Here is a 55,370-nt window from a genome sequence, read left to right on the forward strand (position 1 = left end):
AACGGGGCCGCCCGGAGGGCGTCGTTGAGGGGTGGTGGTCGGGCGACGGGTTGGGCATTTAGATCGCCACCTTCACGATGCCGGTGAGCGCGATCTGCGCGAGGGCGAGCGGGACGAGCGTCGTCCAGGCGAGCTTCTGCAGCTGGTCCTCGCGCAGCCGCGGGTACGAGACGCGGAGCCAGATGACGACGAAGGCGAGGACGGCGGTCTTGAGCAGCGTCCACAGCCAGCCGAGGCCCTCGCCGCCGAACGGGCTGTGCCAGCCGCCGAGGAAGAGGACGGTGGTGAGCGCGCAGAGGACGACGATTCCGGCGTACTCGGCGAGCAGGAACAGCGCGAAGCGCAGACCCGTGTACTCGGTGTACGCACCGAAGATGATCTCGGAGTCGGCGATGGGCATGTCGAACGGAGGCCGCTGGAGTTCGGCGAGACCGGCGACGAAGAACACCAGCGCGCCGACGATCTGCCACGGCAGCCACCACCACTCGAACGCGTCGAGGATGCCGGTCAGCGAGACGGTGCCGGCGGCCATCGCGACGGACGCGGCGGCGAGCAGCATCGGCAGCTCGTACGCGAGCAGCTGGGCGGCCGTCCGCAGGCCGCCGAGCAGCGAGAACTTGTTGGCGGAGGCCCAGCCGGCCATCAGGCTGCCGAGCACGCCGACGCCCATGACGGCGAGGACGAAGAACACGCCCGCGTCGACGAGCTGGCCGACCTGCCCGTCACCGGGGCCGATGGGAATCGCGACGAGTACGAGGAGGTACGGCAGGAGGGCGACGGCCGGCGCGAGCTGGAAGACCCTGCGGTCGGCGGCGGCCGGGACCACGTCCTCCTTCTGCGCGAACTTCACGCCGTCGGCGACGAGCTGCGCCCAGCCGTGGAACCCGCCGGCGTACATGGGGCCGAGCCGGCCCTGCATGTGCGCCATCACCTTGTGCTCGGTCTGCCCGACGACGAGCGGCAGCAGGAGGAAGGCGACGAAGACGGCGAGCAGCCGGAGGACGACGTCGAGTGCGTCATTCACGCGGAATCGCCTCCGGCGGGTGGGGTGGCGGACGGGGGGTCGTCGGGGGCGGGCTTCTCGGCCTCGGGCCTCGGCGCGGGCTCGGGCTCGGCAGCGGGCTTGGGCTCGGCGGCAGGCTCGGGCTCGGCAGCGGGCTTGGGCTCGGCGGCAGGCTCGGGCTCGGCGGCAGGCTCGGGCTCGGCAGCGGGCTTCGGCTTCTCGGCCTCGTCGGGCTTCGGCGCGGGCTTGGGCCTCTCGGCCTCAGGCTTTTGCGCGGGCTCGGGCTTCTTGTCCGCGGCGGGCTCCGCCTCCGGCTCCCGCTCCGCTTCCGCCTTAGGCTCCGGCTTCGGCTTCGGCTTCGGTTCGTCGAAGGCCGGGCGGGCGTGGTGCCAGGGGGCGTCGGAGGTGCGGGGGCGCTCGTCCGCGGCGGGGGCCGGGGCGTCGGCGGCCGGCGTCTCCGCCGCCTCGCCGCGCTGGCTCGCCGAGCCGGCGCTCGCGGTGCGGCTCCGGCGCGGGGGCGCACCGGCCTGGCCGGCCGAACCTTCCGCGGCCGTACGGGTACGGCGCGGGCCGGCGGCCGGGGCGCCCGCCTCCGCCTCGGGGGCCGGCCGGCTGGCCGAGCCCTCGCTCGCGGTGCGGGTACGGCGGACCGGGCGGTCGCCGGCCGCGGCCGTGCGGGCGGCACGGGCCGGGCGTTCCGGGGCGGGCGGGAGCTGGCCCTTCAGCGGGCCCCACTCGTTGGGGTCGGGGACGCCGGGCGGCAGCATCTGGCGGCGCTTGGGGCCGCCGTGCTCCGACTCCCCCGGCTCCTTGGCGCCCGGCCACGCCTTCGCGACGCGCGCCGCGAGGACGAAGTCCTTGCGCAGCGGGTGGCCCTCGAAGTTCTCGGGGAGCAGCAGGTGCACCAGGTTGGGGTGGCCCGTGAAGGTCACGCCGAACATCTCGTAGGTCTCGCGCTCGTGCCAGGCCGCGCCCGCGTACACGTCGACCGCGGTGGGCAGCGTCGCCGCGTCGTGCGGCACGGTCGTCCGCAGCATGAGGCGCCGCACCCGGCCGCCCTCCAGGGCGGCGACGTGCGCGCAGACGCGGAAGCCGGCGCCGGGCTCGTCGACGGCGCTCAGCCAGTCGAAGAACGTGCAGCCGAGTTCGTCCCGCGCGGTCGTCAGCGCGGCGATCCAGGCGTCGGCGGGGACGTCGACGGTGAGCAGGTCGTACGCCCGCTCGGCCGTCGCCCCGGGGCCGAAGACCTCGGTGACGGTCTCCGGGAGTCCGTCGTACCGCTCCGGGTTCGCGCTCACGCGTCGTCACCGCCCGGCTTCGGCGGGGCGACGAGGTCGCTGGTCAGCTGTGTCACGGACGGCGTGGTGTACCGCTCGCCCAGGCTCTCGCGGGCGATCTTCTCCTGGAGCTTGAGGATGCCCTGGAGGAGCGCCTCGGGCCGCGGCGGGCAGCCGGGCACGTACACGTCGACGGGGATGATCTGGTCGACGCCCTTGGTGACCGAGTACGAGTCCCAGTAGGGACCGCCGCAGTTCGAGCAGGCGCCGAAGGAGATGACGTACTTCGGCTCGGGCATCTGCTCGTAGAGCCGCTTGACCGCCGGCGCCATCTTGTCCGTCACCGTGCCGGAGACGATCATGAGGTCGGCCTGTCGCGGCCCAGGCGCGAACGGGATCACACCGAGCCGGATGAAGTCGTGCCGGGCCATGGACGCGGCGATGAACTCGATCGCGCAGCAGGCCAGGCCGAAGTTGAACACCCAGAGGCTGTAGCGGCGGCCCCAGTTCAGGACCACCTTCATCGGCTCCGGGGCCAGGCGGGAGAGGACGCCGAGCCGCTTCGGCTCCGGCAGGTCCACGGGGGCGGGGCTCACGTCCATGTCAGGACGCCCTTCTTGTACGCGTAGAGCAGTCCCACGGCCAGGAAGCCGAGGAAGATGAACATCTCGACGAGCGTCGTCGCGCCGTATCCGTCCGCGGCGAACACCGTCGCCCAGGGGAACAGGAAGATCGAGTCCACGGCGAAGATCACGTAGAGGAAGGCGTACACGTAGTAGCGGACCTGGGTGTGCGCCCAGCCCTCGCCGACGGGGTCGACGCCGCATTCGTACGTGAGCAGCTTCTCCGGTGTCGGTACCACCGGCCGCAGCAGCCGGCCCGCGCCGAAGGCGATCGCGACGAACAGCACGCCGATGACGGCGAGCAGCCCTACGACCGAGTAGCCCTCGAAGTAGTCCGCCGCGGCGAGTCCGGTCGACGCGGTCGACACCGTCGTCACTGTCGTCGTCTCCGGCACGTCCGCCCCTCGCTCCCTGCCCGTTCTGCCCGTTCGACGATCTGTCTGTACGCACGGGAGTCTAGGCCCTGATAAGGCCACGGTAAGCAGTCGTGCCGCATGCCGGACGCCTGCGCTCGGTCGGGCCGGGGTCGGGCCGGGGCGGGGGCGCGGTGGGACGGGTGGGGTTTTCCCCAGGGAAGGTGTGCGAGGAACCCCATGGCATCGGGATCACCGGACCGGCAGGCTGTTCGACATGGACACCCGTACTTCTGTCGAGGCCGCTGTTGACGCCGGCGCCACTGTTGACGCCGCCGCCGTCCGGCCGCGCCGCGCGCGGATCGCCGCCGTCGACGGCGGCACCTGGCGCGAGGTCGCACATCTGCTGGCGAACCTGCCGATGGCCTTGGCGGGATTCGTGTACGTGGTGGTGACGGTGATCCTCGGCATAGGCCTGTCGGTGACCGTGATCGGGCTGCCCTGGCTGGCCGTCGGCCTGGCCGGTTCCCGCGGCCTTGGCCGCTTCGAGCGGCGGCGGGCGCGGGCGCTGCTCGGGGTGCGGGTCGACGAGCCGAGCCCGCTGCCGGCGAGCCGGGGCGGCCTCTTTGGCTGGGCGTGGTCGCGGCTGAAGGACCCGGTGGCGTGGCGGACGGTGCTGTACGACTTCATCCGGCTGCCGTGGGGGGTGCTGACGTTCGCGCTGACGCTGGTGTCGCTGGTGGTGCTGTGGCCGCTGCTGCCGCTGGTCACGCGCGGGCTGTCGAACGCGGACCGGGCGATGGTGCGCGGCCTGCTGTCCCCGTCGGACGAGCTGGAGCGGCGGATCGCGGAGCTGGAGTCGGACCGGGGGGTCGTCGTCGACACGGCGGCGGCGGACCTGCGCCGAATAGAACGCGATCTGCACGACGGCGCGCAGGCCCGGCTGGTCGCGCTGGCGATGGGGCTGGGGCTCGCGAAGGAGAAGCTCCTGGAGGACCCGGAGGCCGCCGCGGCGATGGTCGAGGAGGCGCACGGCGAGGTGAAGCTGGCGCTGCAGGAGCTGCGGGACCTGGCGCGGGGCATCCACCCCGCGGTGCTGACGGACCGGGGGCTGGACGCGGCGCTGTCGTCGGTCGCCGCGCGGTGCACGGCGCCGGTGACGGTGAGCGTGGACCTGGACGAGCGGCCGGCCGAGGCGATCGAGGGCATCGCGTACTTCACGGTCTCGGAGCTGCTGCAGAACGTCTCCAAGCACGCGGCGGCGCGCAGCGCCACGGTCGAGGTCTGGCGCACGGCGGACCGTCTGCTGCTCCAGGTCCGCGACGACGGCCGGGGCGGCGCCCGGCTGGACGCCGGTACGGGCCTGAAGGGCCTGGCCGACCGCCTGCACGCCGTGGACGGTCTCTTCGTCGTCGCCTCCCCGGAGGGCGAGGGCACCACGGTCACGGCGGAGCTGCCGTGGCGCGCCAGAACGGCGGCCCCCGCGAAGAAGTAGCGGGAGGCGGGCGCCCTGGTGGGGTTAACCCCCGGTTCAAGAGACCCACCGGCCTCATGGTCCGGAGGGCGGCCGGTCGGGAGGCTTGGAGTACAGGGTCGGAACCGGGAGAAACGGAAGCGAGAGATGGCTCTTCATCGCCTGCCCGCCGCGCTGCGGGCCCCGATCGAGGCGCGGACCTGGCGCGAGTTCGGATATCTGCTGCTGAGTCTGCCGCTGAGCGTCCTCGCGTTCGCGCTCTCGGTCACCACGCTGGCGCTGGGCGCCGGGCTGCTGATCACCTTCCTCGGCATCCCGGTCCTCGCCGGCGGGCTCGCGGTGTGCCGGGGGTTCGGGACGCTGGAGCGGGCCCGTGCGCGGGCGCTGCTGCGGTCCGACGTGGCCGATCCCGCGCCGGTGCGCGCCGCGGGCGGCGGGGCGATGGCGTGGACGGGGGCCGTGCTCAAGAGCGGCGTGTCCTGGCGGCACCTGCTGTACGGGTTCGTGCACCTGCCGTGGGCGGTCTTCGCCTTCGTGGTCGCGGTGACCTTCTGGACGTACGGCTGGGCCGCGCTCACCTACCCGCTGTGGCGGTGGGCCCTGCCCGTGCACGTCGGCGGGGACGGCATCCAGCTCTACGGGGACGGCACCCACAGCATCGTCCTGGACTCCTCCACGGAGCTGGCGCTCACCAGCCTGGTGGGCCTGGCCCTGGTGCTGGTCACGCCCTGGATCCTGCGCGGCCTGACGTTCGTCGACCGGCTGCTGGTCGCCGGGCTGCTCGGCCCGTCGCGGCTGGCCTCGCGGGTCTCTGAGCTGGAGACGGACCGCGGCGTGGTGGTGGACACCGCGGCGGCCGACCTGCGCCGAATAGAACGCGACCTGCACGACGGCGCGCAGGCCCGGCTCGTCGCGCTCGCGATGGACCTGGGCGCGGCCCGGGAGAAGCTCGCCGACGACCCGCAGAGCGCGGCCCGGCTGGTCGAGGAGGCGCACGGCGAGGTGAAGACCGCGCTGCGGGAGCTGCGCGACCTCGCCCGGGGCATCCACCCGGCGGTCCTCACCGACCGCGGTCTCGACGCCGCGCTGTCCGCAGTGGCGGCCCGCTGCACGGTTCCCGTCTCGGTCGAGGTGGACCTGTCGTCACGGCCGGCCCCGGCGATCGAGGGCATCGCGTACTTCACGGTGTCCGAGCTGCTGCAGAACGTGTCCAAGCACGCGCGGGCCCGCCGGGCCTGGGTGGACGTGTGGCGGACGGGCGACAAGCTGATGCTGCAGGTGCGGGACGACGGGAGCGGCGGGGCGGGCGTGGGGTCCGGCGGCGGGCTCGCGGGGCTGGCGGAGCGGCTGGACGCGGTCGACGGCATCCTCGCTGTCGACTCCCCGGCCGGCGGCCCGACGACCGTCACCGCCGAGCTGCCCTGGCGCGCCTGAGCCCGGGCCGTCGGGGGCGGTCCGGGTCCCGCCGGCAGCGCGGCCCCAGGTCCCGCCGGCGAGGGCGGGCCTCCAGCCCGGCTGAGGCGGGGCTGGAGCCGCTCGCCAGTTGACCGACAACGATCGGTCCCGCCCCGTGACTACGGCGTGAAGCTGCGATGCTGGATGTGCAAGGCGTGACAGCGCGCCGAGCCGTCGAGACATGGGGGCAGCAGGTCGTGGAAGACAGGGTGCGGGTGGTCATCGCCGAGGACTCGGTGCTACTGCGGGAGGGCCTGACCCGGTTGCTGACCGATCGGGGGCACGAGGTCGTCGCGGGCGTCGGCGACGGGGAGGCCCTGGTGGAGACGGTGGCGAAGCTCGCCGCCGAGGGCGCGGCCCCGGACGTCGTCGTCGCCGACGTGCGGATGCCTCCCACCCATACGGACGAGGGGGTCCGCGCGGCCGTCACCCTGCGGAAGGATCATCCGGGGATAGGCGTGCTCGTGCTGTCGCAGTACGTGGAGGAGCGCTACGCCACCGAGCTGCTGGCCGGTTCCAGCACGGGCGTCGGCTATCTGCTGAAGGACCGCGTCGCCGAGGTGCGCGAGTTCGTGGACGCCGTCGTCCGGGTGGCCCGGGGCGGCACCGCGCTGGACCCCGAGGTCGTCGCGCAGCTGCTGGGCCGCAGCCGCAAGCAGGACGTGCTCGCGGGCCTGACCCCGCGGGAGCGGGAAGTCCTGGGGCTCATGGCGGAGGGCCGGACGAATTCGGCGATCGCACGCCAGCTGGTGGTGAGCGACGGCGCGGTGGAGAAGCATGTCAGCAACATCTTCCTGAAGCTGGGGCTCTCCCCGAGTGACGGAGACCACCGTCGGGTTCTGGCCGTGCTGACCTACCTCGAATCATAGATTCCTGGAATCCTCAACATCTGACACACCGTCAGCCCGCTCCGGACGACTCAGCGGCCGGAGACGGGCGGACAACCAAGAACCGCGCCCCTCATCGACGTAGGGTTGGCCTTGGGAGGACCGGTGATCCGGTCGCGACCAGCCGCCTCGAAGGAGGTCCAGTTCAGTGACCAGCCAGGTCAGTAGCCCGGCCGATCAGGCCGACGAGGCCGATGAGGCCAATGAGGCAGTCGTCGGGGAGCAGCGCAGCGCCCCGGCGACGAACGGCGCCGCGAAGGAAGTACGCCGTCTGGACCGCGTGATCATCCGCTTCGCGGGTGACTCCGGCGACGGTATGCAGCTCACGGGTGACCGGTTCACCTCCGAGACCGCGTCCTTCGGGAACGATCTCTCGACGCTGCCGAACTTCCCCGCCGAGATCCGGGCCCCCGCCGGGACCCTGCCCGGCGTCTCCTCGTTCCAGCTGCATTTCGCGGACCACGACATCCTCACCCCGGGCGACGCGCCGAACGTGCTGGTCGCGATGAACCCGGCCGCCCTGAAGGCCAACATCGGGGACGTGCCCCGGGGCGGCGAGATCATCGTCAACACGGACGAGTTCGCCAAGCGGGCCATGGCCAAGGTCGGCTACGAGACCTCCCCGCTGGAGGACGGCTCACTGTCCGGCTACCGCGTGCACCCGGTGCCGCTGACCACGCTGACGGTCGAGGCGCTCAAGGACTTCGGGCTCTCCCGCAAGGAGGCCGAGCGCAGCAAGAACATGTTCGCCCTCGGCCTGCTGTCCTGGATGTACCACCGGCCCACCGAGGGCACGGAGAACTTCCTGCGGGCCAAGTTCGCGAAGAAGCCGCAGATCGCCGAGGCGAACGTGGCCGCGTTCCGGGCCGGCTGGAACTTCGGCGAGACGACCGAGGACTTCGCGGTCAGCTACGAGGTGGCCCCGGCCACGAAGGCGTTCCCTACCGGCACGTACCGCAACATCTCCGGGAACCTGGCCCTGTCGTACGGCCTGATCGCCGCCTCCCGCCAGGCCGACCTGCCGCTCTACCTGGGCTCGTACCCGATCACCCCGGCCTCGGACATCCTGCACGAGCTGAGCAAGCACAAGAACTTCGGCGTGCGCACCTTCCAGGCCGAGGACGAGATCGCGGGCATCGGCGCCGCGCTCGGCGCGGCCTTCGGCGGGGCGCTCGGCGTCACCACCACCTCCGGCCCCGGTGTGGCGCTGAAGTCCGAGACGATCGGCCTGGCGGTCTCCCTGGAGCTGCCGCTGCTGATCGTGGACATCCAGCGCGGCGGCCCGTCCACGGGCCTGCCGACCAAGACCGAGCAGGCCGACCTGCTGCAGGCCATGTACGGCCGCAACGGCGAGGCCCCGGTCCCGGTCGTCGCCCCGAGGACCCCGGCCGACTGCTTCGACGCGGCCCTGGAGGCGGCCCGGATCGCGCTCACGTACCGGACGCCGGTCTTCCTGCTCTCCGACGGCTATTTGGCCAACGGCTCCGAGCCCTGGCGGATCCCGGACGCGGAGACCCTGCCCGACCTGCGGGTCCGCTTCGCCACCGGCCCGAACCACACCCTCGACGACGGCACCGAGGTCTTCTGGCCGTACAAGCGCGACCCGGAGACCCTGGCCCGCCCGTGGGCCCCGCCGGGCACGCCCGGCCTGGAGCACCGCATCGGCGGCATCGAGAAGCAGGACGGCACGGGCAACATCTCGTACGACCCGGCCAACCACGAGCTCATGGTCCGCACCCGGCAGGCGAAGATCGACGGCATCGACGTCCCGGACCTGGAGGTCGACGACCCGGACGGCGCGCAGACGCTGGTCCTCGGCTGGGGCTCGACGTACGGGCCGATCACGGCCGCCGTGCGCCGGCTGCGCCTCGCCGGCCGCCCGATCGCCCAGGCCCACCTGCGCCACCTCAACCCCTTCCCGAAGAACCTCGGGGAGATCCTCAAGCGGTACGAGAAGGTCGTCGTCCCGGAGATGAACCTGGGACAGCTGGCCACCCTCGTCCGCGCGCGCTACCTCGTCGACGCGCGCAGTCACACCCAGGTGAACGGCATGCCGTTCAAGGCCGAGCAGCTCGCCGCGGCGCTCAAGGAGGTCATCGATGACTGAGTCGCTCCTGAACCTGGTGCCGAAGGCCGAGGCCAAGCAGTCCATGAAGGACTTCAAGTCGGACCAGGAGGTCCGCTGGTGCCCGGGCTGCGGCGACTACGCGGTCCTCGCGGCCGTGCAGGGCTTCATGCCGGAGCTGGGCCTGGCGAAGGAGAACATCGTCTTCGTCTCCGGGATCGGGTGCTCGTCCCGTTTCCCGTACTACATGAACACCTACGGGATGCACTCCATCCACGGCCGCGCCCCGGCCATCGCGACCGGTCTGGCCACCTCGCGCCGCGATCTGTCGGTGTGGGTGGTGACCGGCGACGGCGACGCGCTGTCGATCGGCGGCAACCATCTGATCCACGCGCTGCGGCGCAATGTGAACCTGAAGATCCTGCTGTTCAACAACCGGATCTACGGGCTCACCAAGGGCCAGTACAGCCCCACCAGCGAGCTCGGCAAGATCACCAAGTCGACGCCGATGGGCTCGCTGGACGCGCCCTTCAACCCCGTGTCGCTGGCCCTGGGCGCCGAGGCGAGCTTCGTGGCCCGGACGGTCGACTCCGACCGCAAGCACCTCACCGAGGTACTGCGCCAGGCCGCCGACCACCCGGGCACGGCGCTGGTGGAGATCTACCAGAACTGCAACATCTTCAACGACGGCGCGTTCGAGGTCCTGAAGGACAAGGACCAGGCCGAGGAGGCGGTGATCCGTCTGGAGCACGGGCAGCCGGTCCGCTTCGGCGTGGACGGGCACAAGGGCGTCGTCCGCGACCGGCGCACCGGCGACCTGAAGGTCGTCGAGGTGACCCCGGACAACGAGGCGGACCTCCTGGTCCACGACGCGCACGCCGCGACGCCGACCACGGCCTTCGCGCTCAGCCGGCTCGCCGACCCGGACACGCTGCACCAGACGCCGATCGGGGTGTTCCGGTCGGTGGAGCGGCCGGTGTACGACACGCTGATGGCGGAGCAGCTGGACGCGGCGATCGAGCAGCACGGCAAGGGCGACCTGGCCGCACTGCTGACCGGCAACGACACCTGGACGGTCGTCGGCTGACCCGGCCGCGACCCTCGTGAAAGGGCGCTCCTCGCTCAGTCGAGGGGCGCCCTTCGCGCGTCGTACTCCGCGCGCGCCGCCTCCACCGCCGGCAGCCGCCGCTCGGTCCAGCGGGCCAGCTCCCAGACCTGCCGGGCGGCCTCCTCGCCGAGCGCGGTGAGGCTGTAGTCGACCCGCGGCGGGATGACCGGCTTGGCGTCGCGGTGCACGAAGCCGTCCCGCTCCAGGGTCTGGAGGGTCTGGGCCAGCATCTTCTCGGTGACGACGCCGATGGCGCGGCGCAGTTCGCTGAACCGGTACGAGCGCTCCAGGAGCGCGATCAGGACGAGCACGCCCCAGCGGCTGGTGACGTGCTCCAGCACGAGCCGCTGGGGGCACATCGCGTCGTCCACGTAAGGACGCGGCAGCGTTCGGTCCTGATCCGCACTCACTCCCATGCCAGTACCTTACTTCAAAGTGGGTACTTTCGAAAAGTTCGTGCCCTTCGTACGGTGAGTGAGTACCCCACGAACGAACGACCTACGGAGAGAACGCCATGAGCATCGTCGTCACCGGAGCCACCGGACAGCTGGGCCGCCTCGTCATCGACGAGCTGCTCGCCACCGTCCCCGCCGCCTCCGTCGTCGCGGTCGTCCGCGACAAGGACAAGGCCGCCGACCTCGCCGAGCGCGGCGTCGAACTGCGGATCGCCGACTACGACCGGCCCGAGACGCTGGCCGGGGCGTTCCGGGCCGGCGACCGGGTGCTGCTGATCTCCGGCAGCGAGGTCGGCCGGCGCGTCCCGCAGCACACCGCCGTCATCGACGCCGCCAAGGCCGCGGGCGTCGCCCAGCTCGCGTACACCGGCATCCTCGGCGGCCCCGAGGCCGACTTCCGGCTCGCCGACGAGCACCGGGAGACCGAGCGGCTGATCCTCGGCTCCGGACTGCCGTACACCCTCCTGCGCAACGGCTGGTACTCCGAGAACTACACCGGCAACCTCACCCCCGTCCTCGCGCACGGCGCGGTCGTGAGCAACGCCGCCGACGGCCGGATCGCCTCCGCCGCCCGCGCCGACTACGCCGCCGCCGCGGCCTCCGTGCTCACCGGCCCGGCCGGGGAGCACCTGAACCGTGCCTACGAGCTGAGCGGCGACACCGCCTGGTCGCTGGCCGAGTACGCGGCCGAGGTCGCCCGCCGCACCGGCCGGGAGATCGCGTACCGGAACGTCCCCGCCGCCGCGCACCTGGAGATCCTCACCGGCGCAGGCGTCCCGGCCCCGTTCGCCGAGATCCTCGTCGACGTCGACGAGGCCATCGGGCGCGGCGCCCTGGCCGCGACCAGCGGCGACCTCTCCCGTCTGATCGGCCGCCCGACCACCCCGATCGCCGAGACGATCGCCGCGGCCCTGCCCTCCGCATGAAGTCATGACCGTATTGCGGTACGGACATGACAGCCTGCCCCTCGCGGCGCTACCGTTCACCGGAACGGTGTAACCCGCGGCGGGTGGGCAGGAGGTTCGGTGAAGACGGAGAACGAGGGTCGGGCAGGGCTCTTGTACGGGATCGGCGCCTACGGGATGTGGGGCCTGGTCCCGCTCTTCTGGCCGCTGCTCAAGCCGGCCGGGGCGATCGAGATCCTCGCCCACCGCATGGTCTGGTCGCTGGCCGTCGTCGGCCTCGCGCTGCTGGTGCTGCGCCGCTGGGGCTGGGTGCGCGAACTGCTCGCCGCACCGAAGAAGCTGGGCCTGCTGGCCCTGGCCGCCACCGTCATCACCGTCAACTGGGGCCTGTACATCTGGGCGGTCAACTCCGGCCAGGTCGTCGAGGCCTCCCTCGGCTACTTCATCAACCCCCTGGTCACCATCGCCATGGGCGTGCTGCTCCTCAACGAGCGGCTGCGGCCCGCGCAGTGGACGGCGGTCGGCATCGGCTTCGCCGCGGTGCTCGTGCTGTCCGTCGGGTACGGGCGGCTGCCGTGGATCTCGCTGACTCTGGCGTTCTCGTTCGCGATCTACGGGCTGATCAAGAAGAAGGTCAACCTCGGCGGACTGGAGTCGCTGGCCGCCGAGACCGCGATCCAGTTCCTGCCCGCCCTCGCCTACCTGCTCTGGCTGGGCTCGACCGGCGGGGCCGCCTTCGGCGCGCACGGCGCCGGCCACGCCGCGCTGCTCGCCGCCACCGGCATCGTCACCGCCGCCCCTCTGGTCTGCTTCGGCGCGGCCGCGATCCGGGTGCCGCTGTCGACGCTGGGCCTGCTGCAGTACCTCGCCCCGGTCTTCCAGTTCTCCCTCGGCGTCCTGTACTTCCACGAGGCCATGCCGCCCGAGCGGTGGGCGGGCTTCTCGCTGGTCTGGCTGGCGCTGACGCTGCTCACGTGGGACGCGCTGCGCACCGCGCGCAGGACCCGCGCGCAAGCCGCCCGGCTGGCCGCCGCGGCCGCGGAGAACGCCGCGGAGACCGCCGCGGCGGAAGCGGGCGCGGCGGCCCCGGCCGCCGCCTCCGACCGGGTGTGACGTCAGGCCCCCAGGAGGTCGTACTCCCGGATCAGCCAGCAGACCGCCGTCAGGCGCAGGGTGGCGAAGTCGTGCCCGACCGGCTCGACCCAGTCGCCCTGGGAGAGCCGGTCGGTGAAGCCGAGCACGTAGTCCGAGAGGTCCTCGCGCCGCGGGGACCGGCTCTCCGGAACGTCCACCGGGCGCCGCTGCGCGGGCACCAGAGCGTCGCACACGGCCGCCGCGTGCTGGTCGACGGCGGCCACCAGCCCCGGCTCGAAGGTGAACTCCGAGAGCCGGGGCATATAGGCAGCGGCGACGCCGACCAGGGGGCAGTCGGGCGAATCGTTCATCCCTCTACATTAGGTCCGTACCGGACGGTTCAGACCGTGACCTCGGTCGCAGCCCCGGCGAGGTCCGCGCGCTCGGCCGGCGCCGTCCGGGCCCGCGCCCCCACCGCGCCGACCACGGCCCCGAGCGCGACCATCGCGACCGGGACGACCAGGGCCGCGCGGAAGCCGGAAAGGCCGCCGCCGACGATCCCGTACACCGCGGTCACCGCCGAGATGCCGACCGCCGAGCCGAACTGCGTGGCCGTGGTGAGCAGTCCGCCGGCCAGCCCCTGCTCCTCCTCGGCGACGCCGTCGGTGCCGGCGATGGTGAGCGGCCCGAAGAAGGCGCCGACGAAGAGCAGCGCCCCGAGATCGGCGCGGACCACGGAGCCCTGCCGCAGCAGCCCGAGCCGGACGAGCGGGGCGGCGGCCCGCCGCTCCACCGCGACGAACACCCCGGCGAGGACGAGTCCGGCCGCGAGCACCGCGAGCGTCAGCGGCAGGCCGTCGAGCCCGTGCTCGAAGCGGAGGCGTACGACGCCCGCGAGGCGGCGGAGGCGGAGGCCGTTCCCGCCTGACGCGAACTCCCGTCACGAACCTTCCGCCTGGGCGCGGGCGCGATGCGCCCGCGCCTTCTGACGGTTGCCGCACCGGTCCATCGAGCACCACCGGCGGCGGCCGGGCCGCGAGGTGTCGGCGAACAGCAGCGCGCAGTTCTCCGCGCCGCAGACGCGGATCCGGTCCGCGTACGGCCCGGTGAGCAGGTCCACGGCGTCCCGGGCGAGCGTGGCGAGCAGCGCCGTGCCGGTGGCCCCGGGCGCCCACGCCCGGCTCCCGTCCGGGGCGATCCGCGGGACGAGCGGGGCGGAGGCGGCAGCCGCGTTCAGGACGTCGAGGTCGGCCACGGGCAGCGGCTCCCCCTGGGCCCGGGCGAGTGCGAGCCGCCACAGTGCGTCGCGGGTCGCCCGTACGGCCGCGAGCTCCTCCGGGGAGACGGCGACGTCGAGCCCCGGGTCGAGCCGGCAGTCGCGCACCCACGCGTGGAGCCCTTCGACCCCGTCCAGCACCTCGTACTGCGCGGCCACCGGCCCCGGGCCGCCGGTGAGCAGCAGCTCCAGACAGAGCGCCCCGGCGTCGAACCGGAAGACCTGGCCGTCCCGGTGACGAAGCGTCATGGCGGTGGTCGTTGCGGTCTCGGTCACGTAACCAGTATAAGTGGTTAGCATGACGACTCTCCACTGGAAGCTCGTGATCGACGCGAACGACCCGCACACCCAGGCCGCGTTCTGGGCCGAGACCCTGGGGTATCTGGTCGAGGACCACAGCGCGCTCGTCGAGCGCCTGCTCTCCGCCGGGGCCGTCCCCGCCGAGGCGACGCTCACCCACGACGGGCGGTCCGCATGGCGTGATCTCGCCGCCGTCCGGCATCCGGACGATCCGTACGAGCCCGGCTCCGGCACCGGTCTGGGCCGCCGGCTGCTGTTCCAGCGCGTCCCGGAGAAGAAGTCCGGCAAGAACCGGCTCCACATCGACGTGCACACCGCCCCGGACACCCGGGACGCGGAGGTCGGCCGCCTGGAGGGCCTGGGCGCGAGCGTGCTGCGCCGCGTCGCGGAGCAGGGCGGCTCATGGGTGGTCATGGCCGACCCCGAGGGCAACGAGTTCTGCGTGCACTGACGGTTCGGGCCGGGGGCGCAGGAGGGATGAAGCGGCGTGCCCCGAGCGGGCACCGGTCGTTCACCCGGTCATGAACAAGATCGCCACGGCCGCCGCGCTCGCCCTCGCGGGCGCCGCCGCCCTCGCCTCCCCCGCCCACGCCGACAACGACAGCAACTTCGGCGGCGCCGTCAACGCCGCGAACAACTGGAACTTCACGGCCGCCGCCGTGTGCCTGCAGGAGGTCGCGGTGGTGCCCGTCCTGGGCGACTGGGTCGGGGACCACGCCAACAACTGCTCCAACGGGAACGTCATCGACCACTCCAAGTAGCCGAGACGGTCCTACGCGGCCGGGCGCCGCACCTCGAACTGGAAGCAGCCGTACTCGACGGCCCGGACGTGCACGAGAACGACGTCCGGGTCGGCGAACGCCTCCGCGAACGCCTTGTCGAAGCCCTCGGCCGGCTCCCGTGGAATCTCCAGGAGCCGCCCGCCGACGATCCGGCCGCCGGCGTCGTAGCGACGCAGGGTGCGCAGTGCGCCGGGCTGGTCGAACGGGTACGCGTCGGGCCGGGCGGCCGGCCTGCCGCAGTCCTCGGCGTGGACGAAGACCGGCCCCTGCTCGTCGTACGCCCCGGGCCGCGCCCCCGACTCGGCGGCCCAGCGCCGCAGCGGGGCGTACGAGACGAGCGCGATCCGCTCCCCCGCCCGCGCACCGCGCAGACAGCACCGCAACGGGCTTCCGGCGGCTTCCTCGTCCGCGGTGAACGGCACGCAGGGCCGCCCCGAGTCATCGGTACGGCGCAGCTCGGCGAGGGCGGCGGGCGGGATGGGCAGTGCGGTGTAGGTGGTCATGCGGCCAGCCTCGCGGGCGGGCGAGGCCGACACCGGCGGTAATCGGACGCCGTGTTCGCGCTCCTCGCCGGACACCGGGCCGGGCGGCCGGACACCGGGCCGGTCCGTAGCATCGGGCCCCATGGTCACCTTCGTGCATCTCACGCCCGCCGCCAACAGCGCCCGAGTGCGGCGCGGCGGGCTCCGGGCCCAGGGGCGGGGGGAGTGGCGGGGCGTGTTCCTGTTTCCCGTACTGCCCTCGTACACGCTCACCCATCAGTGGCTGCGCGAACTGTCCCGCCGCCCCGGACCACGGCAACTCGTCGCCGTACATGTGCGGTTGGCGGACGCGGAGACGGTGAGGGTGGGGCGGTACAACGACCGTGAGCCGGTCATGACGACCGCGGCCGAGGCGGTGCGGCGGATCACCGCGCTGGAGGACCCCCGGGGCTGGGAGGTGTTCCTGCCGCGGCCGGTCGCCGCGCGGGAGGTCCGGGCGATCCGGCCCGTCCGACAGGTCAACGGCTGGCGGTACTTCCCCGACGCGCACGGCCGCACCCCCTGCACCTGCTACGGCTGCCGGGTCCGCGGCGAGTACGGCTCCCAGCGGCTGCGCCGCCGCCGGCCGCACCCGTTCGACGGTCCGCCGCCCCCGCCCCGCGTACTGCTCGCCCGGCTCGACGCCGCCGAGGCGCGCGGCGACGCGGCGGCGCTGAGCGAGGCACTGCGCTGGTACGGGATGCGCCGCCGCGGGCCGCTCCCCCGTCTCGCCGCCCTCGCCGGGCACCCCGACCCGACCGTCCGCACCGCGCTCGTCGAGGCCGTGGCGTACTGGCGTACGCCCGGAGTGCAGGACCTGCTGCGGGAGTTGGCGGACGATCCGCACCCGGACGTACGCGAGGCGGTCGCCGACGCACTGGAGACGCTCGCCGACCTCGCCGCCGACGAGGACGACAACGCCGACGACGAGGACTCGCAACCGGCCTGAGCCGTTGCTCGAGGTCAGCGCGGCGTGAGGAGGCAGAACTCGTTGCCTTCCGGGTCGGCCAGAACCGTCCAGGGGATCGCGGACTGGTCGATACCGGGGTCGGTGGCGCCCAGGGCGCGCAGTCGGGCTTCCTCTGCTTCCAGGTCGTCACCGGGGTAGGGGCAGACGTCGAGGTGGACGCGGTTCCACACGCTCTTGGTGTCGGGGGTGCGGACGAACTCCAGGTAGGGGCCGACGCCTTGGGCGGAGCGCATGGTCGCGTGGTCGTCGGCGACCTCGTGCACCGTCCAGTCCATCGCCTCGCCCCAGAACCGGGCCATCGCCCGCGGGTCGGTGCAGTCGACCACCACCGCGGCGATCGGCCCGGCGTCCTGGTAGACCGGACGGGGCTCCAGAACGCAGAACTCGTTGCCCTCCGGGTCGGCCATGACCGTCCAGGGGACATCGCCCTGACCCACGTCGGCGAGCGTCGCGCCGAGGCCCTTCAGGCGTGCGACCAGCTCCGCCTGATGGGCGGTCGAGGTGGTCGCCAGATCGAGGTGCACCCGGTTCTTCACCGTTTTCGGTTCCGGGCGGGCGATGATGTCGATGCAGACGGCCACGGGGTCGGGGTAGGCGAAGCCCACGGGTTCGAGGTTGGTCACGCCGGGTCCCTCGCTGTCGACACCGCAGCCGAGCGCCTCCGCCCAGAACCGGCCGAGCGCGGAGTCGTCCTGGGCCTTCATGTTGATCTGCACGAGTCGTGTCGCCATGCCGCAGATCCTAGAAGCCGCCGCCGGCCGGGCCGGGCCCCCGGCCCTCCCCGTACGGCCGTCCGCTCACCGAACACCCCTGACCGGTTTCCGCTCTTGACGGTGGTTCAGGCTCTCGTCGAACATTCACCCGCACCACGCACAGCTCTTTCCGTTCCATCCCCGTTCGGAATCCGGAGCCCCCACATGAAACTCTCCGTTCCCAGACGTGCCGGTGCGGTCGCGGCAGTCGCCGCTCTCGCCGTCACCGGCCTGACCGGCGCCACCGCGAGCGCGGAGCCTTCCGGCGCTCTCGCCGCGCCCGACATCCCCGTCGCCAACGTCAAGCAGCACCTCGCCGACCTGCAGTCGATCGCCGCCGCCAACGGCGGCAACCGGGCGCACGGGCGCACCGGTTACAAGGCGTCCATCGACTTCGTGAAGGCCAAGCTGGACGCCGCCGGGTACACCACGACCGTCCAGCAGTTCACGTACAACGGGACCACCGGGTACAACCTGATAGCCGACTGGCCCGGCGGCAACCCCGATCAGGTTGTCATGGCCGGGTCACACCTCGACTCGGTGAGCTCCGGGGCCGGCATCAACGACAACGGTTCCGGTTCCGCCGCGGTCCTGGAGACCGCGCTCGCCGTCTCCCGCGCCAACCTGCAGCCCACCAAGCACCTGCGGTTCGGCTGGTGGGGCGCCGAGGAGCTCGGGCTCGTCGGCTCCAAGCACTACGTGAACCAGCTGCCGACCGCCGAGCGTTCGAAGATCAGCGCCTATCTGAACTTCGACATGATCGGCTCGCCGAACCCGGGCTACTTCGTCTACGACGACGACCCGGCGATCGAGCAGACCTTCAAGAGCTACTTCGCCGGGCTCGGCGTCCCGACCGAGATCGAGACCGAGGGCGACGGCCGCTCCGACCACGCCTCGTTCAAGAACGTGGGCATACCCGTCGGCGGTCTGTTCACCGGCGCGAGCCGGGTCAAGACCAGCGCCCAGGTGCAGAAGTGGGGCGGTACCGCCACCGCCTTCGACCGCTGCTACCACTCGTCCTGCGACAACACGTCGAACATCAACGACACGGCCCTGGACCGCAACAGCGACGCCGTCGCCCACGCGATCTGGACCCTCGGCACCGGTTCGACCCCGCCGCCCGGCACGGTCTTCGAGAACACCGCCGACGTGTCCGTCCCGGACAACAGCACCGCGGTGACCTCCTCCGTGACCGTCTCCGGCATCACCGGCAACGCCCCGAGCAGCCTCCCCGTCGGTGTGAACATCGTCCACACCTACATCGGTGACCTCGTCGTCGACCTCATCGCCCCCGACGGCTCGGTCTACAACCTGCACAACCGCTCGGGCGGCAGCGCCGACAACATCAACCAGACCTACACCGTGAACGCCTCCAGCGAGGTCGCCAACGGTGTCTGGAAGCTGCGCGTGCAGGACAAGGCCTCGATCGACACCGGCTACATCAACAGCTTCAAGCTGACGTTCCCGTAGGCCGGGAGCGGCCCGACGAAGAACTCCCGGGTGGGACGGAGACGCGCGGTCCTGCCCCACCCGGGGTCCCACAGCTCTACTTGGCCGCGTTCGCGGCCTTCACCAGCGCGTCCGGCGTGACCGCGCCCACGTACACCTTGCCGTCGTCCGTCATCAGGGCGTTGACCAGCTTGGTCTTGAAGACCGTGCCGGAGCCGAACTTCCCGCTCACCTTGTCGCCGAGCGAGTCGAGGAAGCCCTGGAACTCCTTGGGCGCGTCCTTGGTCTCCGGCGCCGGCTGACCGGTGTCGAAGGTCGCGATGGCCGTCCAGCCCTCGCCGATGACCTCCGGGCCGCCGTCCTTGCCGCCCTTCAGTTCCTTGCCGTGCCGCTCGCCGCGGTTCAGGCCCTCCAGCTCCTTGGGCAGCTTCTCCTTGCGGGCCTCGTGCTCCGCCGCCTCGCCCTCCGTCACCTTCACGCCCTTGGGCGCCTTGAAGGTCGCGGCGTCCGGCTTCGCGAAGTCCACCTTGGTGAAGCCCGCGTCCACGACCGCCTTGCCGCCGGAGGTCGCGGCGAGGGTGAACTTCAGCGGCACGCCGTTCTGCGCGTCCACCGCGATCTTCACCGACTCGACCGTCGAGCCGCTCTGCTTCGGCTTGATCACCAGCTGGTACGCGTCGCGGCCGGCCACCCGGGCGGTGCCGTCGACGGTGATCGAGGTCGTGTCGCCGGCGGCCTTCAGGACCTCGTCGGCGAGCTCCTTCGGGGTGCTCGGCAGGTCCTTCTCGCGCTCCTTGTGCGGGCGGCCGGCGTCCTCGTTCTTCTCGTGGACGGCCTCGCCGCTCTTGCTGTCGTACGCCCACACGTCGTCGCCGTTGTGGATCAGGCTGTACTCGTCCTTGCCGTCGAGGACGGTCAGGCGCTGCTTGTCGGGGCCGTCGGCGGCCACCTTCAGGGTGTGCGTGCCGGACGCCAGTTCGGTCAGCTTCTCGGTCGGATCGGTCGACGGGGCCGGGGACTTGGAGTCCGCACCGGAGCCGAGGAAGCCCGAGCCGGCGAGGCCCGCGAAGGACGGCAGGCCCAGGTCGGTCTCGACCTTGACCGTGCCGGAGAGGGTCTGGGTCTCCGAGGCGGCGATCTTCTCGATGAGCTGCTGGGCGGTGATCGCGGGCAGCTCGGGGTCTCCGGACGCCGCGAGGGCCGGGACGAGCCCGATGGTCGCCGCGGCCACACCGGCCACCGCCACCGGCACGAGGTAACGGCTCGCCTTACGAGTTGTTGCCATGGTCTGTCCTACCTCCGTGGTCGATGACTCCATCTGACCAAAACGGCGGCGCGGAATCGTCAGCCCCTGGACGCAACCCGGCGTACTGCTGCGGGATGACCCGACCCCGAGAGCCCCTAGCCCGCGCGGTGGACCACGGCGTCGCACAGCTCCGCGAGCGCCGCCTTCGCATACCCCTCGGGCAGCGGCGACAGCATGGCGCGGGCCTCCTCGGCGTACCGGACGGTGTCCCGGCGGGCCTGCTCCAGGGCCGGGTGCACGCGCAGCCGGCGCAGCAGCTCCGCGTGCCGGGCGTCGTCCGTGAGGTCGCCGTCGACCATGGCGACGAGCTCCAGGTCCTCCGGGCGGCCGTGCGCCGCCGCGGCGGCGCGCAGGTGCAGCACCGGCAGGGTCGGGATGCCCTCGCGCAGGTCGGTGCCCGGGGTCTTGCCGGACTCGTGCGAGTCGGAGGCGATGTCGAGCACGTCGTCGGCGAGCTGGAAGGCGACGCCGAGCCGCTCGCCGTACTGGCTGAGGATGTCGATGACGCTCTCGTCCGCGCCGGACTCTATGGCGCCGAGACGGCAGGAGACGGCGACCAGCGAGCCGGTCTTGCCGCCGAGGACGTCGAGGTAGTGCTCGATCGGGTCGCGGCCGTCGCTCGGGCCGGCGGTCTCCAGGATCTGACCGGTCACCAGGCGCTCGAACGCCTCCGCCTGGACGCGGACGGCGTCGGGGCCGAGGTCCGCGAGAATGTGCGACGCGCGGGCGAAGAGGAAGTCACCCGTGAGGACGGCGACCGAGTTGTCCCAGCGGCTGTTGGCGCTGGGCACACCGCGCCGCACGTCCGCCTCGTCCATGACGTCGTCGTGGTACAGCGTGGCGAGGTGGGTGAGCTCGACGACCACGGCGGACGGCACGACGCCCGGCGCGTACGGGTCGCCGAACTGCGCCGCCAGCATCACCAGGAGCGGCCGGAAGCGCTTCCCGCCGGCCCTGACCAGGTGCTGCGCGGCCTCCGTGATGAACGGCACCTCGCTCTTGGTGGCTTCGAGGAGGCCGGCCTCCACGGCTGCCAATCCGGTCTGGACATCGGCCTCAAGAGCCTGGTCCCGCACGCTCAGCCCGAACGGCCCGACGACGGTCACGAGGGGGTCTCCTGTCTGCTGACGCCTGGTGTGGATCACACGGATTGTCGATGTGTCGCTGGATTCACTCAAGTCAGCGTATCCGGTCGCCTTTCGATCACCGTGAGCGCCTGCCCAGCACCGCCGGTATGTTCGTGATCGGCTTATTCGACCAGGAGCGTCCGCTATGCCCAGAAGCATCAGCATCCGCCGCGACTTCCCGTACGAGACGGTCCACGACGACGTCCGCGTCCCCCTTCCGGACGGCACCCTTCTGTACGCGCGCGTCTGGCGGCCGGTCACGGACGAGCCCGTCCCCGCCCTCCTGGAGTATCTCCCGTACCGGCTGACCGACTGGACCGCCCCCCGCGACGCACAGCGGCACCCCTGGTACGCGGGCCACGGCTACGCCTCCGTCCGGGTCGACCTGCGCGGACACGGCAACAGCGAGGGCCTGCCCGGCGCGCCGCACGACGCGACCGAGCTCTCCGACGCCGTCGCGGTGGTGGACTGGCTCGCCGGGCAGCCCTGGTGCACCGGCCGGGTCGGCATGTTCGGCGGCGCCTGGGGCGGCCTGGCCGCGCTCCGGGTCGCCGCGCTCGCCCCCGACGCGCTGCGGGCCGTGGTCGCCGTCTGCTCCACCGACGACCCCTACGAGGACGGCGTCCACTACAAGGGCGGCTCCGTCCTCGCGGCCGGACTGCCCGCACGCTCCGCGGCCCTGCTGGCCTGCGTCTGCCGGCCGCCGGACCCCGTGTACGCCGGCGAGCGGTGGCGCGAGCTGTGGCTGCGCCGCCTGGAGGCGGTACGGCCCTGCGCGCACACCTGGCTGGCCCACCAGACCCACGACGACCACTGGCGGGCCGGTTCGGTGCGGGAGGACCTCGGCGGCGTACGGGCGGCCGTCCTGGCCGTGGGCGGCCGGCACGACCCGTACCGCAACGCCGTGCTGCGGCTGGTCGAGGCGCTGCCGCAGGACCGGGTGCGCGGGATCCTCGGCCCCTGGTCGCACCAGTACCCCGACCGGGGGCTGCCGCCCGGTCCGTCGATCGGCTTCCTGCAGGAGACCCTGCGCTGGTGGGACCGGCACCTCAAGGACCTCGACAACGACGTGATGGCGGAGCCCCTGCTGCGCTCCTGGATCACCTCCTCGCACCCGCCGGCCACGGTGTACGAGGAACTGCCCGGCCGCTGGGCGGCGGACCCGTCCTGGCCCTCGCCGTACGTCACGCCGGTCGTGTACGCGCTCGGCGGCGCGCCGGTGCCGGTCCGCTCGCCGCAGCACACCGGTCTGGACGCGGGTCCTCTGCTGCCGCGCGGCCAGGACGCCGGCCTGCCGCCGGACCAGCGCGACGAGGACGCCGGCTCGGCCTGCTTCGACGTGCCGGTCCCGGCCGAGGGCCCGGCCCTGGAGATCCTGGGCCGGCCGCGGGCCGTCCTCGCGCTGCGCTGCGAGGCGCCGACCGGCCAGGTGGCCGTCCGGCTCTGCGACGTGGCGCCGGACGGGGCGTCGACCCTGGTCACCCGGGGCGTGCTCAACCTGTCCGCGCGGTACGGGACCGACCGGACGGTGGAGGCGCAGCCCGGCGAGACCGTGGAGGCGGTGGTCGACCTGGACGCCGCCGGGCACGCCTTCGCCCCCGGCCATCGCGTCCGGCTCGCGGTCTCCTCCGCCTACTGGCCCTGGATCTGGCCGCAGCCGGACGCCGCGGGCTTCACCCTCGACCCGGCCGCCTCCTCGCTCACCCTGCCGGTCCGCTCGCACACCGGCGACGCGGTGGAGTTCGAGCCCCCGGAACACGCCGAGCCCCTCGCGGTGGTGATCCCGGCGACGCTGGAGGAGCCCCGCCCGGAGCGCCTGGTGGTCCGCGACGTGGCGAAGGACGAATGGCGTCTGGAGTCCGTCCCGCCCGAGACGGGCACCCGCGTCCATCCGGACGGCCTGGAGGTCGCCGAGGAGGCCCTGGAGACCGCCACGATCACCGCCGACGACCCCCTCTCCGCGCGTACCCGATGCACCTGGTCCCTCCGCCTCCACCGCCCGGACGCCGCCTGGGACGTCCGCATCACCACCCGCTCCACCCTCACCTGCGACGCGCACACGTTCACCGCAACGGACGAGGTCATCTGCACGGAGGGCCGGGAGGTCGTCTTCCACCGCACCTGGGAGGAACGCATTCCGCGGACGGCGGGGTGAACCGGAACGCACGAGGGGCCCGCGTTCCCGAGGGAACGCGGGCCCTGTCGCTCGATCGGATCAGGCGTCAGCGCCGGCCTTGCGGCGGCGGGCGACGAACATCGCGCCGGCGCCGAGGGCCACGGCCGCCGCGCCCGCCATGGCGAGCTGCGGGACCGCGTCGTTCGAACCGGTCTTCGCGAGGGTGCCGGTGGTCACCGGGGTGTTGGACGTGCCGCCCTGGGCGGTGTTGCCGTTCGGCTTGCCCGGCTTGCCCTTGGCGTCGTCGACCTTGCCGGCGTCGCTGCCCTTGGCGAGGATCTCGAACTCGTAGTAGTCCAGGTCGGGCGTGCCGCCGCAGGACTCGTCCTCGTTCCAGTAGTCGCCGGCGACGAAGGCCGCGCCCTGGCCGGCCGGGATCTTCGCGTCGACCTTCAGGCGGAGCTTGACGGTCAGCGAGGACTTGGCCTTCAGCGGGCCGACGTTGCCGATGCCGAACTCGGTCTCGGTCTCCTCGTCGGCGTCCTTCCAGGAGCCGCCGGAGTAGTACTCCAGGTCGAGGTACTTGTCGAGCTCCTTGAGGCCCTTGGTGTCGAAGGCGTGGACGAAGGCGTACGGGTACACCTCGTCCATCTTCTTGGCGGTGCCGTTGGTGACCTTCATGGTGAAGTTCACGGTGGTGCCGCCGACGACCTTGGAGGGCAGACCGTTCACGACGGTGGTGAACTTCGGCTCGGCGACGCAGTCCTCGCCCTCACCGCCGTCCTCTTCCTCCTCCTTGGCCTTCTCCAGGGCCGCCTTCGCGGCCTCCAGGGCCTTGAAGGCCTCGTCCTTGGCCTTCTTGGCGAGCTCCTCGGCGTTGTACGCGGCGGTCCGGGCGTCGTTGAGGTTCTTCGTGGCCGTGACGTACGCGTCGTCCGCGAGGAACGTCTCGGCGGACAGGCGCGTGGTGACCTTCTTGGCGTCCGCGACGGCCTTCTCGGCCGCGGCGCGCTCCTCGGGGGTGGCCGTGTCCGGCAGGGCCTTCAGGGCGGCCTCGGCCTCGGCCTGCTTGGCCTCGGCGGCCTTCCAGGCGGCGTAGGCGGTGTCGGCGGCCTTCTTGGCCTCCTCGACGGCCTTGGCGAGCGGCGCGTCGTCCTTCACGGCGGCCTCGCGGGCGGCGGTGGCCTTGGCGAGGGCGGCGACGGCGGCGTCGTAGGCCTTCTGCGCCACGGCGACGCGGCGCTCCAGCTCTTCGACGGTCGGCTTCTGCTGCTCCTGCTGGGTGGCGGCCGGCTTGGTGTCGGCGAACGCGGGGGCGGCGGAGAGCAGCACGACGGGGGTGGTGACGGCGGCGGCGACCGCCGTCGCGAGCATGCGGCGAATCTTCAACTTCGGAACCTTTTCCTGCTCGGGAAAGGAAATGCGGCGTAAGGAAACGGCGTGGGGGTCGCGGTTCGCCGCTGCGGAAATGGACACGCAGCGGCGACGCGTGAACGTGATGCTATGGCCAGAGGCGGGCTTCACGGGGGCGATTTCCGGACGCCCCGGACCGTCCGGCCGCCGGACCGGGCAACGAAGCGGAAGAACCGGGACAGTTGCCCACGATCACACAGGTTTTTCTGTGACGCATGTCATGTTCCCGTCGGAACCCCGGACGCGGTGTCCGGCTCATCGGACACTGCCGCCCCGCCCGGCGCTCGACGTAACGTGTCCCCCACACCCGTGGAAAGCGAGGCAGGGACCGATGACCGAGCAGAGCCCGCTCGATCTGGCCGAGGGCGACCCCTTCGGCCCGCACAACCTTCCGTACGGCGTCTTCAGCACCGCCGACGAGCCCGGCCGCCGCCGGCTCGGCGTCCGCATCGGCGGCCACGTGCTCGACGCCGGAGCCGCGGCACACGTCCTCGGCTCCCCGTACGCGACCCTGCTCGCACAGCCGAGCCTCGGCCCGCTGCTCGCCGCCGGCCGCACCGCCTGGCGCGACGTACGCCGGGCGCTGACCGCCTGGGTCACCGTGCCCGCGCACCGCGCCGACATCGAGCCGCTGCTGCACCCGCTGGACGCGGTCACCCTGCACCTGCCGTACGAGGTCGCCGACTACGTCGACTTCTACGCCAGCGAGCACCACGCGACCAACGTCGGCCACATCTTCCGGCCCGACGGCGAGCCGCTCACCCCCAACTGGAAGCACCTGCCCATCGGTTACCACGGCCGCTCCGGCACCGTCGTGGTCTCCGGCACCGACATCGTGCGCCCGTCCGGCCAGCGCAAGGCCCCGACCGACCCGGCGCCGGTCTTCGGCCCCTCGGTCAAGCTGGACATCGAGGCCGAGGTCGGCTTCCTCGTCGGCACCCCGTCCGAGCTGGGCACCCCGGTCGCGCTGGACGACTTCCGCGACCACGTCTTCGGCCTGACGTTGCTCAACGACTGGTCGGCCCGCGACGTTCAGGCCTGGGAGTACGTGCCGCTCGGCCCGTTCCTCGGCAAGTCCTTCGCCACCTCCGTCTCCGCCTGGGTGACCCCGCTGGAGGCCCTGGACGCCGCCCGGACCGCCCCGCCGGCCCGCGACTTCCCCCTGCTGCCGTACCTGGACGACTCCGCGGAGGAGGAGCCCGGCGGCTACGACCTGCGGATCACCGTCACCATCAACGGCGAGGTGGTCTCCGAGCCGCCGTTCTCGACGATGTACTGGACCGCCGCCCAGCAGCTGGCCCACATGACCGTCAACGGCGCCTCGCTGCGCACCGGCGACCTGTACGGCTCGGGCACCGTCTCCGGCCCCGAGGTGCACCAGCGCGGCTCGCTCCTGGAGCTGACCTGGAACGGGCGGGACGCGATCGAGCTGCCCACCGGCAAGCGGACGTTCCTGGAGGACGGCGACGAGGTCACCCTGACCGCCTGGGCCCCCGGCCCGGACGGCACCCGGGTCGGCCTCGGCGAGGTCACCGGACGCATCGCGCCCGCGCGCGAGGTCTGACGGTACGACGACAGGGCCCGGCCCCCGCGTGTGCGGGGACCGGGCCCTGTCGCCCGTACGCGGCCGGCTAGCGGACGAACACGCCCGCCTGGCCCGCCAGGTCCAGGAAGTACTGCGGCGCGACGCCCAGCACCAGCGTGACCGCCACGCCGACCCCGATCGTGGTCATCGTCAGCGCCGAGGGCACCGCGACCGTGGGGCCGTCCGCCTTCGGCTCGCTGAAGAACATCAGCACGATCACCCGGATGTAGAAGAACGCGGCGATCGCCGAGGACACCACGCCGACCACGACCAGCGTGCCCGCGCCGCCCTCCGCGGCCGCCTTGAACACCGCGAACTTGCCGGAGAAGCCGGAGGTCAGCGGAATGCCGGCGAAGGCCAGGAGGAACACCGCGAAGACCGCCGCGACCAGCGGTGAACGCCGGCCCAGACCGGCCCACTTGGACAGGTGCGTGGCCTCGCCGCCCGCGTCCCGGACCAGCGTGACGACAGCGAACGCGCCGATCGTCACGAAGGAGTAGGCCAGCAGGTAGAACAGCACCGACGAGACGCCGGCCGGGGTGGCCGCGATGACACCGGCCAGGATGAACCCGGCGTGCGCGATCGACGAGTACGCGAGCAGCCGCTTGATGTCGGTCTGGGTGATCGCGACGATCGCGCCGCCCAGCATCGTGACGATCGCGACGGCCCACATGACGGGCCGCCAGTCCCAGGTGAGGCCGGGCAGCACCACGTACAGGATCCGCAGCATCGCGCCGAACGCGGCGACCTTGGTGGCCGCGGCCATGAAGCCGGTGACCGGGGTCGGCGCGCCCTGGTAGACGTCCGGGGTCCACATGTGGAACGGCACCGCGCCCACCTTGAACAGCAGCCCCGTCAGCACCATCGCGAAGCCGATGAGCAGCAGTGCGTCGTTGCCCATGGTGGCGGCGAGGGCCGGGTCGACGGAGCCGACCGAGCCGTCGACGACGCTCGCGATCGTCGCGTACGAGACGGAGCCCGCGTAGCCGTACAGCAGCGCGATGCCGAACAGCAGGAAGGCCGAGGAGAACGCGCCGAGCAGGAAGTACTTCACCGCGGCCTCCTGCGACATCAGCCGCTTGCGGCGGGCGACGGCGCAGAGCAGGTACAGCGGCAGGGAGAAGACCTCCAGGGCGATGAACAGCGTCAGCAGGTCGTTGGCCGCCGGGAAGACCAGCATGCCGGAGACCGCGAACAGCGCCAGCGGGAAGACCTCGGTCGTGGTGTGCCCGGCCTTCACGGCCGCCTTCTCCTGGTCGCTGCCGGGCACGGCGGCGGCCTCGGCGGTGAACGAGTCGACCCGGTGGCCGTGGTCGGCCGGGTCGAGCCGGCGCTCGGCGAAGGTGAACACCGCGACGATCGACGCCAGCAGGATCGTGCCCTGCAGGAACAGCGCCGGTCCGTCGACGGCGATCGCGCCCATGGCGGCGATGCCGGCCTTGGTCGTGGCGTGGCCGGAGGCCGCGAGGCCGACGACCGCGGCGAAGGCGGACGCCAGGGCGACCACGCTCAGGAACACCTGGGTGTAGTGGCGGCCCCGGCGCGGCACGAACGCCTCGACGAGGATGCCGACGATCGCCGCGCCGACGACGATGAGGACGGGCGCGAGCTGCCCGTACTCGATCTCGGGGGACGGAATCCGGCCGATGGGCTCGGCCGCCGTCGTCCACAGGCTGTGGACAGCCGTTGCGTTCACTTGGCCGCCTCCACGTTCTGGACCGCCACCTCAGGGGCCGGGTCCTTCTGCTGCACGTCGGACATGGTGTGCTGGACCGCCGGGTTGACGATGTCGGTCAGCGGCTTCGGGAACACCCCGAGGAAGATCAGCAGGGCGATCAGCGGAGCGACCACCGCCAGCTCCCGCACCCGCAGATCGGGCATGGTCCGCACCTCCTCCTTCACCGGGCCCGTCATCGTCCGCTGGTACAGGACGAGGGTGTAGAGCGCGGCGAGGACGATGCCCGTGGTGGCGACGATGCCGGCCGCCGGGTACCGGGAGTAGGTGCCGACCAGGACGAGGAACTCGCTGACGAACGGGGCGAGTCCGGGCAGTGACAGGGTGGCCAGACCGCCGATCAGGAAGGTGCCGGCCAGCACCGGCGCGACCTTCTGCACACCGCCGTAGTCGGCGATGAGCCGGGAGCCGCGGCGCGAGATCAGGAAGCCGGCCACCAGCATCAGCGCGGCCGTCGAGATCCCGTGGTTGACCATGTACAGGGTCGCGCCGGACTGGCCCTGGCTGGTCATCGCGAAGATGCCCATGATGATGAAGCCGAAGTGGGAGATCGAGGCGTACGCGACCAGACGCTTGATGTCCCGCTGGCCGACCGCCACCAGGGCCCCGTACACGATGCTGATCAGCGCGAGCACGATGATCGCCGGGGTGGCCCACTTGCTGGCCTCGGGGAACAGACCGAGACAGAAGCGGAGCATCGCGAAGGTGCCGACCTTGTCGACCACCGCCGTGATGAGCACGGCGACCGGGGCGGTCGACTCGCCCATCGCGTTGGGCAGCCAGGTGTGCAGCGGCCACAGCGGCGCCTTCACCGCGAAGGCGAAGAAGAAGCCGAGGAACAGCAGCCGCTCGGTGTTGGTCGCCATCTCCAGCGAGCCGTCCGCGCGGGCCGCGGCGATCTCGGTGAGCGAGAAGTTCCCCGCCACCACGTAGAGCCCGATGACCGCGGCCAGCATGATCAGGCCGCCGACCAGGTTGTAGAGCAGGAACTTGACCGCCGCGTACGAGCGCTGGGCCGCCGCGTTCTCGTCCGTGCCGCTGTGGGCCCGGTCCCCGAAGCCGCCGATGAGGAAGTACATCGGGATGAGCATGGCCTCGAAGAGGATGTAGAAGAGGAAGACGTCGGTGGCCTCGAAGGAGAGGATCACCATCGCCTCGACGGCCAGGATCAGGGCGAAGAAGCCCTGCGTCGGCCGCCAGCGCGTGGACTTCGTCTCCAGGGGGTCGGCGTCGTGCCAGCCGGCCAGGATGACGAAGGGGATCAGCACGGCGGTGAGCAGGATCAGCGCGACCGCGATGCCGTCCACGCCGAGTTCGTAGCGGACCCCGAAGTCCTTGATCCAGGAGTACGACTCGACGAACTGGTACCGGTCGCCGCCGGGTTCGAAGTCGAAGGCCACGATCCCGGCGAGCACGAGGGTGACGAGCGAGACGATCAGCGCCAGCCACTTGGCGGCGGTGCGTCGGGCGGCGGGGACGGCGGCGGTGAGTACCGCGCCGGCCGCCGGCACCGCCGCCGTCGCCGTCAGGATCGGGAACCCCACATTGACCATTTCGGACATGGCCGTCACACCGCCCTCATCAGCAGGGTCGCGGCGATCAGCACCGCCGTACCTCCGAACATGGAGACCGCGTACGTCCGGGCGTAGCCGTTCTGGAGCTTGCGCAGCCGGCCGGAGAGCCCGCCGACCGAGGCCGCCGTGCCGTTGACCACGCCGTCGACGAGGCTGTGGTCGACGTACACCAGGGACCGGGTCAGGTGGGTGCCGCCGCGGACGAACACCACGTGGTTGAAGTCGTCCTGGAGCAGGTCGCGGCGGGCGGCCCGGGTGAGCAGCGAGCCGCGCGGGGCGGTGACCGGGACGGGCCTGCGACCGTACTGGAGCCAGGCGAGGCCGACCCCGAGGAGCATCACCGCGACGGTGGCGGAGGTGACGGTCGCCGCGCTCAGCGGCGAGTGCCCGTGCTCGAAGCCGGTGACCGGCTCCAGCCACTGCACGAACCCGGCGTACTCGAAGAGCGCGCCGGCCCCGACCGATCCGACGGCCAGCAGGACCATCGGGATCGTCATGGACTTCGGCGACTCGTGCGGGTGCGGCGGCTCGCCCTTCTCGTCGGGCTGCCAGCGCTTCTCGCCGAAGAAGGTCATCAGCATCACGCGGGTCATGTAGAACGCGGTGATCGCGGCGCCGAGCAGGGCGCACGCGCCGAGGATCCAGCCCTCGGTGCCGCCCTTGGCGAAGGCCGCCTCGATGATCTTGTCCTTGGAGAAGAAGCCGGACAGGCCCGGGAAGCCGATGATCGCGAGGTAGCCGAGGCCGAAGGTGACGAAGGTGACCGGCATGTACTTCCGCAGGCCGCCGTAACGGCGCATGTCCACCTCGTCGTTCATGCCGTGCATGACCGAACCGGCCCCGAGGAACAGCCCGGCCTTGAAGAAGCCGTGCGTCACCAGGTGCATGATCGCGAAGGCGTAGCCGATCGGGCCGAGGCCGGCCGCGAGGATCATGTAGCCGATCTGCGACATCGTCGAACCGGCCAGCGCCTTCTTGATGTCGTCCTTCGCGCAACCGACGATCGCACCGAAGAGGAGCGTGACGGCGCCGACCACGGCGACGACGAGCTGCGCGTCCGGGGCCAGGTTGAAGATGTCGGCGGAGCGGACGATCAGGTAGACGCCGGCGGTGACCATGGTGGCCGCGTGGATCAGGGCCGAGACCGGGGTCGGGCCCTCCATCGCGTCCCCGAGCCAGGACTGCAGCGGCACCTGGGCCGACTTGCCGCAGGCGGCCAGGAGCAGCATCAGCGCGATCGCCGTCAGCCTGCCCTCGGACGCCTCGTCCGCCGACCCCAGCACCGGCGCGAAGGCGAAGGTGCCGAAGGTGGTGAACATCAGCATGATCGCGATCGACAGGCCCATGTCGCCGACCCGGTTGACCAGGAAGGCCTTCTTCGCGGCGGTGGCCGCGCTGGGCTTGTGCTGCCAGAAGCCGATCAGGAGGTACGAGGCGAGGCCCACGCCCTCCCAGCCCAGGTACAGCAGCAGGTAGTTGTCGGCCAGCACCAGGATCAGCATGGCCGCGAGGAACAGGTTCAGATAGCCGAAGAAGCGGCGGCGGCGCTCGTCGTGCTCCATGTACCCGACCGAGTACAGGTGGATGAGCGAGCCGACGCCGGTGATCAGCAGGACGAAGGTCATCGACAGCTGGTCGAGCTGGAAGGCGACGTCCGCCTGGAAGCCCTCGACCGGGATCCAGGTGTAGAGCGTGCTGTCCAGCGTCCGGTCGTCGGCGTCCTTGCCGAGCATGTCGGCGAAGAGCACCAGGCCGAGGACGAAGGACGAGGCCGCGAGCAGCGTGCCGAGCCAGTGCCCGACCCGGTCGAGCCGCCGTCCTCCGCAGAGCAGCACCACCGCTCCGAGCAGGGGCGCCGCGATGAGCAGCGCAATCAGGTTCTCCACGATTCAGCCCCTCACAGCTTCATCAGGCTGGCGTCGTCGACCGAGGCCGAGTGGCGGGAACGGAACAGCGACACGATGATCGCGAGGCCGACGACGACCTCTGCGGCGGCGACGACCATCGTGAAGAACGCGATGACCTGGCCGTCGAGGTTGCCGTGCATCCGGGAGAAGGTCACGAACGCGAGGTTGCAGGCGTTGAGCATCAGCTCGACGCACATGAAGACCACGATCGCGTTCCGCCGGATCAGCACCCCGGCCGCGCCGATGGTGAACAACAGGGCGGCGAGATAGAGATAGTTGACGGGATTCACCGGTTGGCCTCCTCTTCGTCCCGGTCGCGGCCGAGCCGCTCCTCGGAGCGCTGTTCCAGCGCCTTGAGATCGGCCAGCGCGTCCGGGGAGACGTCCCGGATCTGGCCCCGCTTGCGCAGGGTCTGCATCACGGTCAGCTCGGACGGGGTGCCGTCGGGCAGCAGACCGGCGACGTCCACGGCGTTGTGCCGGGCGTAGACGCCGGGGGCGGGCAGCGGCGGCACCTGGGTGCCGCGGCGCACGCGCTGCTCGGCCAGCTCGCGCTGGGTGCGGGCCTTCTCGGTGCGCTCCCGGTGGGTGAGCACCATCGCGCCGACGGCCGCGGTGATGAGCAGCGCGCCGGTGATCTCGAAGGCGAACACGTACTTGGTGAAGACGAGGGCGGCGAGGCCCTCGACGTTGCCGCCCTGGGCGGCGTTGGCCGCGCCCAGTCCGGCGAACTCCTGCAGCGAGGCGTGCCCGATGCCTCCGGCGAGCAGGATGCCGAAGCCGAGGCCGCAGAGGGCGGCCCACCAGCGCTGGCCCCTGAGAGTCTCCTTCAGCGAGTCGGCGGCCGTGACGCCGACCAGCATGACCACGAAGAGGAACAGCATCATGATCGCGCCGGTGTAGACGACGATCTGGACGATGCCGAGGAAGTACGCGCCGTTGGCCAGATAGAACACGGCCAGGATGATCATCGTCCCGGCGAGGCTGAGCGCGCTGTGTACGGCCTTGCGCATCAGGATCGTGCCCAGGGCGCCGAACACGGCGACGGTGCCGAGGACCCAGAACTGGAAGGCCTCGCCCGTGGAGGTCGTGGCGGCGGCGAGTACGGCGCTCATGCGTCCACCTCTTCCGCTTCGCCCTGCTCCCCCTTGGACACCGCGACCTGACGGACCGTCCCCGGGGCGGCCTCGCTGACCAGGCCCCGGTAGTAGTCCTGCTCGTCCATGCCCGGGTAGATGGCGTGGGGGCTGTCGACCATGCCCTCCTCCAGGCCGGCGAGCAGCTGCTCCTTGGTGAAGATCAGGTTCTCGCGGGAGGAGTCGGCCAGTTCGAACTCGTTGGTCATCGTCAGCGCCCGGGTCGGGCAGGCCTCGATGCACAGCCCGCAGAAGATGCAGCGGGCGTAGTTGATCTGGTAGACGCGGCCGTACCGCTCGCCGGGCGAGTAGCGCTCCTCGTCCGTGTTGTCCGCGCCCTCCACATAGATGGCGTCGGCCGGACAGGCCCAGGCGCACAGCTCGCAGCCGATGCACTTCTCGAGCCCGTCCGGATGCCGGTTGAGCTGGTGCCGGCCGTGGAAGCGCGGGGCGGTGGTCTTCCGCTGCTCCGGGTACTGCTCCGTCAGCCGCTTCTTGAACATGGCCTTGAAGGTCACGCCGAAGCCGGCCACCGGATTCTGGAAATCAGACACCGTCCGTCCCCTTTCCATCACTCTCGGTAGCAGTATCGGGGCCACCACTGACAATCAGTTCCCGCTCGCCGCGGGGCCGCCTGCGCGGCACCGGCGGCAGGTCCTGCCCGGGCAGCGGCGGTACGGGGTACCCGCCGGCCATCGGGTCGAACGGGCGGGCGTCCTGCGGCTCGGCGCGGTCCGCCTTCCCCTTGCGTTCGCGGACGACGTCCGCGACGAAGGACAGCAGCAGCACCGCGAGCACGGCGCCCGCCACGTACAGCACGATCGTCTGGAAGTCGTAGTTCTCGTTGCGCAGCGCCCGGACGGTGGCGACCAGCATCAGCCAGACCACCGAGACCGGGATGAGGACCTTCCAGCCGAGCTTCATCAGCTGGTCGTAGCGGACGCGGGGCAGCGTGCCGCGCAGCCAGATGAAGAAGAACAGCAGCAGCTGCACCTTGAGGACGAACCAGAGCATCGGCCACCAGCCGTGGTTGGCGCCCTCCCAGAACGTGGAGATCGGCCAGGGGGCGCGCCAGCCGCCCAGGAACAGCGTCACCGACACCGCGGAGACCGTCACCATGTTCACGTACTCGGCGAGCATGAACATCGCGAACTTGATGGACGAGTACTCGGTGTTGAAGCCGCCGACCAGGTCGCCCTCGGACTCCGGCATGTCGAACGGGGCGCGGTTTGTCTCGCCGACCATGGTGACGATGTAGATGATGAACGACACCGGCAGCAGGACGATGAACCAGCGGTCGGCCTGCGCCTCGACGATCGCCGAGGTAGACATCGACCCGGAGTAGAGGAAGACCGAGGCGAACGCGGCGCCCATGGCGATCTCGTACGAGATCATCTGCGCGCACGACCGCAGGCCGCCGAGCAGCGGGTACGTGGAGCCGGAGGACCAGCCGGCGAGCACGATGCCGTAGATGCCGACGGACGCGATGGCGAGCACGTACAGCATCGCGATCGGCAGGTCGGTCAGCTGCATCGTGGTCCGCTGGCCGAAGATCGACACCTCGTTGCCGGCCGGCCCGAAGGGGATCACGGCGATCGCCATGAAGGCGGGGATCGCGGCGATGATCGGCGCGAGGACATAGACGACCTTGTCGGCGCGGCGGACGATCACGTCCTCCTTGAGCATCAGCTTCACGCCGTCCGCGAGGGACTGCAGGAAGCCCCAGGGACCGTGGCGGTTGGGGCCGATGCGCAGCTGCATCCAGGCGACGACCTTGCGCTCCCACACGATGGAGAACAGCACGGTCACCATCAGGAACGCGAAGCAGAACACCGCCTTGATCAGGACGAGCCACCAGGGGTCCCGCCCGAACATGGACAGGTCCTCGGCGGCGAGCAGCGTGTTCACGCCTGCACCTCCTTCGACGTCGCCGGGGTCGCCGGTCCGATGCGGACCGGGGCACCGGGGCGGGCGCCCAGGGTGTCCAGGACCGCGGAGCCGGGCGAGTTGAGCGGGAGCCAGACCACACGGTCGGGCATCTCGGTGACCTGGAGCGGGAGTTCGACGGCGCCGGACGGGCCGGTCACCGCGAGGACGTCGCCGTCCTTCACGCCCGCGTCCCCGGCCGTCGCGGCCGACAGCCGGGCGACCGCCGCGTGACGGGTGCCCGCGAGGGCCGCGTCGCCCTCCTGGAGCCGGCCCAGGTCGAGCAGCAGCCGGTGGCCGGCCAGGACGGCCTCGCCGTCGCCGGGCCGGGCCGCGGGCCGGGCGGGCTCCGCGGGCGCGGAGGCCCGCTCGCCGTCCCAGCCGCCGAGCCGGTCCAGCTCGCGCCGCGCCGCCCGCAGGTCGGGCAGGCCCAGATGCGCGTCGAGCGCGTCCGCGAGCATGTGCAGCACCCGCAGATCCGTCGGCGCGAGCGGCCGCGTCATCTGCTCGGGCTTCAGCGCCGCCTCGAACAGCCGGGCCCTGCCCTCCCAGTTGAGGTAGGTGCCGGCCTTCTCCGCGGCCGCGGCGACCGGCAGCACCACGTCGGCCCGCTCGGTCACCTCGCCCGGCCGCAGTTCCAGGGAGACCACGAACGCGGCGTCGAGCGCCTCGCGGGCCCGCGCCGGGTCCGGCAGGTCGCCGGTCTCGACGCCGCCGACGAGCAGCGCGCCGAGCTCCCCGGTGGCCGCGGCCTCCACGATCTGGCCGGTGCTCCGGCCGTAGCCGTGCGGGAGTTCGCGTACGCCCCAGGCCGCCGCGACCTCCTCGCGGGCCCGCGGATCGGTCGCCGGGCGGCCGCCGGGCAGCAGCGACGGGATCGCGCCCGCCTCCAGCGCGCCCCGCTCGCCGGCCCGGCGCGGGATCCACACCAGCCGGGCCCCGGTGGCCGTCGCCAGCCGGACCGTCGCCGTCAGCGCGCCCGGCACACCGGCGAGCCGCTCGCCGACGGCGATCACGGCGCCTTCCTTGCGCAGCTCCTGCGCCGCCTCGGCGCCCGGGCCCTCCAGGCCGACGCCGGCCGCGAGCGCGTCCAGCCACTCGGTCTCGGTGCCGGGCGCGGCCGGCAGCAGCGCGCCGCCGGCCTTCGTCAGGCCGCGCGTGGCGAACGCGGCGAGCCCGTACGTCTTCTGGCCGTGCTTCCGCCAGGCCTTCCGCAGCCGCAGGAAGACCCCGGGGGCCTCCTCCTCGGCCTCCAGACCGGCGAGCAGCACGGCCGGAGCGGCTTCGAGCGAGGTGTACGTGACGCCGGTGCCGTCCAGGTCCCGGCCCCGCCCGGCGACGACCGAGGCCAGGAAGTCGGCCTCCTCGCTGGAGTGGATCCGGGCCCGGAAGTCGACGTCGTTGGTGTCCAGCGCGACCCGGGCGAACTTGGCGTACGCGTACGCGTCCTCGACCGTCAGCCGCCCGCCGGCCAGCACGCCGGTGCGCCCCCGGACGAGCCCGCGGGCCGCCGCCTCCAGGGCCTCCGGCCAGGACGCGGACTCCAGGTGACCGGACTCGGGGTTGCGCACCAGGGGCGTGGTCAGCCGGTCGCGCTGCTGCGCGTACCGGAACGCGAACCGCCCCTTGTCGCAGATCCACTCCTCGTTGACCTCGGGGTCGTCGGCGGCGAGCTTGCGCATCACCTTGCCGCGGCGATGGTCGGTCCGGGTCGCGCAGCCACCCGCGCAGTGCTCGCAGACGCTCGGCGAGGACACCAGGTCGAACGGGCGGGAGCGGAACCGGTACGCCGCCGAGGTCAGCGCACCCACCGGGCAGATCTGGATGGTGTTCCCGGAGAAGTACGACTCGAACGGGTCGCCCTCGCCGGTGCCGACCTGCTGCAGCGCGCCGCGCTCGATCAGCTCGATCATCGGGTCGCCGGCGACCTGGTTGGAGAAGCGGGTGCAGCGGGCGCACAGCACGCACCGCTCGCGGTCGAGCAGCACCTGCGTGGAGATCGGCACCGGCTTCTCGTACGTCCGCTTCTTCCCCTCGAAGCGGGACTCGGCCTGCCCGTGGGACATCGCCTGGTTCTGCAGCGGGCACTCGCCGCCCTTGTCACAGACCGGGCAGTCCAGCGGGTGGTTGATGAGCAGCAGCTCCATCACGCCGTGCTGGGCCTTCTCCGCGACCGGCGACGTCAGCTGCGACCTGACCACCATGCCGTCGGTGCAGGTGATCGTGCAGGACGCCATCGGCTTGCGCTGGCCCTCGACCTCGACGATGCACTGACGGCAGGCGCCGGCCGGGTCGAGGAGCGGGTGGTCGCAGAACCGCGGGATCTCGATGCCGAGCTGCTCGGCGGCGCGGATGACCAGGGTCCCCTTGGGGACGGAGATCTCGACGCCGTCGATGGTCAGCGAGACGAGATCCTCCGGCGGTACCGCCGCGCTGCCGCCGCCCGCCGGGCCGGACGCGGTGACGGTCATGCGGTCACCTCCTTGTGGTTGTCCGCCCAGGCGGTCGACTTGGCCGGGTCGAAGGGGCAGCCCCGGCCGGTGATGTGCTGCTCGTACTCCTCGCGGAAGTACTTCAGCGAGGAGAAGATCGGGGAGGCCGCGCCGTCGCCGAGCGCGCAGAACGACTTGCCGTTGATGTTGTCGGCGATGTCGTTCAGCTTGTCGAGGTCGGACATCACGCCCTTGCCGGCCTCGATGTCGCGCAGCAGCTGGACCAGCCAGTAGGTGCCCTCGCGGCAGGGCGTGCACTTGCCGCAGGACTCGTGCGCGTAGAACTCGGTCCACCGGGTGACCGCGCGGACCACGCAGGTGGTCTCGTCGAAGCACTGCAGCGCCTTGGTGCCGAGCATGGAGCCGGCCGCGCCGACGCCCTCGTAGTCCAGCGGCACGTCGAGGTGCTCGTCGGTGAACATGGGGGTCGAGGAGCCGCCGGGGGTCCAGAACTTGAGCCGGTGCCCGGGCCGCATCCCGCCGCTCATGTCGAGCAGCTGACGGAGCGTGATGCCGAGCGGGGCCTCGTACTGGCCGGGCGAGGCGACGTGCCCGCTGAGCGAGTACAGCGTGAAGCCGGGGGACTTCTCGCTGCCCATCGACCTGAACCAGTCCTTGCCCTTGTTCAGGATCGCGGGAACCGAGGCGATGGACTCGACGTTGTTCACCACAGTGGGGCAGGCGTACAGACCGGCGACCGCGGGGAAGGGGGGACGCAGCCGGGGCTGGCCGCGGCGCCCTTCGAGCGAGTCGAGCAGCGCGGTCTCCTCACCGCAGATGTACGCGCCCGCGCCCGCGTGCACGGTGAGTTCGAGGTCGAGTCCGCTGCCGAGGACGTCCCGGCCGAGGTACCCGGCCTCGTACGCCTCGCGGACCGCCTCGTGCAGCCGCCGCAGCACGGGCACGACCTCGCCGCGCAGATAGATGAAGGCATGGTTCGAACGGATCGCGTAACAGGCGATCACGATGCCCTCGATGAGGGAGTGCGGATTGGCGAAGAGCAGCGGGATGTCCTTGCAGGTCCCGGGCTCGGACTCGTCCGCGTTGACCACGAGATAGTGCGGCTTGCCGTCGCCCTGCGGGATGAACTGCCACTTCATCCCGGTGGGGAAGCCGGCGCCGCCGCGGCCGCGCAGTCCGGAGTCCTTGACGTACGCGATGACGTCGTCGGGCGACATCGCGAGGGCCTTGCGCAGGCCCTCGTAGCCCTCGTGCCGTCGGTACGTCTCCAGCGTCCAGGCGTCCGGCTGGTCCCAGAACGCCGAAAGGACGGGCGCGAGCAGCTTCTCGGGGCTGCTGTTGTCGATCTCGGGTGCCAAGGTCATCACTCCCCCTCCCCACTGGCCGATTCGCCGCGGGGGTGGACGATCTTGTGGTGCGGGGATTCGCCCTTGGCCAGGCGCAGCCCGACGAGCGAGGCGGGTCCGGCGCCTCCGGTGGCCTCGACCGCGCCCTCGCGCGTGTCGGGGAAGCCGGCCAGGATGCGCGCGGTCTCCTTGAAGGTGCACAGCGGGGCGCCGCGGGTGGGCTCGACGGTCCGGCCGGCCCGCAGGTCGTCCACCAGCCGCTTCGCCGACTCGGGGGTCTGGTTGTCGAAGAACTCCCAGTTGACCATCACCACCGGCGCGAAGTCGCAGGCCGCGTTGCACTCGATGTGCTCCAGGGTGACCTTGCCGTCCTCGGTGGTGTCGCCGCCCTCGTGGCTGCCGACGCCGAGGTGCTCCTGCAGTGCCGCGTAGATGGCGTCGCCGCCCATGACCGCGCAGAGGGTGTTGGTGCAGACGCCGACCTGGTAGTCGCCCGACGGCCTGCGCCGGTACATGGTGTAGAACGTGGCGACGGCGGTGACCTCCGCAGTGGTCAGGCCGAGCAGGTCGGCGCAGAACTGCATGCCGGTGCGCGTGACATGGCCCTCCTCGGACTGCACCAGGTGCAGCATCGGCAGGAGCGCGGAGCGGGACCCCGGGTAGCGGGCGATGATCTCGCGGGCGTCCGCCTCCAGCCGGGCCCGGACCTCGTCCGGGTACGGAGGGGCGGGGAGCTGGGGCATCCCGAGACTGGTGTGTCCGTCCGTCATCGGTCGACGCCTCCCATCACGGGGTCGATGGACGCGACGGCGACGATGACGTCGGCGACCTGGCCGCCTTCGCACATCGCGGCCATGGCCTGGAGGTTGGTGAACGAGGGGTCGCGGAAGTGGACCCGGTAGGGGCGGGTGCCGCCGTCGGAAACGACGTGCGCGCCGAGTTCGCCCTTGGGCGACTCGACGGCCGCGTACGCCTGGCCGGGCGGGACCCGGAAGCCCTCGGTCACCAGCTTGAAGTGGTGGATCAGGGCCTCCATGGAGGTGCCCATGATCTTCTTGATGTGGTCGAGGGAGTTGCCGAGGCCGTCCACGCCGAGGGCGAGCTGCGCGGGCCAGGCGATCTTCTTGTCGCCGACCATGACCGGGCCGGGCTCCAGCCGGTCCAGGCACTGCTCGACGATCCCCAGCGACTGGCGCATCTCCTCCAGGCGGACGAGGAAGCGGCCGTAGGAGTCGCAGGTGGTCTCGGTCGGCACCTCGAAGTCGTAGTTCTCGTAGCCGCAGTACGGGTCGGTCTTGCGCAGGTCGTGCGGGAGGCCCGCGGAGCGCAGGATCGGTCCGGTGGCGCCCAGCGCCATGCAGCCGGCGAGGTCGAGATAGCCGACGTCCTGCATGCGGGCCTTGAAGATGGGGTTGCCGGTGGCGAGCTTGTCGTACTCCGGCAGGTTCTTCTTCATGGTCTTCACGAACTCGCGCACCGCGTCGACCGCGCCGGGCGGGAGGTCCTGGGCCAGGCCGCCGGGCCGGATGAACGCGTGGTTCATCCGCAGGCCGGTGATCAGCTCGTACAGGTCCAGGATCAGTTCGCGGTCCCGGAAGCCGTAGATCATGATCGTGGTGGCGCCGAGCTCCATGCCGCCGGTGGCGATGGCGACCAGGTGCGAGGAGAGCCGGTTGAGCTCCATCAGCATCACGCGGATGACGCTCGCCCGGTCCGGGATCTGGTCGGTGATGCCGAGCAGCTTCTCGACGCCCAGGCAGTATGCCGTCTCGTTGTAGAACGAGGTCAGGTAGTCCATGCGCGTGACGAAGGTGGTGCCCTGCGTCCAGGTCCGGTACTCGATGTTCTTCTCGATGCCGGTGTGCAGGTAGCCGATGCCGCAGCGGGCCTCGGTGACGGTCTCGCCGTCGATCTCCAGGATCAGCCGGAGCACACCGTGGGTGGACGGGTGCTGGGGACCCATGTTGACGATGATGCGCTCGTCGTCCGCCTTGGCGGCGGACTCGACGACCTCTTCCCAGTCGCCGCCGGTGACCGTGTAGACGGTCCCCTCGGTGGTGTCGCGGGGGCCTGAGGCGGTATTCACGAGTACGACCTCCGCGTGTCCGGAGCCGGGATCTGGGCGCCCTTGTACTCGACGGCGATGCCGCCGAGGGGGTAGTCCTTGCGCTGCGGGTGGCCCTGCCAGTCGTCCGGCATCATGATCCGGGTGAGGGCGGGGTGGCCGTCGAAGACGATGCCGAAGAAGTCGTACGTCTCGCGCTCGTGCCAGTCGTTGGTCGGATAGACCGCGACCAGCGAGGGGATGTGCGGGTCGGCGTCGGGGGCCGAGACCTCCAGGCGGATCAGCCGGCCGTGGGTGATCGAGCGCAGGTGGTACACGGCGTGCAGCTCGCGGCCCTTGTCGCCGGGGTAGTGCACGCCGGAGACGCCGGTGCAGAGCTCGAAGCGGAGCGCCGGGTCGTCGCGCAGGGTGCGGGCCACGCGGACGAGGTGCTCGCGCTCGATGTGGAAGGTCAGCTCGCCGCGGTCGACGACGGTCTTCTCGATCGCGTTCTCGGGGACGAGGCCCTGCTCTTCGAGGGCGCCCTCGAGTTCGTCGGCGACCAGGTCGAAGTATTTGCCGCCGTACGGGCGGGTGGCCGGTCCGGGCAGCCGCACCGAGCGGACCAGGCCGCCGTACCCGGAGGTGTCGCCGCCGTTGTCGGCGCCGAACATGCCGCGCTGGACGCGGACCTCCTCGCCGTGCTCGCCGCGCTGACCGGGCAGGTTCTGCGCGCTGAGGTCCTTCTCGGGGTTGGGGTTCTCTTCGGTCACTGCAGAAGACCCTTCAGCTCGATCGTCGGCAGGGCCTTGAGCGCCGCCTCCTCCGCCTCGCGGGCCGCCTCCTCGGCGTTCACGCCCAGCTTGGAGTTCTGGATCTTCTGGTGGAGCTTGAGGATCGCGTCCATCAGCATCTCCGGGCGGGGCGGACAACCCGGCAGATAGATGTCAACCGGCACAATGTGATCCACACCCTGCACAATCGCGTAATTGTTGAACATTCCGCCCGATGATGCGCAAACCCCCATGGAGATCACCCACTTGGGATTGGGCATCTGGTCGTAGACCTGCCGCAGGACGGGCGCCATCTTCTGGCTGACCCGGCCGGCCACGATCATCAGATCGGCCTGGCGCGGGGAGCCGCGGAAGACCTCCATGCCGAAGCGCGCCAGGTCGTAGCGGCCGGCGCCGGTGGTCATCATCTCGATGGCACAGCAGGCGAGGCCGAAGGTCGCGGGGAAGACCGAGGCCTTCCGGACCCAGCCCGAGGCCTGTTCGACGGTCGTCAGCAGGAAGCCGCTCGGCAGTTTCTCTTCGAGTCCCATGGATGCTCCTCAGCCCCTCAGTCCCATTCCAGGCCGCCGCGCCGCCACACGTAGGCGTAGGCGACGAAGACGGTGAGCACGAAGAGCAGCATCTCCACGAGCCCGAAAAGCCCCAGGGCGTCGAAGGTGACCGCCCAGGGGTAGAGGAAGACGATCTCGATGTCGAAGACGATGAAGAGCATCGCCGTCAGGTAGTACTTGATCGGGAAGCGGCCGCCGCCGGCCGGAGTGGGCGTCGGCTCGATGCCGCACTCATAGGCCTCAAGCTTGGCCCGGTTGTACCGTTTTGGGCCGATCAGCGTGGCCATGACCACGGAGAAGATCGCAAACCCTGCGCCGAGGGCACCGAGCACGAGGATGGGTGCGTACGCATTCACGCTCCTCGCTCCTTCCAGTCGTCCTTGACCGTTGGACCGCACCGGGCAACCCGTGTCGCCGCCTCGCGAAGATCGTGCACATGTGAGGCAGTTCACAAGCCCGACGCCCCGCATCTTATGCCCGCCCCTCTGTGATCTGCGACACGGGGTACGCCAAGGACTTTGTGATCTCCACCACCTGACGAAGGATCATGAAGTCGGATGAGCGGTGATCTTGATACGCGAAGCACGCAGGTGATCACCATATGTGACATCCAAGCCGGAAATCCCTGGTCGGAGGGGTGTCGCCCTATCAAGCGATGGGCACTACAAGCAAATTGGCAGTGGACGCAGGCCGGTGATATAGCGACTCGCCATCGCCCGGTCGAGGGGCCGGCGGTACGCAAGTGGACACGTGCGCGCATTCACGAGCCGAGAACCCCTAGGTGTGACCTGCCTCACACGAAGGGAACCCGAAATAAACAGGGCTTGGCCATCGGCGTGAAGGAGTGGTAAGCGAAGGTCAATTCGGACGTTTCGCGGAAAACCCTTGATCAAGCCCCTGATCGCCGCTGCCCGTATTGTCCGTTGTGCCGTCAATAAGGCCGGGAGAGAAGCGGATTATGTGGTTCCGAACGTAACTGTGGCGCAACACACGTTTCTTGAAGGGAACCTGCGGAGGCTGATACCGGTTGTACTCATGTCCCGAACCGCTCACATACCCAGCCACCGGAAGCCCCGCCGCAGCGCCTCGACGATCGCGCTCCGGGCCGGAGTTGCCGGTGGCGTCCTCAGCACCATCGCGGTGGCCGGCGCCGCCGGGCCGGCGAACGCCGAGCCGGTGACCGAGACCATCGAGATGCCGACGATCGGCTCCCTCGACACCGAGCTGTCGACCGCCGTGGCGGCCGCCGCCGAGGCGTCGCAGCAGGAGGCGCTCGACCTGAACCTCGCCGTTCAGGAGAACGCCGCCAACGTGGAGGCCGTGAAGGCCGCCAAGAAGGCCAAGGCCGAGGCGGAGCGCAAGGCCGACGCCGAGCGCGCCGAGAAGGCCCGTGAGGCCAAGGAGCGCGCCTCCCGCACCTCCGAGCGCACCAACCTCTCCTCGTACTCCGCGAGCGACTCCTCGACGCCGCAGGCGACCGGCTCCGCCGCCGCGATCGTCGCCTTCGCCCGCGCCCAGGTCGGCGACTCGTACGTCATGGGCAGCACCGGCCCCAACTCCTGGGACTGCTCCGGCCTCGTCCAGGCCGCGTACCGCCAGGCCGGCATCGACCTGCCGCGCATCTCGAGCGACCAGTCGAGCATGGGCCGCTCGGTCTCCCTCGACAGCCTGCAGCCCGGCGACATCCTCTACTGGGGCAGCCGCAGCGGCTCGTACCACGTGGCGATCTACGTCGGCGGCGGCAAGTTCGTCGGCGCGCAGAACCCGTCCACCGGTGTCGTCGAGCGCTCCCTGGACTACGACCAGCCCGCCGGCGCCGTCCGGATCCTCTGATCCGCCGACCGCTGATCCGCGGACACCGCTGAACCACGGCGAAGGGCCGTCATTCCTCGGGGGAGCGACGGCCCTTCGTCCTGTTCGCCCTACTTCTTCCGGAACTGCTCGATGATCCGGGCATAGCTGTCCCCGCCGTGGCCCGCCGCCGAGGCGGCCCGCATCAGCTCCAGGTGCAGCTCGGGCAGCCGGGAGTCCACGCCCCGGTCCTCGCCGGCGTGCAGCAGATGGCCGATCGCCGCGATCTGGACGTCGATGGTGGCGTCGTCACCGGGGTACGCGCCCGCGTCGATCTGCTCCGCGTACCCGGTCATGAACCAGGCGACCGTCCGCAGCCAGCGGGTCGCGAGCGCCGTGAAGTCCCGGGCCGCCACCCCGTCCGCGCCGGCGAGCGCCGTCGCGTGCAGCCAGCCGCCGAAGACCGACCACATCAGGCCGAGCAGTCCCGCGTCGTACAGCGAGGCCAGGCCCGCGTCCGCGCCGAGGCCGACCGGGTCGCCGAGCACGGCCAGGGTCTCGCGGTGCGCGGCGAGCAGCTCCGGGTCGCCGCTGTAGAGAATCATGTTGGCCGGATCCCCGACGCCGGGCGGGGTCGTCATGATCCCTCCGTCCAGGTAGCCGATGCCGTGCCCCGTCGCCCACTCCGCCTCCGCGCGGGCCTGCTCGGGCGACCCGGACGTGAGGTTGACCAGGACCCGGCCGCGCAGCCGGTCGGCGACCGGGGCGAGCAGCTCGCGCACGGAGCCGTAGTCCAGGACGCAGACCAGGACCAGCTCGCTCGCCTCCACGGCCTCGGCGACCGAGGCGGCGTGCACCGCCCCGCGGGCGGCGAGCGGCCCGGCCTTGGCCGGGGTGCGGTTCCAGACGGTGGTGGGGTGCCCGGCGGCGAGCAGGGCGCCGGCGAGGGCCGCGCCCATCTGGCCGAGGCCCAGGACGGTGACGGAAGGCTTGTCGTTCACGTGGTCGTTCATGGCTTCACGCTCTCAGCGGCGGAATCCGGCCGACAGTGGCAGGACTGACGCCGCCCGCACGATTCCTGCCATAGGGTCGCGGCATGCGCCCAGGAGTCGTCGCCGTCGCCGTCGTACCGGATCCCCGGGTCGGCACCTCTCTGTGGGAGCTGTACGAACTCTCCATCGCCTGCGCGGTCTTCGGCATCCCGCAGCCCGATCTCGCCGACCCCTGGTACGAGCTGCGGCTGTGCGGGGACGCCGGCGACGCCGGGATCTTCTCGGTGCGCGCGGACCACGGGCTCGACGGCCTGGTCGGCGCGGACACCGTGATCGTGCCCTCCGTCCCCGACGCGGTCGTGGACGACGGCGAGGAGGTGCCGGCCGAACTCGTCGAGGCGCTGCGCGCCGCCGCCGACTCCGGGGCCCGGATGGTGTCGCTGTGCACCGGCGCGTTCGCGCTCGCCGCCGCCGGTCTCCTCGACGGGCGGCGGGCCACCGCCCACTGGGTGCACGCCGCCCAGCTCGCAGCCCGCCACCCGCGGGTGGTCGTCGACGACTCGGTGCTCTACACCGACGAGGAGTCTGTGCTCACCAGCGCCGGGGCCACCGCGGCGCTCGACCTCTGTCTGCACCTGGTCCGCCGGGACCTCGGCGCGGCCGTCGCCGGACAGCTCGCCCGGCGGCTCGTCGTGCCGGCCCACCGCACCGGCGGCCAGGCCCAGTTCATCAAGGCCCCGCTGCCGCCCACCGACGACGACAGCCTCGGCCCGGTACTCCAGTGGGCCGCCGAGCGGCTCGACGCGCCGCTGACCGTCGACGAACTGGCCCGCCGCGCCCGGATGTCGGCCCGGACCTTCCACCGCAGGCTCCAGGAGGCCTGCGGGACGACCCCGCTGCAGTGGCTGCTCCAGCAGCGGATCGCCCGCGCCCAGACCCTCCTGGAGCGCACCGACCTGCCCGTCGAGCGGATCGGCGAGCAGTGCGGGCTCGGCTCGTCGGCGAACCTGCGGCGGCACTTCGCCCGTACGGTCGGGGTCTCCCCCGGCGAGTACCGCCGGGCGTTCAGGCCTTCGGGGCCACCTTCGACAGGCCGTTGATGATGCGGTCCATGGCGTCGCCGCCGGTCGGGTCGGTGAGGTTCGCCAGCATCTTCTGGACGAACTTCATCAGGACCGGGTGGCTCAGGCCGTGCTGGGTCGCGATCTTCATGATCTTCGGGTTGCCGATGAGCTTCACGAACGCGCGGCCCAGCGTGTAGTACCCGCCGTAGGTGTCCTTGAGGACCTTCGGGTAGTGGTGCAGGGCCAGTTCGCGCTGGGCCGGGGTCGCGCGGGCGTGCGCCTGCACGATGACATCGGCCGCGATCTGGCCGGACTCCATCGCGTACGCGATGCCCTCGCCGTTGAACGGGTTGACCAGTCCGCCCGCGTCGCCGACGAGCAGCAGGCCCTTGGTGTAGTGCGGCTGCCGGTTGAAGGCCATCGGCAGGGCCGCGCCGCGGATCGGCTGGGTCATGTTCTCCGGGGTGAAGCCCCACTCCTCCGGCATGGAGGCGCACCAGGCCTTCATCACCTCGCGCCAGTCCAGCTCGCGGAAGGCGGAGGAGGAGTTGAGGATGCCGAGGCCGACGTTGGAGGTGCCGTCGCCCATGCCGAAGATCCAGCCGTAGCCGGGCAGCAGCCGGTCCTGCGGACCGCGCCGGTCCCACAGCTCCAGCCAGGCCTCCAGGTACTCGTCGTCATGCCGCGGCGAGGTGAAGTACGAGCGGACCGCCACGCCCATCGGCCGGTCCTCGCGCCGGTGCAGGCCCATGGCCAGCGACAGGCGCGTGGAGTTGCCGTCGGCGGCGACGACCAGCGGCGCGTGGAAGGTGACCTCGCGCTTCTCGTCGCCCAGCTTGGCGTGCACGCCGGTGATCCGGCCGGTGCGGTCGTCGACGATCGGCGCGCCCACGTTGCACTGCTCGTACAGCCGGGCGCCGGCCTTCTGCGCCTGGCGGGCCAGCTGCTCGTCGAAGTCGTCGCGCTTGCGGACCAGTCCGTAGTTCGGGTACGAGGCGAGATCCGGCCAGTCGAGCTCGAGCCGCACCCCGCCGCCGATGATCCGCAGGCCCTTGTTGCGCAGCCAGCCGGCCTCCTCGGAGATGTCGATCCCCATGGCGACGAGCTGCTTGGTGGCGCGCGGGGTCAGACCGTCGCCGCAGACCTTCTCGCGCGGGAACGCGGTCTTCTCCAGGAGCAGGACGTCGAGTCCCGCCTTCGCCAGGTAGTACGCGGTCGTGGAGCCCGCCGGGCCGGCCCCGACGACGATCACATCTGCGCGGTGCTCGGAGAGCGGCTCGGTCACGACGGGGTCCTCCGGAGAGTCGACGGCAGGTCGGTGGGAAGTCTATTGCGCGGCCCGCGGCGCGCGGCCCCGGGACGGGATCACGAGCGGGCCGCAGAACGCCTGACGGGCTCAGGCCTCCGGCTTGAAGCCGCGGTGCATGGCCACGACGCCGCCGGACAGATTGCGCCAGGCGACCTTCTGCCAGCCGGCCTTCTGCATCATCCGGGCGAGCTCCGGCTGCTCCGGCCAGCTCTGGATGGACTCGGCGAGGTAGACGTACGCGTCCGGGTTCGAGGAGACCGCGCGCGCGATCGGCGGGAGCGCCTTCATCAGGTACTCCTCGTAGACCGTGCGGAACGGGGCCCAGGTGGCGTGCGAGAACTCGCAGATCACCACGCGGCCGCCGGGCTTGGTGACCCGGTACAGCTCGCGCAGCGCGGCGTCGGTGTCCTGGATGTTGCGCAGCCCGAAGGAGATCGTCACCGCGTCGAACACCTCGTCGCGGAACGGCAGCTTCGTGCCGTCGCCGGCGGTCAGCGGGAGCCAGCCGTGCTTCTTCTTGCCCTCGCGGAGCATGCCGAGCGAGAAGTCACAGGGCACGACGTACGCGCCGGTCGCCGCGAACGGCAGCGAGGACGTGCCGGTGCCCGCGGCGAGGTCGAGGATCCGCTGCGCGGGGCGGGCGTCGACCGCCTTGGCGACCTCCTTGCGCCAGCGCCGGTCCTGGCCCAGCGAGAGCACGTCGTTGGTCAGGTCGTAGTTCGCCGCCACGCCGTCGAACATCGTGGCGACTTCGTGCGGCTGCTTGTCCAGGGTTGCTCGCGTCACGCGGCCATTGTCGCAGCCGCCTCCCCGAGAGCTCGGGCCCGTCCCCCCGAAGCCGCCCGAAAATTTCTCCGGGCCCCCTTCAACCTTTCCCCGACGGGCGCGCTCAAGGACGGTCGACGGAGCACACGCGACGTCGGGGGGGCGCCGACGCGCCGACGAAGGGAGTGCGATGCAGGCGGCACACGACCCGGACGCCGGGTTCGAGGAGTTCGCCCGGGCCGGGCAGCAGCGGCTGTACCGCACGGCGTACCTGCTCTGCGGCAACGCGGAGCAGGCCCGTGACCTCACGCAGACCACGCTGGCCAAGGTGTTCCAGCACTGGCGGCGGGCCGGCGCCGCCGAGCACCCGCACGCGTACGCCAAGACCGTGCTGACCCGCACCTTCCTCGCCGAGCGGCGGCGCGGACTGCGCGACCTGCTCGCGTACACCCGGGCGGGCCGCTCCGGCGGCACCGCGGCGGTGAGCGCGCCCGGCGACGCGGACGTGCGGGTCACCCTGCTCTCCGCGCTGGCCGAGCTGCCGCCGCGGGCTCGCGCCATGGTCGTCCTGCGGTACTGGGAGGACCTCAGCGTGGAGACGGTCGCGGGGCTGCTGCGGTGCAGCGAGTCGACCGTGAAGAGCCAGTGCTCCCGCTCGCTTGCCCGGCTGCGCGAGCGCCTGGGCGAGGCGCACCTGTACAGCGCGACCGGTTCCGCCACCCCTGCCCACGCCAACGGAAGCTGAGGAGGCCGCCGTGCACGACACGACGGACGACACCACGATGGTCCGCGCCGCCATGGACCGCACCGCCGAGGGGCTGCCGCCCCTCCCCGATCTCACGCCCGTCGCGGTCCGGCTGGGCCGCCGCCGGCGCGCCCGCGCCCGGCTGACCGTCGTCGGCGGCGCGTTCGCGACGGTGACCGCCGCAGCGGTCGGCCTCACGCTGCTGCCGGACGCGGGCAGCGCGACAGCCGGGCAGGCCGGGGTCGGCGCCGCGCCGCCGGCCGCGGCGACGCCGTACGCCACCCCGGTGGAGCTCGAACCGACGCCGGGCCAGGAGCCCTCGGCCATGACCGAGGCGGAGCGGGCCCGTGCGGCGCAGTTCCAGCAGCGCGCTGTCGCCCTGTTCGACGAGCTGCTGCCGCCGGCGGTCGGCGACATCCGGCCCGTCCTGGGGAATGGGAGCCTGTACCGGGTGAAGGCCCATGGCCGGTACTTCTCGCTGAAGATGACCGTGCGTCCGAAGGGCGACGACGGGCCGGACACCTGCGCGAACATGCCGGCGAAGGGGGGAACCTGCGAGAAGATCACCCTCGCCGGGGGCCTCGTGGTCCACGCGTACCGGGAGCCGATCAACGACCTGGACACCTTCCACACGCGGATCGCCTTCGTCCACGGCAAGAGCCGCGTGATGGTCGCAAGCACGCCGATGGAGGAGCCGGGCAAGAAGTCGGTGTCGTCGCCGGTCACCCCCCGGCAGCTGGCCGCCCTCCCCGCCGACTCCCGCTTCCTGGACCTCGTCGCGGACTGGGAGAAGAACCCGGTGGAGACGTACCGGTCGCCGGTCCGAGGCGGCTGACCACCGCGGGGCTCAGCGCCGCCGGTGCACCAGCCGCCCGGCGAGGACGGTGGCCACGCAGGTCGACGGGCCGAGGCGGACGAGCGCTTCGCGGTCGGGCACGTCGAAGACGGCGAACCGGGCCGGGCCGCCGGGGGCGAGCGGAGGCAGCAGCACCAGCGGCCGTGGGGACAGCGACGGCGGCCCCGGCAGGGACGCGGGGCGCCGCCCGACCGCGAGGCCGGCCCGCCGGACCGCGTCCACGACCGCGCGGGCCCGCAGTTCGCCGGCGATCGCGACCGTGCCATGGGCCAGCAGCCGCTGCACCCCGCGCCGGGCGCTCGCGCCCAGCCGCGCGGGGTCGGCGTGGAAGATCGCCCGCGCCCGCTCCCCGGTGATCGGCGCGGTGCCGAGCTCGTCGGCCTCGCGCGGGTCCGGGTGGTAGGTCTGTTCGAGCAGCTCGGGCCCGTACGGGTTGAGCAGCCCGGGCGTCAGGATGCCGGGCCACCGCCGCACCCGCGCCTGGGTCGCGGAGGCCAGCTCCTCGTACGGGCCGACGGCCGCGAGCTGCGCACCGTCGACCAGGACCGCGGTCTCGGGCGACGCCTCGGCGACGTGGATCGTCAGCACGGCCGGCTCAGTGGGCGTCGAGCAGCTTCAGCTCGGGATGCGCCGTGCCGCCCTCGATCGCGGTGGACGAGATGTGCGAGGCGACGCGCTCGTCGACCGGGTCGTTCGCCGGGTCGTCGTGCACGACGAGGTGCTCGTACGTGGTGGAGCGCTGCGCCGGGACCCGGTCGGCGGTGCGGATCATGTCGATCATCTCGCGCAGGTTGGAGCGGTGCTTGGCGCCCGCCGAGGAGACGACGTTCTCCTCCAGCATGATCGAGCCGAGGTCGTCCGCGCCGTAGTGCAGGGTCAGCTGCCCGATCTCCTTGCCCGTGGTGAGCCACGAGCCCTGGATGTGGGCGATGTTGTCCATGAACAGCCGCCCGATCGCGATCATCCGCAGGTACTCGAAGATCGTGGCCTGCGTACGGCCCTTCAGGTGGTTGTTCTCCGGCTGGTACGTGTACGGGATGAAGGCCCGGAAGCCGCCCGTCCGGTCCTGCACGTCGCGGATCATCCGCAGGTGCTCGATGCGCTCGGCGTTGGTCTCGCCGGTGCCCATCAGCATCGTGGAGGTCGACTCGACGCCCAGCCCGTGGGCGATCTCCATGATCTCCAGCCAGCGCTCGCCGCTCTCCTTCAGCGGGGCGATCGCCTTCCGCGGCCGGGCCGGCAGCAGCTCCGCGCCGGCGCCCGCGAAGGAGTCGAGACCGGCCGCGTGGATCCGGGTGATCGCCTCCTCGACGGAGACCTTGGAGATCCGCGCCATGTGCTCGACCTCGCTCGCCCCCAGGCTGTGGATGACGAGCTGCGGGAACTCCTTCTTGATGGCGGAGAAGTGCGTCTCGTAGTACTCGACGCCGAAGTCCGGGTGGTGCCCGCCCTGGAACATGATCTGCGTGCCGCCCAGCTCCACGGTCTCCGCGCAGCGGCGCAGGATGTCGTCGAGGTCCCGGGTCCAGCCCTTCTTGGTGTCCTTCGGCGGCGCGTAGAAGGCGCAGAACTTGCACGCCGTCACGCAGACGTTGGTGTAGTTGATGTTCCGCTCGATGATGTACGTCGCGATGTGCTCGGTACCCGAGTAGCGGCGGCGGCGCACGGCGTCGGCGGCCGCGCCCAGCGCGTGCAGCGGCGCGGAGCGGTACAGCTCCAGGGCCTCCTCCGGCGTGATCCGGCCACCGTCGGCGGCGCGGTCGAGAACGGCTGTGACATCAAAAGACGTGAGCTCGGCCTTCTCGTTCACCGGGTGCGTCCCTTTCGGAGGGTTACTGGACATGCGCGGCAAGCCTACGCCAGGGGGTCAGCCAACCGATTGACTGCCCCGCCCCTCTTCCCCTGCGTGAACCACCGCACCCGGACCCTCGCCGCCGCATTCGCCCTCGCCTCGGTCGCCCTGGTGGCCGGCTGCTCCGACGAGGGGGACCCGGTCTCCTTCGACGGACCGAGCGCCGCACCCGCCCAGGGCAGCGCCGCGCCGCGCCCCACCGCCACGAACTCCCCCACGGCCCCGGCCGGCCCCAGATCGCTGATGCCGACGGGCCCGAAGGCCGACTTCACCGTCTCGAACACCCTCGACGACGGAACGAAGATCGCCGTCACCACGCTGCAGGGCGAGAAGTCCGGTTTCACGGGCAAGGTGTGGGTGTGGGCCCCGAAGCAGTATTTCGACCCGAAGTACGCGAAGAGCGGCTTCCCGGTGCTGATCGCGCTGCCCGGCGGAAACGGCTACCCCAATAACTATTGGATGGGCACCGACCTGAAACTGCAGAGCAGCATCAGCAAGTGGTCGCAGGAAGGGAAAAGCCTTCCGTTCATCGTCGTGATGCCCGTGCTCAACCCGGACGACAAGTACTACTACGACGGCAGCGATATACCCGGGCAGCCGAGAATGGGCACCTGGATGACCGAGGACGTGCCGGATTTCGTGCGGGCGAATTTCCGCACCTTCGACTCCCGGGACGGCTGGGCGTTCATGGGCTCGTCGTCCGGCGCCTTCGTCGGACTCAAGTCCGTGCTGCAGCACCCCGACAAGTTCAAGGCGGTCATCGCCTCCGGCCCCGACACCGTGCCCGACTCCCCGCTGTGGGCCGGGCACGAGACCGAGCGGCAGGCCAACAACCCCGAACGCCTCGCCAAGGCGCTCGCAGGCAAGCCGGGCGGGAAGGCGAGCGACGTCTATCTCGCCTTCCAGATCGGCACCAAGGAGTCCGGCATGAAGAACCTGAAGTCCTTCATCCGGAACTACACCAAGGGCCCGGTGAAGACCCGCCTCCAGGTCATCCAGGACGGCGGCCACAACGCCCGTTCGTACGTACGGGGCATGGGCGACGGCTCGATCGCCTGGATCAGCGCGCACATGCAGGCCCCGATACCGGCCCCGTAGCCGCCCGCCCCGGGCCGGGCTACGGCCGGTACAGCTCCACCTTCACGTCCGCCGGGAACCCGGTCGTCGGACCGGTCCGGCGGGCGAACTCGTGCACGCCGGCCAGCTGCTCGGGCCCGAAACGGAAGTCCAGGGTGGTGAAGTACCGCTCCAGCAGCGCCGCGTCGAAGGCCTCCCAGCGCGCCGCCTGCTCGGCCACCTTGGTGACCTCGGTCAGCGACAGGTCGCGGGAGGCCAGGAAGGCCTCGTGCACCTCGCGGACCGTCTCCGGCTCGCGGGCCAGGTAGTCCCGGCGGACCGCCCAGACGGCGAAGACGAACGGCAGGCCCGTCCAGTCCTTCCACATCGTCCCCAGGTCGTGGACCTGCAGTCCGAGGCGCGGCGCGTCGTGCAGCGAGGCGCGCAGCGCCGCGTCGCCGATCAGCACCGCCGCCTCGGCCTCCTGCATCATCAGGCCGAGGTCGGGCGGGCAGGTGTAGTAGTCCGGGGAGACGCCGTACTGCTCCGAGAGCAGCAGCTGGGCCAGCCGCACCGAGGTGCGGGAGGTGGAGCCGAGAGCGACCCGCGCCCCGTCCAGCTCGCCCAGCGGGCGCTGCGAGACGATCACGCAGGACATCACCGGGCCGTCGCAGCCGACGGCGATGTCCGGCAGCGCGACGAGCTCGCCGGCGTTCCGGAGATATTCGACGAGGGTGACCGGACCGATATCCAGGTCGCCGCGGACCAGCTGTTCGCTGAGCTTCTCCGGGGTGTCCTTGGTGAGCTCGAGATCGAGGAGCGTTCCGGTCCGCGCAAGGCCCCAGTAGAGCGGCAGACAGTTCAGGAACTGGATGTGGCCGACCCGGGGCCGGTCGCGCTGGCAGTCGTCGGTTGCATTGTCCACATCGCGAGGCTAGACCCGTCTCGATCGGTGGACATCGGCGGGTGGGCCGTCAGCGCGTAGGGATCATGTCAAACATGAGGGTGACGTGATCTTTCCCTCTACCCTCACGCACACTCTGCGTGCTACGCTCAACGCAAGTTGCAGTTTGGTTTCCCTTGCAGTACAGAGCCTGCGGAGCATGTAACCCGCAGGCTTTTGTAGTTTTCAGACTTGTTTGCAGGTTCTGGAGCAGGGCGACCCTTTGGCCCATAGGAGGGCTCATGGCTACCGGAACCGTCAAGTGGTTCAACGCTGAAAAGGGCTTCGGCTTCATCGCCCAGGAAGGCGGCGGCCCGGATGTCTTCGTCCACTACTCCGCCATCAACGCGAGCGGCTTCCGCTCCCTCGAGGAGAACCAGGCGGTGACCTTCGACGTCACCCAGGGTCCGAAGGGCCCGCAGGCGGAGAACGTCACCCCGGCCTAGTCGCCCGGGTCGACGATCCAGAACTGAGTGCAGTACCCAAGGAGCCTCGCTCCCGCGTCTTCCCGGCGCGGCAGCGGGGCTCCTGCCTTTCCTCCGGGCACTCCTGCCTTCTGCCTTTCCGGGAGCCCCTGCCGTTCCGGCCGCTTCTGCCTACGCTGGAAGGCATGACGGAGCGCAAACCGCCGGGAGTCGAGTTCGAGTCCTTCGTGGACAAGCAGATCCGGGACGCCGAGCGTCGCGGAGAGTTCCGGGAGCTGGCCGGCTTCGGCAAGCCGCTGGCCGACGACACCGCGCCGTACGACGCGCTGTGGTGGGTCAAGGGCAAGCTCCACCGCGAGGGCCTGACCGTGCTGCCGCCCTCGCTGGCGCTCCGCAAGGAGGCCGAGGACGCGGCGGCAAAGGCGGCCGCCGCGGCGACGGAACAGCAGGTCAGGCGCATTCTCACCGAGATCAACGAGAAGATCGGGGAGGCGCTGCGGCGGCCGCCCGAGGGCCCGCCCGCGAAGCTGCGGCCGTTCGACGTCGAGGCCGAGGTCGCCGCCTGGCGGGAGGCCCGCGCATGAGAACCCCCGAACTGCTCGCCGACGCGTTCGGCCGTGTCCAGGAAGCCGTCCACGAGGCCGTGGAGGGCCTGCTGGACGAGGAGCTGGCGTACCGGCCGGACCCGGACGCCAACTCGATCGCCTGGCTGGTCTGGCACCTCGCCCGTATCCAGGACGACCACATCACCGACGCCTTCGGCCTGGACGGCCAGCTGTGGACCCGGGACGGCTGGGCGGACCGCTTCGGCCTGCCCTTCGCCCCCGCCGCCACGGGCTTCGGCCACACGAGCGCCCAGGTCGCGGCGGTCCACGTCCCCGGCGACCTCCTGCTCGGCTACTACGACGCGGTCCACGCGCGCACCCTGGAGCACGTAAAGGGCGTGACCAACGCGGACCTGGAGCGCGTCGTCGACACGTCGTGGAACCCGCCGGTCACGCTCGGCGTCCGCCTGATCAGCGTCATCGCCGACGACCTCCAGCACGCCGGACAGGCCGCGTACGTACGGGGCCTGGCGGAACGAAGGGCGTAGCGCGCGGGCCACGCGGGCCACTCGGGCACGCGGGGCTGTCAGCGGCGGCGGCCATACTCGGGACGAGTCACGTCCGTGCTGGTGTCGCGCCCCCTGGAGGCCCGGTTGTCCCCGCTCGCCCCGACGCTCCACGACTTCACGACCTGGGCGCCGCTGATACGGCTCCTGCGCGAGTGCGGCGACGCACGCCAGTCCGGGCCGGACGGCTGTCCGGCCGGCCGGATCGGCAGGGGCGGCTGGAGCGTTCCGGTGCAGCGCGACTTCGGCCGCAGGCCGGCGGCCGGCGAGTTCGAGCGGGAGCAGGCCGCCGTGGACCGGGTGCGAGCGCTGCTGCCGGAGGACGACGAGGGGGGCGTCCGGTTCGTCGCGCGGTTCGCGGACGGCGGGCGGCGCGCCGTGGTGCACGTCCTCGAACCGGGCCCGGCCGTGGAGGACGGCATCGGCGGGCAGGACCCGGGGGCGCTGCTGCTGGTGGAGGGCGCCGTGCCGGAGCCGTGGCTGCGGCTTCCGGAGACGTACCCCGGGACGGTCCCGGCCCCGACGCGGGACCCGGAGCTTCTGGAGCGGACGCTGCGGGAGCGGCTGCCGGACGAGGTCGGCGCGACGGAGGAGGAACTGGCGGCGGCGGAGGCCCGGCTGGGCCTGGCGCTGCCCGAGGAACTCAGGGCGCTGTACCGGGTGACGCGGGCGCGCTGGAAGGACTGGGGCGGCGACTACGAACGGGCCGTCGGCGTCTTC

55 protein-coding genes (1 of these 55 running past the window's edge) are annotated in these 55,370 nt (G+C 71.6%); 22 read left to right on the forward strand and 33 right to left on the reverse strand.

The window, feature by feature from the left end; translation table 11 throughout:
- Window positions 1-58 precede the first annotated feature (58 nt).
- The 4 genes from ACGFMM_RS13435 to ACGFMM_RS13450 are packed head-to-tail and all read right to left on the reverse strand — an operon-like array spanning window position 59 to window position 3,298.
- Window positions 59-1,024, reverse strand: coding sequence for an NADH-quinone oxidoreductase subunit H (locus tag ACGFMM_RS13435; protein WP_393646061.1), 966 nt, complete (start codon window positions 1,022-1,024; stop codon window positions 59-61).
- Complete coding sequence (locus tag ACGFMM_RS13440; RefSeq protein ID WP_393646063.1) at window positions 1,021-2,301, reverse strand: NADH-quinone oxidoreductase subunit C; 1,281 nt, start codon at window positions 2,299-2,301, stop codon at window positions 1,021-1,023. Before ACGFMM_RS13440 ends, ACGFMM_RS13435 begins: the two co-directional genes overlap by 4 nt.
- The gene (locus ACGFMM_RS13445) at window positions 2,298-2,882 is read right to left on the reverse strand and encodes an NADH-quinone oxidoreductase subunit B (protein WP_393646064.1); all 585 of its coding nucleotides are present in this window, start codon (window positions 2,880-2,882) and stop codon (window positions 2,298-2,300) included. The genes ACGFMM_RS13440 and ACGFMM_RS13445 overlap by 4 nt, the downstream gene beginning before the upstream one ends.
- The gene (locus ACGFMM_RS13450; protein WP_393646066.1) at window positions 2,873-3,298 is read right to left on the reverse strand and encodes an NADH-quinone oxidoreductase subunit A; all 426 of its coding nucleotides are present in this window, start codon (window positions 3,296-3,298) and stop codon (window positions 2,873-2,875) included. The genes ACGFMM_RS13445 and ACGFMM_RS13450 overlap by 10 nt, the downstream gene beginning before the upstream one ends.
- Before the next feature lie 235 nt (window positions 3,299-3,533).
- Here ACGFMM_RS13450 and ACGFMM_RS13455 point away from each other — a divergent pair, with 235 nt between their 5' ends.
- From ACGFMM_RS13455 to ACGFMM_RS13475, 5 genes are all read left to right on the forward strand, one after another.
- Window positions 3,534-4,751, forward strand: a complete 1,218-nt coding sequence (locus ACGFMM_RS13455; RefSeq protein WP_393646067.1) for a sensor histidine kinase — start codon at window positions 3,534-3,536, stop codon at window positions 4,749-4,751.
- Window positions 4,752-4,877: 126 nt separating this feature from the next.
- On the forward strand, window positions 4,878-6,164 hold the full coding sequence (locus tag ACGFMM_RS13460) for a sensor histidine kinase (protein WP_393646069.1): 1,287 nt from the start codon (window positions 4,878-4,880) through the stop codon (window positions 6,162-6,164).
- A 218-nt stretch (window positions 6,165-6,382) separates the two neighbouring features.
- The gene (locus ACGFMM_RS13465) at window positions 6,383-7,054 is read left to right on the forward strand and encodes a LuxR C-terminal-related transcriptional regulator (protein ID WP_393646311.1); all 672 of its coding nucleotides are present in this window, start codon (window positions 6,383-6,385) and stop codon (window positions 7,052-7,054) included.
- A 166-nt stretch (window positions 7,055-7,220) separates the two neighbouring features.
- Complete coding sequence (locus ACGFMM_RS13470; RefSeq protein WP_393646071.1) at window positions 7,221-9,179, forward strand: 2-oxoacid:acceptor oxidoreductase subunit alpha; 1,959 nt, start codon at window positions 7,221-7,223, stop codon at window positions 9,177-9,179.
- Window positions 9,172-10,224 carry a 2-oxoacid:ferredoxin oxidoreductase subunit beta gene (locus ACGFMM_RS13475; protein ID WP_393646073.1) on the forward strand — a complete coding sequence of 351 codons (1,053 nt, stop codon included), beginning with the start codon at window positions 9,172-9,174 and terminating at the stop codon, window positions 10,222-10,224. Before ACGFMM_RS13470 ends, ACGFMM_RS13475 begins: the two co-directional genes overlap by 8 nt.
- A 35-nt stretch (window positions 10,225-10,259) precedes the next feature.
- On the opposite strand, the gene ACGFMM_RS13480 is transcribed toward ACGFMM_RS13475, so the two are convergent.
- Window positions 10,260-10,661, reverse strand: coding sequence for a winged helix-turn-helix transcriptional regulator (locus tag ACGFMM_RS13480; RefSeq protein WP_393646074.1), 402 nt, complete (start codon window positions 10,659-10,661; stop codon window positions 10,260-10,262).
- Window positions 10,662-10,759: 98 nt separating this feature from the next.
- Here ACGFMM_RS13480 and ACGFMM_RS13485 point away from each other — a divergent pair, with 98 nt between their 5' ends.
- Window positions 10,760-11,626, forward strand: a complete 867-nt coding sequence (locus ACGFMM_RS13485) for an SDR family oxidoreductase (protein ID WP_393646076.1) — start codon at window positions 10,760-10,762, stop codon at window positions 11,624-11,626.
- 99 nt (window positions 11,627-11,725) lie between these two features.
- Window positions 11,726-12,718 carry an EamA family transporter RarD gene (gene rarD, locus ACGFMM_RS13490; protein ID WP_393646078.1) on the forward strand — a complete coding sequence of 331 codons (993 nt, stop codon included), beginning with the start codon at window positions 11,726-11,728 and terminating at the stop codon, window positions 12,716-12,718.
- A gap of 2 nt (window positions 12,719-12,720) precedes the next feature.
- Here rarD and ACGFMM_RS13495 read toward each other — a convergent pair whose 3' ends face one another.
- The 3 genes from ACGFMM_RS13495 to ACGFMM_RS13505 all read right to left on the reverse strand — a co-directional run bounded on the left by ACGFMM_RS13495 (window position 12,721) and on the right by ACGFMM_RS13505 (window position 14,231).
- On the reverse strand, window positions 12,721-13,050 hold the full coding sequence (locus ACGFMM_RS13495; protein ID WP_393646079.1) for a DUF6401 family natural product biosynthesis protein: 330 nt from the start codon (window positions 13,048-13,050) through the stop codon (window positions 12,721-12,723).
- 29 nt (window positions 13,051-13,079) lie between these two features.
- Complete coding sequence (locus ACGFMM_RS13500; protein ID WP_393646080.1) at window positions 13,080-13,514, reverse strand: hypothetical protein; 435 nt, start codon at window positions 13,512-13,514, stop codon at window positions 13,080-13,082.
- 105 nt (window positions 13,515-13,619) lie between these two features.
- Window positions 13,620-14,231, reverse strand: a complete 612-nt coding sequence (locus tag ACGFMM_RS13505; protein WP_393646082.1) for a CGNR zinc finger domain-containing protein — start codon at window positions 14,229-14,231, stop codon at window positions 13,620-13,622.
- Between the two features lie 22 nt (window positions 14,232-14,253).
- On the opposite strand from ACGFMM_RS13505, the gene ACGFMM_RS13510 reads away from it, so the two are divergent.
- Window positions 14,254-14,706, forward strand: coding sequence for a VOC family protein (locus ACGFMM_RS13510; RefSeq protein WP_393646084.1), 453 nt, complete (start codon window positions 14,254-14,256; stop codon window positions 14,704-14,706).
- A 70-nt stretch (window positions 14,707-14,776) separates the two neighbouring features.
- A complete protein-coding gene (locus ACGFMM_RS13515; RefSeq protein WP_393646085.1) occupies window positions 14,777-15,016 on the forward strand; it encodes a hypothetical protein in 240 nt (79 codons plus the stop codon).
- An 11-nt stretch (window positions 15,017-15,027) separates the two neighbouring features.
- On the opposite strand, the gene ACGFMM_RS13520 is transcribed toward ACGFMM_RS13515, so the two are convergent.
- Window positions 15,028-15,540 carry a DUF1203 domain-containing protein gene (locus ACGFMM_RS13520; protein ID WP_393646087.1) on the reverse strand — a complete coding sequence of 171 codons (513 nt, stop codon included), beginning with the start codon at window positions 15,538-15,540 and terminating at the stop codon, window positions 15,028-15,030.
- A 121-nt stretch (window positions 15,541-15,661) separates the two neighbouring features.
- Here ACGFMM_RS13520 and ACGFMM_RS13525 point away from each other — a divergent pair, with 121 nt between their 5' ends.
- Window positions 15,662-16,507, forward strand: coding sequence for a HEAT repeat domain-containing protein (locus ACGFMM_RS13525; RefSeq protein WP_393646089.1), 846 nt, complete (start codon window positions 15,662-15,664; stop codon window positions 16,505-16,507).
- A gap of 14 nt (window positions 16,508-16,521) precedes the next feature.
- On the opposite strand, the gene ACGFMM_RS13530 is transcribed toward ACGFMM_RS13525, so the two are convergent.
- A complete protein-coding gene (locus ACGFMM_RS13530) occupies window positions 16,522-17,259 on the reverse strand; it encodes a VOC family protein (protein ID WP_393646090.1) in 738 nt (245 codons plus the stop codon).
- A gap of 186 nt (window positions 17,260-17,445) precedes the next feature.
- Here ACGFMM_RS13530 and ACGFMM_RS13535 point away from each other — a divergent pair, with 186 nt between their 5' ends.
- Window positions 17,446-18,750 (forward strand): M28 family metallopeptidase, encoded by a 1,305-nt coding sequence (locus ACGFMM_RS13535; protein WP_393646092.1) that lies wholly within the window; start codon window positions 17,446-17,448, stop codon window positions 18,748-18,750.
- A 76-nt stretch (window positions 18,751-18,826) separates the two neighbouring features.
- Here ACGFMM_RS13535 and ACGFMM_RS13540 read toward each other — a convergent pair whose 3' ends face one another.
- Window positions 18,827-20,014 carry an outer membrane lipoprotein carrier protein LolA gene (locus tag ACGFMM_RS13540; RefSeq protein WP_393646094.1) on the reverse strand — a complete coding sequence of 396 codons (1,188 nt, stop codon included), beginning with the start codon at window positions 20,012-20,014 and terminating at the stop codon, window positions 18,827-18,829.
- 116 nt (window positions 20,015-20,130) lie between these two features.
- A complete protein-coding gene (locus ACGFMM_RS13545; protein WP_393646095.1) occupies window positions 20,131-21,141 on the reverse strand; it encodes a polyprenyl synthetase family protein in 1,011 nt (336 codons plus the stop codon).
- A gap of 166 nt (window positions 21,142-21,307) precedes the next feature.
- Here ACGFMM_RS13545 and ACGFMM_RS13550 point away from each other — a divergent pair, with 166 nt between their 5' ends.
- Entirely contained in the window at window positions 21,308-23,317 is a 2,010-nt protein-coding gene (locus ACGFMM_RS13550) for a CocE/NonD family hydrolase (protein ID WP_393646097.1), read from the forward strand.
- A 60-nt stretch (window positions 23,318-23,377) separates the two neighbouring features.
- On the opposite strand, the gene ACGFMM_RS13555 is transcribed toward ACGFMM_RS13550, so the two are convergent.
- Window positions 23,378-24,667, reverse strand: a complete 1,290-nt coding sequence (locus ACGFMM_RS13555) for an LPXTG cell wall anchor domain-containing protein (RefSeq protein ID WP_393646099.1) — start codon at window positions 24,665-24,667, stop codon at window positions 23,378-23,380.
- A 355-nt stretch (window positions 24,668-25,022) separates the two neighbouring features.
- Here ACGFMM_RS13555 and fahA point away from each other — a divergent pair, with 355 nt between their 5' ends.
- Window positions 25,023-26,255 carry a fumarylacetoacetase gene (fahA, locus tag ACGFMM_RS13560; protein ID WP_393646101.1) on the forward strand — a complete coding sequence of 411 codons (1,233 nt, stop codon included), beginning with the start codon at window positions 25,023-25,025 and terminating at the stop codon, window positions 26,253-26,255.
- 67 nt (window positions 26,256-26,322) lie between these two features.
- Here fahA and nuoN read toward each other — a convergent pair whose 3' ends face one another.
- Genes nuoN through ACGFMM_RS13630 form a run of 14 tightly spaced genes read right to left on the reverse strand, consistent with a single transcriptional unit; the run spans window position 26,323 to window position 42,097 of the window.
- Window positions 26,323-27,972, reverse strand: coding sequence for an NADH-quinone oxidoreductase subunit NuoN (nuoN, locus tag ACGFMM_RS13565; RefSeq protein WP_393646103.1), 1,650 nt, complete (start codon window positions 27,970-27,972; stop codon window positions 26,323-26,325).
- Window positions 27,969-29,555, reverse strand: a complete 1,587-nt coding sequence (locus tag ACGFMM_RS13570; RefSeq protein ID WP_393646313.1) for an NADH-quinone oxidoreductase subunit M — start codon at window positions 29,553-29,555, stop codon at window positions 27,969-27,971. Before ACGFMM_RS13570 ends, nuoN begins: the two co-directional genes overlap by 4 nt.
- A 23-nt stretch (window positions 29,556-29,578) precedes the next feature.
- A complete protein-coding gene (gene nuoL, locus ACGFMM_RS13575; RefSeq protein ID WP_393646105.1) occupies window positions 29,579-31,471 on the reverse strand; it encodes an NADH-quinone oxidoreductase subunit L in 1,893 nt (630 codons plus the stop codon).
- Window positions 31,472-31,482: 11 nt separating this feature from the next.
- Entirely contained in the window at window positions 31,483-31,782 is a 300-nt protein-coding gene (nuoK, locus tag ACGFMM_RS13580) for an NADH-quinone oxidoreductase subunit NuoK (RefSeq protein WP_393646107.1), read from the reverse strand.
- Window positions 31,779-32,606 (reverse strand): NADH-quinone oxidoreductase subunit J, encoded by an 828-nt coding sequence (locus tag ACGFMM_RS13585; protein WP_393646109.1) that lies wholly within the window; start codon window positions 32,604-32,606, stop codon window positions 31,779-31,781. Before ACGFMM_RS13585 ends, nuoK begins: the two co-directional genes overlap by 4 nt.
- Window positions 32,603-33,199, reverse strand: coding sequence for an NADH-quinone oxidoreductase subunit NuoI (gene nuoI / locus ACGFMM_RS13590; RefSeq protein WP_393646111.1), 597 nt, complete (start codon window positions 33,197-33,199; stop codon window positions 32,603-32,605). The genes ACGFMM_RS13585 and nuoI overlap by 4 nt, the downstream gene beginning before the upstream one ends.
- Window positions 33,174-34,502 carry an NADH-quinone oxidoreductase subunit NuoH gene (gene nuoH / locus ACGFMM_RS13595; RefSeq protein ID WP_393646315.1) on the reverse strand — a complete coding sequence of 443 codons (1,329 nt, stop codon included), beginning with the start codon at window positions 34,500-34,502 and terminating at the stop codon, window positions 33,174-33,176. Before nuoH ends, nuoI begins: the two co-directional genes overlap by 26 nt.
- A gap of 29 nt (window positions 34,503-34,531) precedes the next feature.
- The gene (locus ACGFMM_RS13600) at window positions 34,532-37,024 is read right to left on the reverse strand and encodes an NADH-quinone oxidoreductase subunit G (protein ID WP_393646113.1); all 2,493 of its coding nucleotides are present in this window, start codon (window positions 37,022-37,024) and stop codon (window positions 34,532-34,534) included.
- Entirely contained in the window at window positions 37,021-38,370 is a 1,350-nt protein-coding gene (gene nuoF, locus ACGFMM_RS13605) for an NADH-quinone oxidoreductase subunit NuoF (protein ID WP_393646115.1), read from the reverse strand. Before nuoF ends, ACGFMM_RS13600 begins: the two co-directional genes overlap by 4 nt.
- Complete coding sequence (nuoE, locus tag ACGFMM_RS13610) at window positions 38,370-39,122, reverse strand: NADH-quinone oxidoreductase subunit NuoE (protein WP_393646117.1); 753 nt, start codon at window positions 39,120-39,122, stop codon at window positions 38,370-38,372. The genes nuoF and nuoE overlap by 1 nt, the downstream gene beginning before the upstream one ends.
- Complete coding sequence (locus ACGFMM_RS13615; RefSeq protein ID WP_393646119.1) at window positions 39,119-40,438, reverse strand: NADH-quinone oxidoreductase subunit D; 1,320 nt, start codon at window positions 40,436-40,438, stop codon at window positions 39,119-39,121. Before ACGFMM_RS13615 ends, nuoE begins: the two co-directional genes overlap by 4 nt.
- A complete protein-coding gene (locus ACGFMM_RS13620; RefSeq protein ID WP_393646121.1) occupies window positions 40,435-41,169 on the reverse strand; it encodes an NADH-quinone oxidoreductase subunit C in 735 nt (244 codons plus the stop codon). The genes ACGFMM_RS13615 and ACGFMM_RS13620 overlap by 4 nt, the downstream gene beginning before the upstream one ends.
- Window positions 41,166-41,720 (reverse strand): NuoB/complex I 20 kDa subunit family protein, encoded by a 555-nt coding sequence (locus tag ACGFMM_RS13625; protein ID WP_393646123.1) that lies wholly within the window; start codon window positions 41,718-41,720, stop codon window positions 41,166-41,168. The genes ACGFMM_RS13620 and ACGFMM_RS13625 overlap by 4 nt, the downstream gene beginning before the upstream one ends.
- 17 nt (window positions 41,721-41,737) lie before the next feature.
- On the reverse strand, window positions 41,738-42,097 hold the full coding sequence (locus ACGFMM_RS13630; protein ID WP_030494815.1) for an NADH-quinone oxidoreductase subunit A: 360 nt from the start codon (window positions 42,095-42,097) through the stop codon (window positions 41,738-41,740).
- 679 nt (window positions 42,098-42,776) lie between these two features.
- Between ACGFMM_RS13630 and ACGFMM_RS13635 the strand changes: the two genes are divergently transcribed.
- Window positions 42,777-43,574 carry a C40 family peptidase gene (locus ACGFMM_RS13635; protein ID WP_393646125.1) on the forward strand — a complete coding sequence of 266 codons (798 nt, stop codon included), beginning with the start codon at window positions 42,777-42,779 and terminating at the stop codon, window positions 43,572-43,574.
- A gap of 89 nt (window positions 43,575-43,663) precedes the next feature.
- Here the strand turns inward: ACGFMM_RS13635 and ACGFMM_RS13640 are convergent, their stop codons facing one another.
- Complete coding sequence (locus ACGFMM_RS13640; protein ID WP_393646127.1) at window positions 43,664-44,545, reverse strand: NAD(P)-dependent oxidoreductase; 882 nt, start codon at window positions 44,543-44,545, stop codon at window positions 43,664-43,666.
- Between the two features lie 83 nt (window positions 44,546-44,628).
- Here ACGFMM_RS13640 and ACGFMM_RS13645 point away from each other — a divergent pair, with 83 nt between their 5' ends.
- Window positions 44,629-45,624, forward strand: coding sequence for a helix-turn-helix domain-containing protein (locus ACGFMM_RS13645; protein ID WP_393646129.1), 996 nt, complete (start codon window positions 44,629-44,631; stop codon window positions 45,622-45,624).
- Here the strand turns inward: ACGFMM_RS13645 and ACGFMM_RS13650 are convergent.
- On the reverse strand, window positions 45,590-46,873 hold the full coding sequence (locus ACGFMM_RS13650) for a geranylgeranyl reductase family protein (RefSeq protein WP_393646131.1): 1,284 nt from the start codon (window positions 46,871-46,873) through the stop codon (window positions 45,590-45,592). The two genes, ACGFMM_RS13645 and ACGFMM_RS13650, sit on opposite strands and share 35 nt — an antisense overlap.
- Before the next feature lie 111 nt (window positions 46,874-46,984).
- Complete coding sequence (locus tag ACGFMM_RS13655) at window positions 46,985-47,683, reverse strand: demethylmenaquinone methyltransferase (protein WP_393646133.1); 699 nt, start codon at window positions 47,681-47,683, stop codon at window positions 46,985-46,987.
- A gap of 169 nt (window positions 47,684-47,852) precedes the next feature.
- Between ACGFMM_RS13655 and ACGFMM_RS13660 the strand changes: the two genes are divergently transcribed.
- Both ACGFMM_RS13660 and ACGFMM_RS13665 read left to right on the forward strand, forming a co-directional pair.
- Window positions 47,853-48,407, forward strand: coding sequence for a SigE family RNA polymerase sigma factor (locus ACGFMM_RS13660; protein ID WP_393646135.1), 555 nt, complete (start codon window positions 47,853-47,855; stop codon window positions 48,405-48,407).
- Window positions 48,408-48,417: 10 nt separating this feature from the next.
- The gene (locus tag ACGFMM_RS13665) at window positions 48,418-49,242 is read left to right on the forward strand and encodes a hypothetical protein (protein ID WP_393646137.1); all 825 of its coding nucleotides are present in this window, start codon (window positions 48,418-48,420) and stop codon (window positions 49,240-49,242) included.
- Between the two features lie 12 nt (window positions 49,243-49,254).
- Here the strand turns inward: ACGFMM_RS13665 and ACGFMM_RS13670 are convergent, their stop codons facing one another.
- Both ACGFMM_RS13670 and mqnC read right to left on the reverse strand, forming a co-directional pair.
- Complete coding sequence (locus tag ACGFMM_RS13670) at window positions 49,255-49,851, reverse strand: hypothetical protein (protein WP_393646139.1); 597 nt, start codon at window positions 49,849-49,851, stop codon at window positions 49,255-49,257.
- Window positions 49,852-49,858: 7 nt separating this feature from the next.
- Complete coding sequence (mqnC, locus tag ACGFMM_RS13675; protein WP_393646317.1) at window positions 49,859-51,073, reverse strand: cyclic dehypoxanthinyl futalosine synthase; 1,215 nt, start codon at window positions 51,071-51,073, stop codon at window positions 49,859-49,861.
- 96 nt (window positions 51,074-51,169) lie between these two features.
- On the opposite strand from mqnC, the gene ACGFMM_RS13680 reads away from it, so the two are divergent.
- Entirely contained in the window at window positions 51,170-52,213 is a 1,044-nt protein-coding gene (locus ACGFMM_RS13680) for an alpha/beta hydrolase (protein ID WP_393646141.1), read from the forward strand.
- A 19-nt stretch (window positions 52,214-52,232) separates the two neighbouring features.
- Here ACGFMM_RS13680 and ACGFMM_RS13685 read toward each other — a convergent pair whose 3' ends face one another.
- A complete protein-coding gene (locus ACGFMM_RS13685; RefSeq protein ID WP_393646143.1) occupies window positions 52,233-53,096 on the reverse strand; it encodes a menaquinone biosynthetic enzyme MqnA/MqnD family protein in 864 nt (287 codons plus the stop codon).
- A gap of 260 nt (window positions 53,097-53,356) precedes the next feature.
- On the opposite strand from ACGFMM_RS13685, the gene ACGFMM_RS13690 reads away from it, so the two are divergent.
- From ACGFMM_RS13690 to ACGFMM_RS13705, 4 genes are all read left to right on the forward strand, one after another.
- Window positions 53,357-53,560, forward strand: coding sequence for a cold-shock protein (locus tag ACGFMM_RS13690; protein WP_016645643.1), 204 nt, complete (start codon window positions 53,357-53,359; stop codon window positions 53,558-53,560).
- Between the two features lie 164 nt (window positions 53,561-53,724).
- Window positions 53,725-54,123, forward strand: coding sequence for a DUF1992 domain-containing protein (locus ACGFMM_RS13695; protein WP_393646145.1), 399 nt, complete (start codon window positions 53,725-53,727; stop codon window positions 54,121-54,123).
- Complete coding sequence (locus tag ACGFMM_RS13700) at window positions 54,120-54,632, forward strand: DUF664 domain-containing protein (protein ID WP_393646147.1); 513 nt, start codon at window positions 54,120-54,122, stop codon at window positions 54,630-54,632. The genes ACGFMM_RS13695 and ACGFMM_RS13700 overlap by 4 nt, the downstream gene beginning before the upstream one ends.
- 75 nt (window positions 54,633-54,707) lie before the next feature.
- Window positions 54,708-55,370: the beginning of an SMI1/KNR4 family protein gene (locus tag ACGFMM_RS13705; protein ID WP_393646149.1), read on the forward strand. Its footprint extends 768 nt past the window's final position; 663 of the gene's 1,431 nt are visible here — the first part of the coding sequence; its start codon is at window positions 54,708-54,710; the stop codon falls past the right edge of the window.

This window comes from Streptomyces sp. NPDC048604, from assembly GCF_043199435.1.
Classification (GTDB): Bacteria; Actinomycetota; Actinomycetes; order Streptomycetales; family Streptomycetaceae; genus Streptomyces.

What these genes read in the sequence shown, in the direction of transcription:
- ACGFMM_RS13445 (WP_393646064.1), bottom strand. Translation starts at nt 2,882, where the DNA reads ATGGACGTGAGCCCCGCCCCCGTGGACCTGCCGGAGCCGAAGCGGCTC.
- ACGFMM_RS13455 (WP_393646067.1), top strand. Translation starts at nt 3,534, where the DNA reads ATGGACACCCGTACTTCTGTCGAGGCCGCTGTTGACGCCGGCGCCACT.
- ACGFMM_RS13460 (WP_393646069.1), top strand. Translation starts at nt 4,878, where the DNA reads ATGGCTCTTCATCGCCTGCCCGCCGCGCTGCGGGCCCCGATCGAGGCG.
- ACGFMM_RS13475 (WP_393646073.1), top strand. Translation starts at nt 9,172, where the DNA reads ATGACTGAGTCGCTCCTGAACCTGGTGCCGAAGGCCGAGGCCAAGCAG.
- ACGFMM_RS13480 (WP_393646074.1), bottom strand. Translation starts at nt 10,661, where the DNA reads ATGGGAGTGAGTGCGGATCAGGACCGAACGCTGCCGCGTCCTTACGTG.
- ACGFMM_RS13485 (WP_393646076.1), top strand. Translation starts at nt 10,760, where the DNA reads ATGAGCATCGTCGTCACCGGAGCCACCGGACAGCTGGGCCGCCTCGTC.
- ACGFMM_RS13495 (WP_393646079.1), bottom strand. Translation starts at nt 13,050, where the DNA reads ATGAACGATTCGCCCGACTGCCCCCTGGTCGGCGTCGCCGCTGCCTAT.
- ACGFMM_RS13510 (WP_393646084.1), top strand. Translation starts at nt 14,254, where the DNA reads ATGACGACTCTCCACTGGAAGCTCGTGATCGACGCGAACGACCCGCAC.
- ACGFMM_RS13515 (WP_393646085.1), top strand. Translation starts at nt 14,777, where the DNA reads ATGAACAAGATCGCCACGGCCGCCGCGCTCGCCCTCGCGGGCGCCGCC.
- ACGFMM_RS13520 (WP_393646087.1), bottom strand. Translation starts at nt 15,540, where the DNA reads ATGACCACCTACACCGCACTGCCCATCCCGCCCGCCGCCCTCGCCGAG.
- ACGFMM_RS13525 (WP_393646089.1), top strand. Translation starts at nt 15,662, where the DNA reads ATGGTCACCTTCGTGCATCTCACGCCCGCCGCCAACAGCGCCCGAGTG.
- ACGFMM_RS13530 (WP_393646090.1), bottom strand. Translation starts at nt 17,259, where the DNA reads ATGGCGACACGACTCGTGCAGATCAACATGAAGGCCCAGGACGACTCC.
- ACGFMM_RS13535 (WP_393646092.1), top strand. Translation starts at nt 17,446, where the DNA reads ATGAAACTCTCCGTTCCCAGACGTGCCGGTGCGGTCGCGGCAGTCGCC.
- ACGFMM_RS13540 (WP_393646094.1), bottom strand. Translation starts at nt 20,014, where the DNA reads ATGGCAACAACTCGTAAGGCGAGCCGTTACCTCGTGCCGGTGGCGGTG.
- ACGFMM_RS13550 (WP_393646097.1), top strand. Translation starts at nt 21,308, where the DNA reads ATGCCCAGAAGCATCAGCATCCGCCGCGACTTCCCGTACGAGACGGTC.
- fahA (WP_393646101.1), top strand. Translation starts at nt 25,023, where the DNA reads ATGACCGAGCAGAGCCCGCTCGATCTGGCCGAGGGCGACCCCTTCGGC.
- ACGFMM_RS13585 (WP_393646109.1), bottom strand. Translation starts at nt 32,606, where the DNA reads ATGAGCGCCGTACTCGCCGCCGCCACGACCTCCACGGGCGAGGCCTTC.
- nuoI (WP_393646111.1), bottom strand. Translation starts at nt 33,199, where the DNA reads ATGGAAAGGGGACGGACGGTGTCTGATTTCCAGAATCCGGTGGCCGGC.
- nuoH (WP_393646315.1), bottom strand. Translation starts at nt 34,502, where the DNA reads ATGTTCGGGCGGGACCCCTGGTGGCTCGTCCTGATCAAGGCGGTGTTC.
- ACGFMM_RS13600 (WP_393646113.1), bottom strand. Translation starts at nt 37,024, where the DNA reads ATGACCGTCACCGCGTCCGGCCCGGCGGGCGGCGGCAGCGCGGCGGTA.
- nuoF (WP_393646115.1), bottom strand. Translation starts at nt 38,370, where the DNA reads ATGACCTTGGCACCCGAGATCGACAACAGCAGCCCCGAGAAGCTGCTC.
- nuoE (WP_393646117.1), bottom strand. Translation starts at nt 39,122, where the DNA reads ATGACGGACGGACACACCAGTCTCGGGATGCCCCAGCTCCCCGCCCCT.
- ACGFMM_RS13625 (WP_393646123.1), bottom strand. Translation starts at nt 41,720, where the DNA reads ATGGGACTCGAAGAGAAACTGCCGAGCGGCTTCCTGCTGACGACCGTC.
- ACGFMM_RS13635 (WP_393646125.1), top strand. Translation starts at nt 42,777, where the DNA reads ATGTCCCGAACCGCTCACATACCCAGCCACCGGAAGCCCCGCCGCAGC.
- ACGFMM_RS13640 (WP_393646127.1), bottom strand. Translation starts at nt 44,545, where the DNA reads ATGAACGACCACGTGAACGACAAGCCTTCCGTCACCGTCCTGGGCCTC.
- ACGFMM_RS13645 (WP_393646129.1), top strand. Translation starts at nt 44,629, where the DNA reads ATGCGCCCAGGAGTCGTCGCCGTCGCCGTCGTACCGGATCCCCGGGTC.
- ACGFMM_RS13660 (WP_393646135.1), top strand. Translation starts at nt 47,853, where the DNA reads ATGCAGGCGGCACACGACCCGGACGCCGGGTTCGAGGAGTTCGCCCGG.
- ACGFMM_RS13690 (WP_016645643.1), top strand. Translation starts at nt 53,357, where the DNA reads ATGGCTACCGGAACCGTCAAGTGGTTCAACGCTGAAAAGGGCTTCGGC.
- ACGFMM_RS13695 (WP_393646145.1), top strand. Translation starts at nt 53,725, where the DNA reads ATGACGGAGCGCAAACCGCCGGGAGTCGAGTTCGAGTCCTTCGTGGAC.
- ACGFMM_RS13700 (WP_393646147.1), top strand. Translation starts at nt 54,120, where the DNA reads ATGAGAACCCCCGAACTGCTCGCCGACGCGTTCGGCCGTGTCCAGGAA.